The following is a 48,562-nucleotide window of genomic DNA, read 5'->3' on the forward strand; positions in this document are numbered from 1 at the left end:
GAAAGCCACCTGTCTGCTTTGTTCTAATTTCAGGTAGCTAAAATCCATGTATTCTACTAAATTATCATGTTTTACTATTCATACTATTTTCGCAGTAAAAATAGAGGTTTTGCGTAATTTTTGGGTAATGACTATAATAGTTCACGCAAGAATTGTTCTGCCTTTCTCTTATTTTTCCTTCTGTTTTCCTTAGTGGAGGATGCGTACTCGTACGACTGCGTAATGTCTTTGTGACCGAGCTGTGCTTTGATGTAAATCGGATCAGCTTCGGCCATTATCAAGAAGTCTGATTTTGCATGTCGGAATGAATGAGTAGATATTTGCTTGACTTCTGCAAGCTCACACGTTTCCTTAATGTACTTGTTTACTGCGGAGTTTGATATAGGCCAACCGTCCTTATCATTAACGAAAATTAGATTTTGAGGGTTTCTAATTCTTCTAGAAAGCATATCTTCTTTCTGTTTGATATGGAACCTTTTGAGTTGCGCAAAAAGGTAGGAGGGGGCGTCTGTTTCTCTGATACCCGCATCCGATTTAGTCGGACCGAAACGCTTGTGACCTGCATCATATTTGAAAGCTCTACGTATTGAAATTGTTTCATCTTCTTCATTAAGATCATCCCAAGTGAGTGCGGCAACCTCTTGATATCGACAGCCAGTGTAGATTTGTACTAGCACAAAAAACTTACTTGGAGTATCCTCTCTGGAAAGAAGAGCACTTCTAAACTTCTGCATATCCTCATAAGAGATGGTCTTTTGTGATTTATGTTCTGGGACTTGTCCTACAAGCTTGATATTTCTTGTCGGATTCGTATGGATATACTGCATATCTAATGCTTCAATGAACATGGATTTAGCGATGTTATGACGGTTTTGTACGGTCTCTAAGGCCAACCCTTTTTCATTCACATTACCAGGTTCTGCAAGCCAATTCACCCATTTTTGATAATTGAGTTTGGTTACCCCACGAAGAGTCTGATTTTCACCAAAGAATTCAAGTAAGTTTTTTCGAGTAAGATGGATTTTTTGTATTCTGCCATCGGAAACCTTCCCTTCTTTAAAGGTTTCTACCCATGTATCAAAAAAATCAATTAGCTTCACACTTTGAAGATTTTCGCCTTTCATTATTTTGGATTGGAAATCAATATAGGATTGATTTAGTTCTTTTTTTGTGTCTTTAGTAATCATTTTGTTTTTCCACTCATTTGTAAGAGGGTCTTTATACCTAAATCGAATTCTCCATTTACCGTTAGGTAGTTTTATTGGTTTAGCCATGTATATCGTCCTTTCTGATTTTTTCTGTTCTAATCAGCAAAATGAAATAAAATCATATTTTTATCCACATTTTTCGTGGATAATTCTGATTTCCTGTTAATATATCAAACGTATGTTCTTTTTTAGAGCTAAAAGAAAAGCCCGAAGGCTATTCTTAGTTTAAGTTGCTATTAACTGTTTCAATATAATCATTAAGGGAGTCTCTATAGGTCTTCAAGTAATCTACAAGAGTTGATTTACCGACGATTTTTTTGTTTCCCATTGATCCGTATTCTTCCTTTTGCTGTTCAACAGCTTCAGCATATTGCGCCTTTTGTTCCTCAAACAACTGAGGATCATACAAAATAGTATCCTTTATGGCATTCTCATATTCCGATAAGTAATTTTCTACTATTTTGTTGAACATAGCAAGATAGTCATCGTAAGTACTGATACTCTCAATTGTCTCATCAGATACATCCTTCGCTTGGAAACTACTCTTATTTTTTTTTGCTTTTTTTTCCTTCTTCTTTTTACTTGATTTTTTCTTCTTGTTTGCAACTTTCTTTTTAGTTTTCTTTTTTGCGGTTTTTTTTTTCTTTTGTTTTTTTTCAGTGGGGGAGCTTTCATCTTTTTCAACAGAGTTACTTTCAATGCTTTTTGATGTTGAAACTATATTATCTGATGAAGGAGAGATTTCCTCGGTACTGAAAGGTTCGTATGACTGGTCCAAAAATTCAATTAATAGAGGTGAAGTTTCATCAACTAAGTCATAAGGTAGAGCAACTTCAACAGTTTTACCAGGATTAATTTTCTTATTGGTATTTTCTAATTCCATCTTGTAAGGAGAATTTTCCTCATCGACAAATGAACCCTCGAGATCCTCTGTTGTTGATCCAGTGTCTTGTAATACTGAAATTCTATCCAGTGTCATAGAATATATATCTTCTCTTTTGTTAGTTTTGTTAGTTAATTCGAAAAGGAGATATATGATTTGCTCTCCATCATATCCAGTCCCTCTATCCGAACCTAAAAACTTCATTTTTTTCTCTGGCGTTTCAAATACACCATCGCTATAAGTATAGCTATCTGCTGCAATCACTTTTGAAGAAGCACATGTAAATAATAGAATAAAAGTTACTACCAACCCAACAATCTTTTTCATTACTTTACTCCTTTACAATTTTCAGATAATAAATCTTTCAAGGTTTCTCTATCCCATAATTCAACATTTGCAATCTTAGCCAGTTCTTTTGCACTTAATGTGTAGTAATTATTAGTGATTACCACAGATTTATCAAAACTATAATACTTTTGACCAGAATTTATTTCTTGGATTACTTTGCTGATCTATATAGCGCTATTCATCAAAAAATTCATACACACCAACAGTTCCATTAGGTCTAAAATCTATTTTATAATTCTTAAATTTCAAACCGAACTCATATTTTTTTGAGTAAGTTTTAACTGCATTTTCGAGCGTATCTTTTGTCACACCTAGGAATTCTGCACATTCCCAAACGTTGTCAAATCTTTCGTGATAACAGTTAATCAGGTCTTGTGGCGTAACAGCTAATGTATAGCCAACATCACGAGCCTTTTGTTCTTGTTGCCTTTTCTCATTTGTATCTTGATGGATAATATCGCCAACACTTGTTAAGTAATGGCCAATTTCTTCGGCAATAGTACCGCATTTTTCCTCGTAAGATTGTCTGGGATTAAGATAAACTGTTTTGTTAAATATCCATCCTTTCTGTTTTTTTGGCATTAGCGGATCAGATATAAAACTCAATTCTGGATAATCCGACATTAGTTTCTCATCCAATTGCATAGTTTCGATACACCTACTTTTTCAACGGGTTTTTCTTTCTAAACTCAATATAATTAATGATATCTTCCATTTCAACTTCTGAAGCATCATCGTCTATATGAGCTGCAACTAAAAGCTGCTTATTTGAAATAGAGTTTCTCGATGTCATATTTTCGTTACCTAAAAGATAATCCGTTGTTACTCCAAAGACCTCTGAAAAACGAGTAACTTCTTTAGCAGAAACCTTTCTTATGCCGGATTCAATTTTGCTAATTTTGGAATCATCAAGACCTATGTCTTCGTTATCCAAGTTCATTTTTGAAGCTAGTTCGGCTTGCGTCCAATCACTCTTTTCTCTTAGCTGCTTAATTCTTTTCCCCAGTTGCTCTTCGCTAAATATCAAACCAATTCTCCTTCCTTTAAGGATAATTGCGTTTTACGCAATTTAATATTACCATAATTGCGATAAAGAAAAATACAATTTGCAATTATCGCAAAAAAACTATTGACATTTTCGAAAATCACAAGTAATATATAAATATAAACTTGCGAAAAACGAAAGTGAGGTGAATCTTATGAACTCTTATACTTATAGTGTAAATCTTGAATTAATAAAAAAAAGAAGAATTGAACTTGGTCTTTCGCAAAGCAAGGTTGCTGAATATTTAGGTATTACAAACGACAAGTATTCAAAGCGAGAAAATGGCGAACATAAGTTTAAGTCAGAGGAGTTACCAGCATTAAGTAAAGTACTTAGTATTCCATTGGATATTTTTTTCGTGAAAAATTTGCGATAATCGAAAGCTTGTATTGTCTTTCAGAAAACAAGGAGGTGATCTGATGACACGACAAGAAAAAATCTCAGCTATCTTAGATGCACGACCAAATTTAAAGCACATCATTCTATTTGCTACTGATGAACAACTTGATCGACTAATTGAGGAAGTTCAAAAGGATTTGCAAAAAGAATTGGATGAAGCCACATTTATCTAGAACAGGAGCCTGTAACTATTATAGGGCTTTGAACCATCTGAATAGAAGATGAGGAAATCAGAATAAAGGAGGGAGACCATGATAGGAACTGTTTCAAGGAGGTTAAGAAAGCCAATAATTGTCTGGCTGCTAAAAAGCGAAACCTCAAAAAGAGAGTTGTCTAAAGCATTAGGAGTATCAAGACAGTCACCAACTGATTGGACAAAGGATAACCCGACGAATGTTACGCCGGACAATGCGGTAAGAATTTCTGAGTTTGCCAATGATACAGATTTAACAATGAGTATTGTTTACAAGTTTTTCGGTGTATTTAGGCCAATGGATGGAGATGTGTACAAGCGGGACCTCGCAGCTAGTGACGATCTTCAGGAATTAGAGGAATTAGAGGAAGAAGAAAGAGATGAAGCAAAAAGATTGGCTCGCAGGGTTCTTTGCAAAGAGGTCCAGAAGTTGACTGCTAAAGATCACCATTTGTTGATCAAATTAGCAAAAGAGCAAGCTGAAGTAATCTTTGCTGGGACTCAGTTTTTAAATGCACTATGTGAAGTTGAAAATATTTCAATTAGGGATTTGTTTTCGATGTTTATGAAAGATTGGCAGGAAGCCGGATATTTTGGAGGTGATGAGTAATGAATATCTCTATGTTAGCCGAGAAAAAGACACAGAACTTAGCACGTACTATCTCAGATAACCTGTCGTGGTATATGAACATCACTATGCGAATTAGCAATAAGGAGTTGGCTAATAAGAGCGGTGTATCTGAATCAACGATTAGTTTGTTGAAAAATGATACAGATGGGAAGCAAAGACCTGATTTATCAACGTTGTCGAAATTAGCACTTGGATTAGGAGTTGATTTTCTTGATTTGGTCACTGAGAAAAAAGTTATCACAGCAAAGGAGGCCTAAGATGAAAACAGTTGAGGGAATAGGATTGGGTGTTTTGACTACAGGGCTGCTAATCTGGATGATTACTGGGCGAGCGGAAGCAATACAATTGCCGTTAATGATCCTTTGCCTAATTGGTACCAGTTTATTTGTACCGACAAATATTTTGCTAACAAACAAAGAGCAAACAAAAAAGACTGAACCGCCGGCAAGCAAATTCAGTCAAACAAAAACATTTATCTAGGAGAGATTATATCATGTTCAACTATGATGCCGCAATGGCAGATCCAGAGTATAGAGGATTCACTAATGTTTCATTCGTTCCAGAATCCGATCAAGAAGAACAAGTCATAAATGAAGATGACTTTCAACAGACCGTAGATATTTACGACACAGTGATGAAGGTAGTTTTCAAGAAAAGCGAGCTTGTTGAAACACCGCATATTGGAGGTAATGAAAAACGGCTTGTGACTGTACAATTCGCAAAGTATGTTTTGCTCGAAAACTATGAGGAATTACTAGACGACATTGGTTGGGAGTTTCACTTTGCTAGTACGCCAATGAAGGGCCAAGAATATATCACTTTGAAAATGGAAGGAATGTTAGAACATGAGTAATGAACTAAGTATTACACAAAAAGATATTACAGATCAGGTGAATTCGAGAATCAAGGGTCTAGAAAATGAAGGGTTGCAGCTTCCGGTTAATTATAATGCAGCAAACGCTTTGAAATCAGCTTGGTTTGCAATTCAAAAAGTACAAGATAAAAACAAGCGCCCAGCATTAGAGGTCGTAACAAAGGACTCTGTTGCCAATTCACTATTGGATATGGTTGTTCAGGGATTGAGCCCTGCAAAAACACAACTTTATTTTGTAGTTTATGGAAAAGAGCTTCAAATGCAACGATCATATTTCGGCACACAGGCTGTCTTAAAACGTTTATCAAACGTTCGCGATATTTGGGCGGAGGTTATCCATGATGAAGACGAATTTGAGATTGGAAGTAAAAAGGGGCGCATGCTTGTGACTAAATTCCATCCGAAATTTGAGAATCAAGATAAGCCCATAGTGGGTGCCTATGCCGTAGTTGAAAAAGATGATGGTGAACTGATATACACTGTCATGACTAAAAAGGAAATCGATCAGGCTTGGAGCAAAAGAAAAAATAGCGGCGCTGTTCAAAAGGAATTTCCGCAAGAAATGGCAAAACGAACGGTAATTAATCGTGCAGCAAAATCATTCATTAACACAAGTGATGATAGTGATCTATTGACTGATTCTATTAATAGAACCACTGCTGAAGAATACGATAGTGAAAGAAAAGATGTAACTCCGCAACCGGAAAAAACAAAAGCTTTGGAAGAAAAAGTCTTTAAACAAGATGAACCGAGACCGGTTGAAGAGATTGTCGAAGAGGCTGAACAGGAATCTCTTGATCTAGCATACGAAGATCCAAACAAAATGAATTTTGAGAGAGAGGAAGTGCCGCAAAATGTTGAAGACGGCGATTACCCTTTCTGATGAAAACTACTATTCTAATGAAGCTGACTGGCAGTATATGTCAGTCAGCCAGTACAAAGACTTTTCAAATTGCGAAGCTGCCGCATTGGCAAAACTAAAGCAGACATGGGAACCAGAAGGACTGCAAAAGGCATTTTTAGTTGGAAACTATGTTCATTCATATTTTGAATCAAAGGAAGCACACGCGAAATTTATGGAAGAAAACAAAGACAGACTATTTTCTTCTAGGAGGCCACATGGCCTATTAAAAGATTTTCAAATAGCCGAGCAGATGATAGAGAGATTAAAATGCGAACCGGCGTTTGCGCAGCTCTATCAAGGAGAAAAAGAAGTCATATTGACTGGTGAGTTATTTGGGATTGAATGGAAGGGAAAAATTGATTGTTTAAATGTTGATGAAGGATATTTTATCGACATCAAAACAACGAAGGATATTTATGAGAAAAAATACGATCCTTATTGGGGACCTGGTTCTAACTTCATAGAACGGTACGGGTACTTAGTGCAAATGGGAGTGTACGCGAATCTTCTTCATCAAAAGTATGGTGAGGCATTTGTACCAATCATTGCGGCTGTTAGTAAGCAGACTCCGAGCGCTGCTGCATTGATCACCTTAGACCAAATGAAAATTGAATCCGATATGTCAATGCTGGAGGAAAATATTGATCGAATCTACAAGGTCAAAATGGGACAAGCAGAACCAAGCCATTGTGGTACCTGTGAGTACTGCAGGTCACATCGTAGAATTACAGGCTTCATTAATATGAATGATTTGTAGAAAGGAGAATCGACGTGAATCACAGAAGAATTATGTGGCAGAACATCATACGTTGCTTATCCGGTTATTATGATCATCAACAGCGAGATGACCAACTTGCAATTCTGAACGGAATGATCCTTTTTCTGGAGACAGAATTGATTGATCTTGGAACATCAACATCCAGTGCTGAAACCGAGATGCTAAAGGAACTTATCAAAAAATATGAATCCTTAGATTTGGATTTTGGGCAAGGGGAGGTTTGATGAATAACTATTTCCCTCATGACAGCAATTCAAGAAATTCAGACAAATTGCTTCCGGTCCGCATGAAGTACGGCGCCGAAGGTTACGGTATTTATTTTATGATTTTAGAACGACTACGTGATGAAAAAAACTATATGAGTGTCAAAGATTACAACATGTTAGCCTTTGACCTTCGTGTAGATGCTGGAAAAGTAAAAAGCATAGTTGAAGACTTTGGGTTATTTGCCTTCACCGAGGATGGTGAGTGTTTCTACTCTGAAGGATTTAATAAACGTATGGCGTTTAAAGATGAAAAATCAAAAAAGAAATCAGAAGCTGGGAAAAAAGGCGCAGCAAAAAGATGGCAAAATCATGGCACTGCCAATAGCAAACCAATGGCAGTGCCATCCGTTTCGGATAGCAAGGAAAGTAAAGTAAAGGAAACTAAAGTAAACCAAAGTAAAACTGATTCTGAATCTAGTAATACTAAACATTCAGAAGAGGGTGCTGTGTGCTATTGGCTGAATCAAGTGAATCCAGCAGAAGCACCTAAAATAATTCAGGACATTCAGTATTGGGTCAGTGATTTCAACGGTCAGGACGAAATAGTCATTCTAGCGATCGATGACATGCTGGAAAACGGTGTTCGCAGCTACAAGTATTTGGATAAAGTTCTGAAAAGCTGGGAAGAAGCGAAGCTTGATACGCCTGAGAAGGTGGCTAAGCATTTAGCAGGACATTATAACCGTTCAGTGCGCAATCAGAAGCAATCGGGCAGATGGACACCACGATTACTATTTGACTACTGGTGGGCTGAAAAAATGAGTGGCAAACCCTCTGTAGATGCGATCGTGGAAAAATATAGTCTTAGCAGCAATGAACGTGAAATCTTGATTAACGAAGTCCGAAAGAGAGGGTATGGGGATGCGATTTCTTGAAATTATTTACAGGTTAGGTGAAGCAGCGAGTAGTGAAGATGAAAAAGAGCTATTACGTTCGTATTACGAGCGATTACGAAAGATGGTTCGAATCGACTGCTCCGAAGATGAAATTGAACATCGTTTCTGTCTAATGATTACTTGCTACATCATGCGGTATATCGATAAGCAGGTCAATTACAGCAAACAAAAAGCTGAATACTATCTTTCATTCTTGACTGATCGGTTGAATAACGAGGTGTCTGCATGAGATCTAGATATCCAAAACGAAAGTCAAAATACGGCAACAAGAAAGTTTATCGTCATGGCCGATGGTTTGATTCGATCGCTGAAGCCGATTATTACCCGATCGCGATTCAGCATGCAAGTGACCACGGATATGAACTGCGACTGCAAGATCGATTAAAGATACTACCTACGCTAAAACTGAACTCGTGGACTATGCGAAATACTCAATACGTTGCAGACTACGCGTTTTACTATCGGGGAAAGTTGGTTCGACTTGTTGATGTAAAAGGCATGGAGACAAGCGAGTTTCGACTCAAAGCGAAGATGATCGCACAGGAGTATGGCGTAGTCATTGAACTAGCTAAAAAAGTACGGGGTGGCGGTTTTATCCATTACCCATTCAATATGCCAAAAAAGGAAAGAGAGAAGGTGCTTAGATGTTGACTGAACCGCACATCAGCCGATACGGGGGCTTAGTTGCTATCCCTAGAAAAAGAACAAGAAGAAAAAAAGTGAAAATTGAAATTGGAGAAGTTTACGAATGCACGCCGCACAGTTGGGAAACGTGGAAATATCCTTTTCGAGCTGTTGTCGAGAGGATATACACGAACAGTGCAATGGTCCTTATTACTGCGACCCATCCAAGCGATGAATATTTACTGCAACAACTTCAAAATAGGACAGTCGTTCCGCTAAAAGGGATGGTGGCAGCAGATGATTAATAATAAATTACCCTCTCAGGTCTTTTGGGAAAATGTAGAGCGTTACCGAAAAGAGAAAGGAATCTCACGAGCAAAGTTAGAGGATGCGGCCAAACTGACGAAAGGCTACATCGGAACGGCCATCACAGCAGGATCATTTCCTGGTCAACAAATTATCCAACGTATTGCTCATTACTTGAAACTGCAGTACGTAGACTTATTTGAGGATTGGGATGATTGAATGAGTGATAAAGGGATAGATACACGCAATAGAGTGTTGAAGTTCATCGCTGAGTTTCAGCAGGAAAATAATTATTCACCGAGTAATCGAGAGGTAGGGAAGGGATCGAGTCTCAGTTCTTCATCTTCAGCAAGTAAGTATCTGAAAATTTTAAAAGATCAAGGGTACATCGATTTCATTCCAAACTCGCCGAGAACCCTCACGATTACTGAAAAAGGAAACGAATTGTTAGAAAAATTGAATAGTTAATAGGCCTTGAAGATGCAGGAGCAATTTTGGTGATTCCTTTAAAGTGTTCAACTTTGTCAATTTCAGAAGTGGATTAACTACCATATCACAAATTTTAATAAACACTTGTAAGAAAAAACTGAGCAAAAATGCTCAGTCTGGTAATTGGAGCTGAAATAAAAGACCAGCTCTATTAGAGAATGCCAAATAATTTTAAAATTGTCAGCACTGTTATAATTATTTGGAGATCAATCTCTAATGAAAACTTATTATATTTCACTTTCATATGTCAAGACTCCCTTAAATTAGTTTTTCAATTAGGGTTCGGAGCTGGAAGGTCGTTTTGTCCTAAGAAACGAAAATTCACCCTAATTTCAACACAGTTGAAAGTCCTAATTGAGTGCTAACTAAAACTAAGTTAACAAATCTTGACAACATAATTATATCATAAAAGGATGTGGCTTAGTTGATGGCATTATTTCCAGAAATTGACAAGGACAAGACAAAAAAGCGTGTGAGAGAGTTGCTTTCTTGTTATCGAACAATGGTAAGAATAGCCGATGAAGAGTGCATTCCGAAAGTCACTGCTACCTATAGCTTTGAATTGAAGAGTTTTACTGGGACAGTAAGTCGAGCTACTGAAAATGCCGTTGTTCGAAAAGTGACTGCAGAAAACGAACTGAAGAAAATTTGTGCTGCAATGAATAAACTGAATGCATATGATCGGCAATTGATCCATGATAAGTACATGGATAATAGAGAATTGACTGATACTGCAATCTATTTGAATTATAATCTTAGCTCCAGCTCCTTTTATCGAGAATTAGACAAATCAATGATAAAATTTGCGGAAGCGTACGAAAATGGGAGGCTTTTGATAGAAAAGTGAGAGAAAGTCGGGAGTATTCTGATAGTCAACTGTAAGATAATAGTAATGTGGAATAGTATAGATACAGCTAGTCAGCCAACACAACCGAAACAGCTACTCTACGTACGAGAGTAAAGGCTAAAATTATACAAATCAGACTGAACTAGCTGTTGATATAGAGAGAAATCTAGGGGTTTAGGCTTCTCACAAAACTCTAAATCCAGAAAGGGGGAACAGCTCTTTCTTGTGATTCTCAATCTTTCAAGGCAGCACAAATAATTAATAAGGGAGTGAGTCAGCTCCATTTCCTTGATGTTCAAGTGCTGCCTTGTAACATGTCGCTGCGAAGCCTATCTCAAAATGAGATACGACCTGCATGGTTCGAATCCTGCTGCGTCAATAGGGTTAAATGGTTATCCTGAAAACCAGGGGCGTAAGCACCCAAGTTATTAAGATCGTTTCGGCGGTCTTTTTATTTTTTGAAAAAAAGAAGCCTAGCAAATGCTAGACTCCTAATCTTTCTTTTAATGCTTCAGTTAGTAGAGATGAAAAATTAATACCATTCTGTATTCCTAATTGATTTAAGTAGTTTGGAATTGATAAAGTTTTCTTCACAACTTTAATATCGTCGAGGGCTTTAAATTTTAAAAAATCAATATCAATTAAGGTTTCTATATCATTTTCTTTCAAATCATATTTAACTGAATTTGATTTAGGAAATACCTTTTGATCTTTTTCATACTCTACCAACATATTTCCAATATAATCTCGTGCCATAGAAATAGATTCAGGGATATCTCTACCTTGGGTATATCCATCGAAGTCTGGAATATATACAAGGTAATCAAAACCAGAGCTATCTTTTTCATAACTAATAATCACAGGATAAACGAAATTTGTCTCCATATTTTTATTCCTTCCTTTCATACTTAAAAAATATATATACATGAAGCAGAGGGACTCATTTGAGTCCGTGCTTCCTAATTAATGCTTTAGCTAGACGCTCGTTTGTTTCCTTGTGTCTAACTATCTCTTCGGTCTGTTTTCCGTTGGTGTATATATCATGGTTGCTTCCATGTCTTACAAACCACCAACCATTTTTTTTGAAGAGTTTGACCAGATCTCTTGTTTTCATATCGATCTCCTTTCTACATACTATTATACGTAATAAATACGTATAAATCAAGAGGTTTTTCATATTTCATTATATATATTGTAAAGATTTACTCAGACTAATTAATAAAATATATATTCAAGATTTGCTTACTTCCGCTTGTTTTTTGCGTAGGTCTCAATATCTTCACGCAAATAAAGGCGTACTTTATCTGCTTTAGTGCCTTCAGCTTCATAAAATGGACTGACTTTACCAGATTTTAGTGATTGAGCAAAAGCGTTAGGGGATTGTCCAGTAATTTCCATTGCTTGTGATTTTGTAAGTAGATCGTTTTCCATAAATTTTTTTATCTGTTCGAGTTCTTTTTTATTCATTTTGGTATCCTTTCTGGAGCATAAATTTATTTACGTTCTAACGTTATTACTGATGTTTTTTTATTTGAAAGGTGGTGATAGTATGGCGAGAGTCGGACGTACTCAAACTAAAACAAGAGGTGCACGAACAACTGGGCCAGCGAAACGAAAAGGAAATCGTGGTTCATCTGGCGGAAAGGGCGGTTAGTTAGTTGGGAGCTATTCTATTTGAATCCATAAAAACCGCAAGTAAAATTACGGATACTATCCTTGTTGGTTTATCAACTGGTAAGGATAGTATTGTGACTTATGATCTTTGCACTAAGTATTTTAAAAATGTATATCCTTATTTCATGTACTTGGTACCTGGACTAGAGTTTCAAGAGAGAACCTTGCGTTATTATGAAAAACTATACAGAAATGAAATAATTCGTATGCCACATTTTGAGTTGTCAGATTTTTATCGATACGGTAGTTTCAGACCAGCGGACCCCTACGTGAAAATCGTTTCTATCACAGAGCAATATGATTATTTGCGTTTGCAAACTGGTGCGCATTGGATTGCTTGCGGGGAACGTATAGCGGATTCAATTGTTCGCCGGGCTATGATTAAGCAAAGTGGCAGCATTGACCTAAAAAGAGGTAGAATGTATCCAATTGCTGAATGGAATAAAAAGGAAATATTGCATTACATAAAACAAAATAAATTATATCTTAGCCCAGAAAATAAAAAGTTGGGCTTTTCCTTTCGTAGTCTTGAAGGTTCGGAATTAGCAGCAATCAAATCACTATTTCCAGCTGATTATGAGAAAATTTTACACTTTTTTCCGCTTGCAGGAGCGGCAGTTAAGAGGTTTGAAGATTATGGTTAATAAAACAAAATACCAAAAATCAACTACTGAGCTTATCCATCGTAGTGAATTAATGAATGCGCCTTATAATCCACGTCGGATTAGTAAGGATGAGAAGAAACGATTAAAAGCAATGTTGAAAAAGCATGGCTTAGTCAATACCCCTACATGGAACAAAAGAACTGGAAACATAGTAGGCGGTCATCAACGAATATCAGCGTTAGATATTTTAGAGGGCACGAAAGATTATGCCTTAGAGGTTAGTGTGATAGACGTGGATGAAAAGGAAGAAGTTGAGCTAAATATCGTTTTGAATAACCAATCGATTCAAGGTGAATATGAAACAGATTCGTTAGCTGAACTTATGTTGGATTTTAACCTCCAAACGGAAGACATCGGTTTTACATCACTTGATATAGATTTCATGTTTAATGGAGATGATCGTTTTTCTGAGTTATTTAATCCTCCAGAAGTAGATGAGGAAAAGAATAAACTTCAGGAGATTAAGGACGCACGAGAGAAAGGAAAAGAACGTTTAGCTGATCGTAATAATATCAACTTCCTTACGGTTTTAGTTTTCCGCGACGAGAATGAACGCAAAGAATTTCACAAAATAATTGGAGTTCCAGCCTATGAAGACTACATTTCATTAGAGCAACTCCAAAGGTTTATTGATGCAAAACTGGAAGAAGGTGCTAATTAGTCAATTATCGCCTCATAGTAATGTTTCCAGAAATCATCACTAATAATCTCAACACCATTTTCCATTGTTACATCATTTTCGCGAGGGTACTCGATATAAGAATCATTGACATTGAAAAGTCCCTGCTGTCCTTTGACGTAAAAAGGCTTAATGCAGCGAACATTGTCTAGTCTCCAAGCAAAAGTTCCATTTCCAAGTTGTTTAACTTCTGTAAGATTCACAACCGCAATAGCATGCTTTGAAATGAAGCCAGGCAACTTTCTTGCAGTTGAACAAATTAAAAGATCGCCACGATGTTTGGTATTCCAAGTTCGATATTCGAACTTTTTATTTTCTGTCAGAACATCCCATGCGTAGTCAGGCCTTAAAGATAATGCTTTCATTATATCGCTCCTTTTTTCTTGTTAAGAACAGAATAACATTATCATGGTATTAATGCAATGTTTTGTTGGTTTTAGATAGAATTAACGGTAGGATATTCAACCTGTCGGAGTTACAAAATGGAGATAGCAGTGAACATGAAGTAACCGAAGACATAAAAACTTGTTTTGAATATCTAGTGCCAGTCATTTAAAAGAGAAAGGGTATAAAGATTAATGAAATGCGTTATTACAACTTAGAAGCGGCTAGTTAGTCGCTTTTTAATAACAATTTAGCTCCTAAATAAAAAGAAAGAAGGTGGTTAAATGGCAAAATATAAGCGCGGAAGGCCGAAGAAAATTAATGATGATGTGCTCCGAAAACTAGAGTATGCTTTTTCTTATGGCTTGACCGATAAGGAAGCTTGTGTTGTTGCGGATATTGCGCCATCCACCCTTTATAAATACTGTGAGCAAAACCCCCTATTTTCGGAGCGAAAAGAGGAGTTAAAAAATCAGCCGATCATCAAAGCAAAAATGAATCTAGTAGACGCATTAAAAGCCGGAGATGCGAAAACTTCTGTGTGGTATCTGGAGAGAAAAGCACGTGGCGAGTTCGGCAACGTTCAGAAGATCGAACATGCTGGAACTATCGAGCTACCGTTACATGAGAAACAGGAGATTACCGAAAGGTATTACAATGAGTTGCTATCTAAACAGGGTATTGATTTAGACGATGTGTAGCGCAACGATGGCTGAGACAAACATCACTTATAACGAAGCTCAAAAGCGAGTCATTCGCCTTTTGGATAATGCAACTCCCAAATCTCAACTTATAAAATGGGGCGTCGGCTATATTCCGGATCATTACAAGCGATTAAGCATTTCTATGAAAGAAGCGATAAAGCTAGCCATATTAGGGGCGAAAGATGCTAAAGGTTATTTTGGTACGGATCTTTTTTTTACTCAAGCGCTACTTTATGGTGCAGTGATCAGCGGCAAATATAAAACGTTTATAGTGGTGACGCCATCTCAGTATGGGAAATCATGGCTTTGCGGACAAATTGCTATCCGACTTGCTGACGACCGGCGTCAAATGTATGTAGCAGGTGGTAATTCAAGCACTACGGACATCATCATGAGTAAGGTAATTGCTCACATTCAAACGGTAGATTCTAGCGTAAAAAATAAGATGTTAGAAACGGCGGATAAAATTGAACGTCTTCAAACGGCTATGAGTAAGCGTAAGCTGGCTTTTAAAGGCGGTGGATCAATTGAATCAATCTCACTAGGCGAAGCCTTTAATGATCCAAAGCAAGGGAATGCAGCTATCGGACGGGGCGGCGATTATATCATCGATGAAGCGTCTATGATCAGCGATGATGTGTATGCCGAACTTGGGCGGCGGGAGTTTGCTAATGTAACTGGTGAAAAATATATCTCTTTTGAGATCAGCAACCCTCACAATCCCGGTCGATTTTTTGACAAACTAACCAATGAACATGTTCCAGAAGATAGCTTAATTGTTTGGATGGACGCACGCACTGCATATGAAGAAGGCCGTATTATTTCAAAAAAGCAAGTGACTGAATCAACATTCTTTGCTCATAAATCTACTTGTATTCGCTACTTGTTATGCGAGTTAGAAGACTATTCAGAAAGTTCCTTGTTCAATCCTGTCGAAATTGATGACAGCGAGCTCGATAGAGAGTCCATTTTCTTCTTAGGGGTAGATAGTGCCTACAAAGGAAAAGATGGCATAGAGGCTGTTCTATGTGCTTTAGAATCGAATGGCAAGGTTAGAGTTTTTGATAAATTCAGTTTAAAAAAAGAAAATTGGATCGATGGTGTAACCAGTAAGGAAATCATAAGTGAACTGTTAGGTATTATTAAGGCGTATGATGTTCAAATGGTTTGTATAGATGTCGGCAAAGGGATTTGGTTAGTTGAAGGATTAAGCCAATATGCTAATGGTTTTTCTGTCAAAGGAATCGATTTTGGTTCTGGTACAACTAAGGTGCGTAAAGAGGCTAAACATTATGCGGCAGTATACGGTTTTAACAAACGTGCTGAGATTCATATGGACCTAGCGGATTTGATAGATAATCAGAAAGTATCTTTCACTAAACATATGTACGAATCCATGCGAGATCAAATGAACGCTGTCAAGGGTATTCGCAAGGGTGATGGAGCCAAGACAGCAATTATTCCCAAGGATGAAATAAAAGCGATTATAGGGAAGTCGCCGGATGAATTGGACGCTACACTGCTTTCCATTCATGCGGTTATTTTATATTCACTGACACAAGGGGCGTTCATCTATCAGTAATGAAAGGGGTGATATATATTGGTATCAAAATACGATAGATTGTCTAGAGCTGTTTTACTGGATGAATTGCTGGAATGCAATGCTGCATGCAGTAGTAATTTCAAAGTAACTAAACATAAGTATGAGGAAGATGTTCTTGACTGGCTCTATCACAATCTACCTAATTTGAAGTACGTTGTCGATCAGATAGTCGATTTCATTTTTTCAAATGGTTTAACTACCGGTGACGAGGACTTGGATGAAAAGATTCTTGAACCGTTTATTTACAAGGAGAATAGACGCGGGACTACGAACTATAATATTCTGCGGGAAGCAGTCAGGCAGTCGATTGTCTTCGGTAAAGCAGGAGTTCGGTTTCTAAGTTTAGAAGATGGGTTGCTGGAAGTCGAAAGTAAACAGTATGCTGCGTTAACTGCGAAGAATGAAGAATACTACGGCTTTGAGGATATCGTTGGTTATATTCTTGCAGGCGAAGGTCAGAAAATTTTCGACACGGATATTAAAGGCTTGGATTTTGACAAAGAAACATTTTTAAAAAAAGGTGTAATTGTAGATAAACAGCGACAGATTGTTATCGTCTCTAAAGAAGAGTTCGTCAATTTACGAACAGACACAACCAAAATCGGTGGTGAAAGCTATCTGAAGTATGATCAGCTACGCTCTCAAATGTTGAAAGTCTTATACGAGCGTCTTCTTTATGACGTCGAATACGATGGTCCTGGTCGAATTCTTTTCGAGCTTGATGAAACATATGCCAAAGGAGATGACAACGAAATCAGCACCGGTGAGGTGTTAGATAAATCCATCAAGGGAAAGATGAGTCAAAAGGAGAAAGTAAAACAAGAGGTTGCGGCTTTGGCTGCATTAATTAAAGAATCAGGAAGCGATCAGATGATTGCTGTCCCTCCTGTATTTAAGAAGTTTACTCAACTACCTCGTATTACTAAGGCCACCGAGTTCATCAATTGGCTTGCTGAAAACGAGGGTTTAATAATGTCTCATATCTTCGGAATCCAACCGACTTTGATTGGACTTGGTAAAGTAAGCGGAAATGTTTCGATGGAAAAACTGATAGATAATGCAATGGTTAATTCGATTGTGCCTAAGCGTGAAAATTTCGCTATTCAAATATCTAACATGCTAGCACCGAAGCTAGGCGTCGAGAAAATCTATTTTGACAAGTATGAAATGCAGCAGGCCGAGGACGAAAACAAGAAGCGGTCTGAAATCGTCAATATGATCGAAAAGCTAGTTAGAGCTGGTTACAACGGTCTGGCTGATAAAATGGCTAAGATATTGGAAGCCGATTTGGATGAGAATGATAGAGTATCAAACAAGCTAAAATCTGTGCCTAAGCGCATTTTAGAAAAGTTTTTAAATCTATTTGATAGGAGAGAAAAAGATGAGTGAAATGGATATTTTAAGACAGAAGGCAGAAAAACTAATGAAAGTGGCCGAAGTTAAACCCGTCGCTGAAGTAAATGGGCAAGAAGTGTTTTCGTATGAGGATGCTGCTAAATTGAATAGAGCACTTTTGGAAGAGAGAATTCAAGAAGTCGAGGTCGGAGAACGCGAAACAGTAAACGGAGGTCTCGGATATACGTCAAGTCGTCGTCGCAATGTTGCGATTAATCCTGCAAGTTATTTTGATAATCGCTTCCGAACAATTGAAATGACTGAGAAAGAAGAAGTTGAAGGAGCAAAAGGCAAAAAGGCTGCAACAGCTGGTGTTAAGTACGAAATTGTATTAGATACTCGAGCCATTCAAGAACAAGCATCAGGACGCGTTTATGCGCACAACATTCCTACTTATATCATTGAACCAACCAAAAAAGGTTTGAAGGTTGAGTCTAGTATTGTTTCTGATACTGAGTTTATCAATGAGTTCAAACACCGCATGTCTGATAAAGATATGATGAATGTTAGAAAAGCGATTGACAGTGTTTCTGTTGAAGTTGCCCAACCGACGGTTTTAGGTTTGTAAAATGAATGAGGAAGACGTAGTTGTTGAGTTTCTAACGACTGACGATCCAGAGGCCGCTGCAATTTTACTATCAATTATCATAGCCTATTACATGGATAACTATGATTTAGAGATAGCAGAGTTTGCAAGTGAGAACGAACTATCAATTGAATTTAATCCAGTAAATAAGACCGCTTATGAAGAATATCTCACAGATTTATTCATCGATATGAGGCTGCGAGTTCAAGAAAAACAAATTGAATTAGAGAACGAAGACAAAGCAACAGCCAAAGCGCTATTGCTTATTTTTGTGCAGCAAAATTATGAACGATTGAAAGTAACTGAGATGGGGAACATTAAGCAAACAGTTCAGTTGGAGGTCGTTGCCTACCTGCAAGCGATGGACTACAATGTTCGAATTTTTAAACGTTGGGTAGCGCATAGCGGTTGCTGCGATGTCTGTAAAGCACTGAATGGAACAACAATTCCGATAGATCAACCCTTTCTCGTGAACGGCCAAACGGTCGAGTTAGCAAGCGGGAAAGAGTTTATTTATAACTACATCGACCGTGGAGTGGCAATTGCACACCCTAACGATCAATGTTATATCGAGTTTATTTTAATTTTTAACTAAGTGAGGAGTGAAAAGAATGGGAGTCAAACGAATTCAAGCTGTATCAGTGAACATGAAAGATGGTTCGAAAGTCGATTTAACTGGTGATGCTGCTCATTCCGTTTATGCGCGTTATGCAGCTTATCAGAACGGGAATGTTGGCGCACAAGAAGGTGTAACTTACAAAGATGACACAGGCAAGGTCCAAATGATGCGCTTTGATTGTATCTGCGGCATTACGCTTGGAGATACGACTGAACAGACAATTCCAGATCCAGCCTGCGATCCTATGAATTGTTTGCCGGATTAAGGAGGGCTTTAGATGAGCGAAGAAGTGAAATGGTTCGAAAACGCTAAGGAAGCTAGGGAAAACTTTAGGCGGCAAGAACGAAGCCACGGAGTGGAATTTGAACCGATCGAAGCACAAGTAACAAAGAAAGAAAATGTGCCCGCTAAAAAGAAACAATCGAAGAAGAAGGCTGATGCTGATGATTAAGGGAACGTATAAGTTAATCGATGCGATTGATCAACGGACAACCGTAAATGTCGCAAAACGGCTCAATGGTGTTGTCCATTACGGTCATTTACCGCTGCTACCGGGCAAAGTATACGAATTAGAAGATGACGAACTCTTTTTGAATTCTTTGAAAAGTCTCTCTGTCACGAAAGATTCAACCAAACCCTTGATTGAAAAGCTAGAGAGTTACGGAGTTGACTTCAAAGAAGGATCAAGAACTTGTTGCGGTGGTCGAGTAACTAAAACAGTCACGTACAACATAATTGAGGTGAATCAAAGTGAAGACACCTAGTTTCATTTCAGAGCGTGAAGAAATATGGGCAAGCCGTAAAAAAGCAAAGAAAGCCTTTGATAGTGTTTTGAATCTGTCTGCTGAAGATGACAAAGGTCTTTTTGTTGGCGTAGCTATGAAAGCTGAAGAATCAAATGGACGGTATACATACCGCTTGCTTGATGAAGGTATGGTCGTTTACTCAGATGGTTCTCCACGATCCTACCTGATGAAAGGGACTATTCAAGCGTTCTATGATTCATTGTCAGATGATTATGTTGGATACATCAACTTAGGGCACGTTGACTTTGCGATTGATCCAATTATTTTAGGCAGTTGGACCAAAAAGGACTTGACTGTTGTTGATATTGGAGAAGGAAGAAAAGGGTTAGATGTGTCTTTTCAATTAGACGATCGGCTCAGCAAAGTCAAAGACTTAAAACTAATGAACTTTACGATGGCCGTGAGTGCCGAATTCTATGCGTCAATCAATTGGAATGCTGTTGACCTTTTGGAGGCAGAGTATCCGATCTTTGATCAAATAGATATTTTAGGTTTTGCCATCGTTGGCGATCCCGGAAACATTAACAGTGCCGGGCTAAAACTAAAGGAGGAAAGCAATATGACGAAACAGAAAAAATCTTTTTCTGAAACATTCGAGGAAATGATGTCGAAGATTACAAAAAAACAGCCGGAACAAGACCCAGAAACAAAAGAAGATTTGGCGGTCGAACTGCCTGAAGGGTTAACTATTGAAAAAATGGCAGAGATTGCCGATGAAGTCGAGCGGCTGAAAGCGGTCGAAAAAAATGCCGAAGAGATTGCGGAACAAGGAATCAAATTGGCTGAAGAATTAATTGCGGCTAAAGAAGAATTGAAAGAAGCCAAGGAAAAGCTTGCCGAGTATGACAAAGCTATTCCAAGCGTTTTTGAAAAATTCACTGCGCTTGCGAATGATCTTGAACTAAAACATGAACAAAAAAAGAAAGAAATTCTGAAAAACGATGAAGAAGCGACTGACTTCAAAAAGGCTTTAGAAAATTTGAAAGCCATGGAAGCTGCTGCGAAAAAGGAAGGTGAATAAGCATGTCGCAATTAGGATTTACGAATAAGGACTTGAATGCTGTAGCTGTTCAAACCGAAACAATTGAAAAGTTTCATAACATAGGTGACGTTGGTCTTGGTCGGGATTTTTCAAACAATCAGCTGCAAAGTCCGGTTCAAGTAGGGGATGCTTTAGTTAACTGGTTGTTAAGCACTCCATTGTCAGCAACTCTTAGAAATGCAAATCAACGTATGAGTGAGGTGTTTATGCGTGGATCAAATGGGAAATGGACGATTGTCCTTCCTCAAAGCGTTTATACGCTGCCGCCAGAAGATACCTCCGGATTATGTTGCTGGGTACCGTTTGAGATCGCACACTGTGGCACAAAGTCAGATATTGACTTGCTTTGTCTGCAAGATTGCACACCGATCTTAGATGAGTATATCAATAAAAATCGGCATGCTGGCGCTCAGGACTTAACGAATTACTTCCTGCAACAAGGAGAATCTGTTTGGGATGCTCGCTTGCGTATGAACCGCTTATCGATGCAGTTCTATACTGAGCATGAATTGATTCTTGGATTGCCAAACACTGGAACTACAGTGTTGAAACCATTCAACGGCTTACTTTCAGTATTGGAAAATCCTGCTGTTCTTCAGATTTCCGGTGTGGATGTATTGAGCGCATTTAAAGACGTGAAATGCCGCTATTCTGTATTGGGTGGTATGCAAGGATTTGTTTTTGCAGTACACCCACTTGTTTACGATGCAATCAGTGAACAAGTTCAGCCGGGGAAATTTAACACATTACCTGATGGATGGACCAAGACTGGAAGCACATTGGCCTATAATGGCGTTAGCTTTATTCAAAGTAAAAAGGTACCAGTCGACATGACTGCGGGAACTGGAGAGGTTTGGGTTCTGAATTCTGCGGTAGTAGGTGCTTATTTAGGCGCTGGCGGCTTACAACCAGGAGCTGACTTTATCCGAGAAGGTTATACTTTCACAAACAAGCCAGATAGCGGTTGTGCATCCGATTGCATTAATTACTACAACTATGGAACTGTTGCTGGTACTAACCCCAACATGATGATGATCATTCAAGATATTCCATTGTCTCCTAATTGTCTTGGAGGTACATTGCAAGGTCTGGACGGATTAATCCAACCAGAAACATTAGTACCTCAAACATACTAGAATCATGGAAGCGATCGTTCAACAGCTTAAAGACTATTGCGGATGTCTTCCAGATAATCTAGAAGACACCGCTTTAGAAAAAGCTGTGAAAGAACTGATTCATTTAGTTAGTATAATGACATGCTGGACTGATGATTTGTGTGGAACGTTTTTAAATGGAATGAGAAAAGAAATATTTGATGCAGAACGGATTAATTTGTGTTCTTGTGAATCAGGTATTTTTGAGTTCATTCCTTTTTATGTACCCATTTATCCTGAAACAATTTCTGCAGTGTTAGTTGAACAGGATGGGTTAACTGATAAAGTAACGGAGATTGATCCAACAGATATTGTGTATAGTGAAACCTTTGAAAAGATTCGAATTAATTACCAAAAGTATTTCACACAGGACGATTGTAAATGTCCTCAGGATGCCAAAATTGTTGTTCAGTATGTGGCTGGCTATGAAGAGTTGCCGGAGTGTATATTGCCGATCCTATGCGATCTTTTGCAAATAGTCTTAGATAAGCTCAAATGCGATTGTGGATCATGTCAACAATGCGAAAAAGGTGAGGGAGTCGTGATAGATTTTAATGATGAAGTTAGTCCGGATCTGGAAGATTATCTGAAAGAGTTGTTGATTAAGAACTATCAAAAACAATTAGGACTAATAAGCTTGTGTGGTCGCATTCATAGAATCTGGGGTGTTTTAGTGTGAAAGTAAAATTTCTAGGAATGAAACAACAAGTCCGATACTCAGGCTGTTCTTCATGCGGTCGCAGAAGGGTTTCAAAGTTCAATTTTCAAAGAGACAAAACGTTCATTCTACCGAGCGGGGCGCGAAAGAATTTTATAGCCGGTCAAGTATACGAGGTCATCGAACACGATGGTCTTTTTTTGTTGGAACAGGACTATCAACTGAATGGAGTCAGTGAGCAAATGTTTGAAAGGGTTGATTAAATGGCCCTTAAAAAGATTGTCATGCGGGCAGTCGAAAAGGAAATAGAAGATTACACGAACAAAATGGTCGATATTCTAAAACAGGAAGTTCATGTGAAATCGGGAGCCACTCGTGATGCGATCACAAAAGAAAAAAAGGGGAAAGCTCATTTTCTTGCCGGAGTAGATGTTTCAAAACTTAAAGCTGATCCAAGAAACATTGGTGGAGTCGATTATTCTGTTTTCTATCATGATGGTCATGCTGCCTATACGATTAGACCACGAAAAGCGAAAGCCTTGCGATGGCTAGGAAAAGACGGGAAAGTCCATTTTGCTAAATCAGTACGGATTCCTGCTTCAGCAGGTGATCCGTTTGTTGCTCGTGCAGTAGCACGAAGACCGAATTTGAAATAGGAGGAATCCAAATGACGAAAGAAGAAAAAAAGAATGTAGCGGCCGCTGCGGGGGCAAATGTAGACAAAGCTGCATTTGTTCAACGCAAACTAAAAGTGATGAATCAAAAGGGCACAGCGGTTCATCAACGAAACGCAACTCGTGTCGTCGAAAATAATAAATAGGGGTGATATGAATGGGAAGATGTAAAAATGACAAGATCCTGAATAAAATCGGTCTTGATAAAATCAACAAGCTCATGGAAATTGATTTGGCGGTTCTCACTGACGCTGACAGCTGTGTTAAAGCGAACACTAGGAACTATATAGCGACAGAAGGAAACACAGTCTCTTTCAATCAATATAAGGTCCCAGCTGATTTGTTTAACTGTCTGGCGGAAGGCTGCCGCAACAGCGGAACATTAATGGTTGGCGGTGGTGTTGGAGAGAGTGTCAGCATGACGATCAATATTCCTTCGGATGCGACAGAATACTTTGCAGGGCTTATTACTCAGTATGTCTATTTAGCTGCTAAGGATGGCTACACGATCGAAACGACAATTGCTGATTTGAAAGACACCAATTTCACCAATGCAGACGTATACACTCAGAAATTGAAGGCAACAGAAGAACGTCATTATCCGGTGATCGTTGATTTGACGCAAGCACCGACTTCACAAGAAGGAAATGGTTGGGAAGCATCAGAAAACGGGATCATCATGAAGGTTTCTGTCAAACCAGATACAGCAACAACAGTCTCGAATGTAGGTTTTTCTTCGATTTATGTTTATGACTCGATCGAGGACTTTGAAACAAATGATGTTGTAAAAGTCGGATGTTTGACCGAAGTCGGCGATGAGTTGTCTATCGATCCCGTGGATGCCTCATGCTTTGGTGGCGGCTATGATCCGGATAGCATTGCGATCAGCAAAACGATCAACGGAAAAAGCATCACTGCGAACAATTGGAAAGTGAATCCGCTTCTCTCGCGTGGTGAGTTGACAAAAGGCTGGTACATTCACTCAGAAGAGCGGGAAGTGGTTGAAAGCACCTTCGATGGTCGCAAGTACGGATTAGTCCAAGTAGCTGATATGAACATGGACGAGTGCGCGTTTACTACTGCTCAAATTTCTGATAACTGCAACGTGACTGACGCTGAGTTACAGCGGCTTAATACACCTGTGGTGTTAGTTGTTAACGAACGTCAGTATATCGTGTTAGATGGCACGACAACAGATATTAATGACGCTGGAAAAATTATTTTCCACGAATCATTGATCGGACAAAAAGTCATTGTCAGCTATCCGAAGGAAGTAGAAGCAGAACACTTTGTTGCTAACGATCAGGCTCTTGAAACACGCCGCGTGCGCATGACGTTTACTCGTGAGCAGACTGACGGGGTTAAGATTCAATATATTTACAATAATGTATTAGTGACCTCGTTCCCTGAAGTGTTGAACAATGAAGAAGCCAACTTTGAAATTGGGCTTTCTATTCAGCGTGCTAGAAACGGAAACTTCTTTGAGAAATTCCGAATTCGAGATTAAGGAGAATGACCATGAGCGATAAAGGTTTGGAACAGTTCTTGAAAATTAAACAAGGTGTTGAACAAGCGCAAGAGGATACTACTCCTTTTGCGCTCGTAACTGATAACGAAGTCGTTGTTACAGGTGATGCCAACAAGACCGAAGTCAAAAAAAATACATATCTGATTGAGTTCAAGCTTCGAGAAGATATGGTGAAAGCTTTTCCTTACGAAGTGAAATCAGCAAAGCAAAAAGGCAGCTTTTGGTTAGTACAGGTCGAATTTAAAGACCGCGCTATCACGCCGCGAAATGAGATTCGCCTTTTGTCGGCGGGTAAAAAGTTGCTGCCATTCTTCAATAAGCTTACTGAAAATGGGGATGTAACAGAATTAGATGACAAGGAAGCTGGTGAATTATTCGTACACTATTACGATCAATTTGATTTAGCGATTTACAATCTTGTTGCAGTCTTTTTAGGGATCGACGACTACCACGGCGAATACATGATGGCAACTTCAGTATTTGAAGTCATGATGCAGCTGATTCTTAATCATCCGGAATTCATCAATGAGGTGGATGGTTTTTTCGGATAGCATGGCGAAAAGCCTGTCAGAATGAAACGAATATTGAAACCGAATCGGAAAACTATTTCGCCAAGATGGGCATGTATACTCACATGGCCCATCATGTTGGGCGAATACTTCATATTAGACCCAATACCATTTTAGATGAGTGGGGTGTTCCTGAGTTAATAGTTGCCTATGGTCAGTATTCGAACGAGGATACCTATCGCAATTATCTGGAATGGAAGAACCTGGATACGAAAAGCAAGAAGGAAATCAAGAAACCAGAGGCGTATTCTGTATTGTTCCTTGACGACGATGACTTAGAAGAGGAAGAGGGTGAGTAAGTGGCGATTGAAAAAATATCTGTAGAAGTCAAAGGGAATTTGGCTGAAACTGAAAAGCAGTTAGAGCAAATTGATAAGCGTATCAAAGAGCTTAAGAACAATAAGGCTAACATCCAGATACGTGTTGAAAAACCGGACAACGCAAAAAAAGAAATCACTAACATTAATCTTGAATTGAAGAAGCTAGCCTCACAAAAAACGATGATCAAGGCCGATGCAAGTAACGTTGAAAATGCTAAGCAAAAAATGACTGAGATTACAGCGCAGATGGGCAAGCTTAGAGCCAGAAAAGCAGTTTTACAAGTTACTACTGAAAACCTAAAAGGTGCTGACAAGGATCTGAAGAACCTCAACAAAGAAATGAGTTATTTAAGCAACAAGAAAGCTCATCTGCAGATTCAAGCCGATGAACTACGTCAAACCGAATCCAAAGCCAGCCAACTTCGTGACAAACTCATTAGTCTGGGATCAACTCGCCCGCACATCAATATTTCCTCTAATATCGAAAAGTTAGGAAACAAACTGAATAGCATTGGCAACAAGATACTAAATCCTTTTCTTTCTAAGATGAAGGAGTTTTTTAGTTTCAGCACAGTGTTTCGCTTAGTGGACGCAGGGATTAATCAGGTTAAAAACTCCGTAGGTGGGGCAATTAGCCGTTTCGATACTTTGCGCCAATTCCCTAAAGTTTTAGGTGAGTTGGGTGTTTCTGCTGAAGAAGCGGCCAAATCGAAAGACATGTTGCTTGATGGTATCGATGGATTGCCTACAAGGTTAAATGATATCTCCAGCACTGCTCAACGTATGTATACTTCTTTCGGTTCAATGGAAAAGGCAACGCAAACAGCAAACGCTTTGAACAATTCTTTACTTGGATCAGGATCTGATGCTGAGAAAGCAGCACGAGGAACGGAGCAATATTTGAAAGTATTGCAAAGCGGCAAAATGGAAATGGACTCATGGAATACACTTACTGAGACAATGGACGTTGGCTTAGTCAAGATTGCAGAGAGTTTCGGTTTCGCAGGAGCATCAGCAAAGAAAGATTTATACGAGGCTTTAAAAAATGGTTCTATTACTATCGATCAGTTCAATGACAAAATGATTGAACTAGGTGCAGATACGGAAAGTGTTATGGGTAAGCTGGCTCGTGAAACTACGAAAGGTATCGCGACATCAATACAAAACCTTAAAACTGCAGTTGTGAACGGACTAGAAGGATTGATGGGGAAGTTTGACGAAGCTTCACAACGGTTAACCGGTAAAACTATTGCTGAAAATATTGCTGCAATCAAACCAATAATAGCAAAAACTTTTGATTTCGTTGGAAAGCAGTTAGATAAGGGTATCGCCTATCTAGAACAAAATAAAGATAAAATCAAAGAGTTCTTCGGTGAATTTGATAAAAAGGCATTCATGGAAGGATTCGCAGAAGGTTTGCAAGATGCTGGAAAAGGTCTCGACCTCTTTAAAAAGATGGCTACTCCTGCGATTAACTTGCTAAAAGACTTGATCACAAAACTAGGAGATGGAAATTTTTCTAAAGGGTTGGGGAAACTTCCTTCGACTTTGATTAAAGTTGGAATAGCCGCAAAGGTTTCGGGTAAAGCATTACAAATTTTTGGTAAATTAACCAACTTTAAGCTACCATCTTTATTTGGTGGCAAAGGAGAAGAAGCAACAAGCTTCGGTTCTTTCAAAGGCAATATGTTTGATAGTATTACTTCGTTTACGAAGAAAGCTGGGAGTCTAGCCTTGGTTTTCGGAACGATCAAATTAATCGAAGAGGCAGCGCAGGCTTTAAAAGATGTGAATGACAAAGTGCCAAACAATTATGATGAACTTGCCAGTAAGTTTGTTGCTATAGGTGCATCAATTACCGCAATGGGAATGCTAGTCTATATTGCCAGCAAGTTTAAGTTCAGTGATTCAATTAAGGGCATTGCTACAATAGCTCTCGTTTCAGGTGAGATCATGCTTGCAGCCGAAGCAATTCAACAAATGAATCAGAAAGTACGAGGAGATATATCCAAAATTGGTGACAAGATAATTAACATGGGCATTGCGATTGGTGCAATGAGTGGATTGGTAGCTATTGCAGGTATTTTTGCAGGAAGCAATCCTCTGGCAGCTGTCGCGGGACTTGCAGTTGTGGCCGCTATCTCCGGTGAGATCATGCTTGCAGCCGAAGCGATTGCACAATTAAACAACAAGGTGCCAGACGATATAGGAAATATCACAAAAAAAACTGCTGCACTAGCAGTAGCTATCGGTGGATTTGCAGGGTTATCAGCAGCGGTGGGGGCAGTTGTGATTACCGGTGTCGGGGCGCTTGTTGGAGGCGTCGGGTTGGCAACGATTGCCTTAGTAGCTACTGAATTAATAATTGTTAGTCAAGCGATAGCAGAATTAAACTCTAAAGTGCCAGATGATTTATCGTCAGTCGAGGGAAAATTGGCTAATGTAATTGAAGTAATAGATTATTTGGCTAATGCTGATTTAGGCGGAATGGTAGAGTTTTTTGAAAATGCGTTCAAGAACTTCAAGGTAACCATAGTATCGGGAACAATTAGAAAGATGTCTGACTTGGGAAATGAACTATCTGAGTTTCCAGAAATTAATTCCGAGGAATCTTTGAAACGAATTGACGAAGTGAAAAAGATAATTGACAGATTATCCGATGGAGAAGGTTTTATCAATAAGGTTAAGTCAATGGCCAAGGCTTTCTCTGATTCAAAAGAGGTAGAGAAGGTTAAAAAATATGTAACCTCATTAAAAACTATTGCAACTAATCTATCCAGCCTCAAAAATGTAAAAATAAAAAAAGAGGAAGTGGAAGCAACAGTTAAGAATGTTATTTCTGCAGTGAAACTTCTTGGCGATGATGAATTTTCTAAAAAGTTAAATAATGTTGGATCTCCCAAAAAATTCGATTCAGTCAAATCAGCTATTTTCTCTTTGAAAGAAATTGTTGAAAATATAAATGGACTTGCTAATAATATTGAAATTTCTCCTATTTCCGTAAACATAGAGTTGATAAAAAGTATAATTTCTCAACTAGATACTAAAGAGATATTTAAGAATTATGAGATGGGAAAAAACAAAGGATCAGCTCCTTTTTCATCTATGAAGAAAACAATCGGTTACTTAGTAGAGATTGCTACACTTTTAAACGCTTTATCAATCGGCATTTCTATAGATGCTGCAATAACAAATATAGAATTGATCAAGGGTGCTATATCAAGATTAAACACAAAGGAAATTTTTAAGGATTATGAAATGGGATCAGGTAAGGGTTCAGGTCCTTTTGATTCCGTCAGAAAAACAATTACACATTTGGTGGATATAGCAAATAAATTAAATGAATTAGCATTGTCAATCAATATAGATGCTGCTAGTATTAATATTGGTTTAATCAAGGGTGTAATTGCAAAACTTGATACCAAAGAGATTTTCAAGAACTATGAGACAGGGAAAGGTGCAAGTAAAGGCTCTTCCCCATTTGCTTCTGTCAGAAATAGTATTGGTTATTTGGTAGAGATTGCCAACAAACTGAATGATCTAGCAATTGATATTAACATAACAGCTGCGGAATCAAATATTGGATTAATCAAGCATATAATCGGGTTGCTTGGTGATCAGGCAATCAAAGAGAATTATGAAAAAATGTTGAAAAAGGGGCAATGGGAAAAAATAGCTAACGGTATCAATTCTCTTCTTGCGGTACGCAATACCCTAAATGAGATTGGAAATACTCCTGTTAATGTAGGAGGAGTTGAGCAAACAATTGAAGATGTTAAAACAATAATCAATAAGATGAATGAGTTTCCATCGGCACAAGGGATCGACAGTATTAAAAGTTTGATAGAATCCTTTGCTAATTTGATTGCCACACTTCAAAATCTCGAAGGTCAGTTCGAACCGATCGGTCGATCGTATGGTAAGCAGATCGTAAAAGGCTTCAGAAACTCTAAAATAGTGACTGCTTTTAAGAAAAAGATAGAAGAGGCGATCACAGCGTTAAAAGGTAAAACATCAAAATTTACACCAATCGGGGAAGGTTACGGCAAGGCGCTTATTGATGGGTTTAGTAAATCGGTTAGTAATATGTCCGGAATTATTGATACTCAAATCTCGAATATGAACACCAAAGGCCGCCAATTCAGCGGGCTAGGTTCAAGTTTTGGGATGCTACTGTCAAATAGTTTTGACGCTCAGATTCAAAATCTATCATCTTCTGTTGGTCGACAAGCGCAAGCAATTCAACTGGCCTTGAACAACATTCGGATGCCAAATCTTACACCAGGTAGAGGGTCTTCATCCAGTTCAAGCAGCTGGGATATCAGTGACGGAGCGTTGCCGGCATCGACAGGGGGAGAAGTGCCGCAGTATCTGGCGAATGGCGGTAAAGCGTATCTCATGCGGCCACAGGGTACGGATACAGTGCCGGCCATGCTAACTCCCGGAGAGTTCGTTCAAAAGAAAAAGGCAGTTGAAACGTTTGGTATGAACTTCATGAATCGAGTGAACAGCTTAGACTTTGAGGGGGCCTTCAACGCATTGACAAGCCGCTTCAATCTTCAGCACATGATGCAACCTGCAGTTTCTACAGTAGTGAATAACATCCACACGACTAGCAACAACAACGCAAGAGTAACGCAACATATCCAAGGCAACGCGTCTGATTCAGATTATAGTTATCGTCGAGCGAATCGTTTCATTAAGCGATTATAGGAGGGATTTTTATGTTTAGAAAGAAGTGCAACAATTATTATCCTTCTAGGAAATATCTTCAAATCAACGATTTAGTGATCGATAACTATGAAATGTTGCAGGATGCGGATTTGAGTGGTGGCTTTAAAGTCGCCACTCATGAATATAGTTTCGGTCATGGTAGCTATTCCCCTTCAAGGAAACGACAGCAATTTTCAACCGAACAGCGTTTGAGTCTATCTATCAAGGTGAACTATCGAAAATTCGAACGAGAACAGCGGAAGTTCTTCAAAGATTGGGTGATGATGAATATTTCTCAATCTGGCCGTGTCTGGGCGATAGAAGGCAATCAACTATTATGGGCTTTTGCTAAAGTCGAAAATTTCTCTGAGCCGTATTCTGTCGAACGCTTTTCATTAGAAATGGATATTGATTTGGTTTTGTATGAAGGTATTTGGCATAAAGCAGATGTAAGAAAAACCTTCTTAAAACCTTATTTGGCATGCAATTTTCTAGAATGCTTAGACTTTCAAGAAGTAGATGAGTGTTTAGATTGCTGCGTAGGCTGTCTACAGCCTGCAAATGATTTGTGTACCAAATGTATGTGTAAATGTGAAAGCTTGGATGCTGAAAGTTCATTGTGTGAAATGAAATGGAATATCAGTCAAGTCTTCAATGAGAATTGCGAAGATAGCTATCAAATCATTTACAACTGCGAGGCCGGCAAGAAAATCTGGGGAGAAAAAATGCTTGGTCACAAGCTTTGTAAAGAGGAAGCTTGTAAAAACCTCATAGCCGGTCAATTTTACAGTGATACTGTTTTAGAAACCGATCAAGTTGAAATAATCCTTGATGGAAATGTAGAAGACCTCGTTATTGAAATAAATGGAAATAGGATGCGAATCAAGGGTACTTATGATGGCAAACTAAAACTACAGTCTTCAGGAGATATTTACTATCAATCTTCTGAGTGCTGTAATTGGGAATTAGTAGATATGAATAATTTAGTCATACCAAACGGTCATACGTTTGGTTTTTTTGTACGACATGGAATGAACAGCGTTGTCATCGAAACGAATAACTGCTGCGACATGACTTGTGTTTACATCAAAGTGGACAGTATCACTATCTAGGAGGGAGGTACATATGGACGCTGAACAATTGTGTAAAGCCTGTGATGATTTAAAATCGACAAGCTTAGAAACGTACCGTGAAGGTATCGGAGATAAACAATGTAAATCGCTGCAGAAAGACACCGGTTTAAATCCAGATTTGAATGTCTTGCACAACAATTGCGAGGATTTGAATAATCTTAACGATTGTCTTATTGGTCGATTTGGCGAAGATATTGACGGTTATGACGATTGTGATTGGAAGGAATACGCAAAGGATTTTAACTTCAATCTATGGAATATGATCAAAGCTTTGATTTGCTCCGATTGTGGACAATGGCAAATGCTTCACGATTTGAATGAACGACTTACTGCTTTAGAAAAGCGAGTGGATACTCTTGAAAAACGAGTGGATACTCTTGAAAAACGCGTTGATACAATCGAAAAAGAACTCGTAGCTGCAAACGAAGCTCTGTTGAAAATTATTGAAAAGCTCGAACAAATCGGTGTTTGGGATGGAGGTATCAAAGGCGACTTTGAACCAGGTATGGGGATTGCTGGAGGGAATATCAATCACTTTGGTGGCATAGCTGATGGCCGATATTACATTCGAACCAATCCGAATTCAACCGAAAATGACATTGTGAACGGCTACTAAGGGGTGAAGCGATGATACTGCAAAAACAGTTTGTTTTTACTTCTACAACAGTCAATAGAAACAAAGGAACTATCCGAGCACCGTGGTTTGGTAATTGGTCAAAGCCCAACTGGTGGTATGACGGATTGAACTCAACTGATTATTTCTATTCTCAGTTTGGTGATCAAGCATTCATCCAATACGGCCAAAATTACAACAAGCCATGGGCAAGCACGAGGATGTTCGCAGAGACGGTCCACATTAACAAGGAAGTTCTTAATCCTGATGGATCAGTGACCGCTACCGTGACCGTGAATCCAGATGCCTTTGTGCAGCGAAAAACCGATTATGCGGCCACTGTTGGGTATAGAGTTGTTTACTCTGTTCGGATAAACAACGTGGAAGTTTGGAGCTATACAGGTCAAACGATTGATGAATTTACATTCTTGAACGGGAAGGCTCAGACGTTTACAGCGACCATACCGCCTCAGCAGACATTTACCGGAACCGCAATTGAGATCAACATTCATTATGTTGACGGACAATATCATGATTCAAATACCCGTGTTGGTTTTGCTCTTTACAACCCAACTCCACCCACTTATGTACCTTCGGCAACTCGAAAAAGTGGTCAATGGAAAGATAATCATAGAAATAGTGGAAGGATACTAATACGTAAAAAGGGTGTTTGGGTAGAAAAATCAAACGAAAATCCCGCTACATCTCGAGGAGAGAATGTGGGGCATAACCGTATTAGAAAAGCTGGTAAATGGCGACAGTTACCTAGGATGAACGGAGGAACGCCGGAATAGAAAGGATTGATATGATGGCAGAAAAATGCTCAGCGTGTTCGAGATTAGAAGAAACAAGTCTATCAACAGTCGAATACGGCATCGGTGATAAAGAGTGTAAATCATTACAGAACAACACTGGTCTAAATCCAGATTTAAAAGAAAAACATGATGATTGCCAAGACTTGAATGACATGAATGATTGTCTAATTGGGAATCTTGGTGAAAGACTTCCTGCTTATGACGACTGTGATTACAAGCCATTTATAGGTCATCTAATGGGGAATTTGTGGAACATGTTCAAAGGAATCATCTGCGCTATCTGTGGAATATGGAAAAAGCTTAAAGAGCTCGAAGAACTTTTGATCAAAGATGGTTATATCGCTGTCACAAAAAATTATGAGTTCACAGTCCCGGAAAAAAAATTTTATAGAATCTCTTCATTAAACGAACGTGGGATGTGGTTCTCAGGGTCACCACAAGGGGGCGAATGTTTTATTAGCATTCCTGTGGCCGAAATGGATATCGTTGAATGTGTTCTTGCTCAACCACAGGTGGTAGGCGATCGGGTTCATGCTGTGACTTGTGCGATTCAGGAAAATTACAGGGAAGGTGACAACTATATTGTCAATTTTGATACGTACATTATTGAAGGAGAAACTCTTGACGGGGTTCCCGGTAGAAGTGCTCCGTTTCCTGTACCAATCGAATTCGTGGTAATTGGCCGTAAAAAGGTGAAGTAGCATGGGGAATATTAATACAGCGATTCAGTGGTTTATTCAACGTCAAGGTAAAGTATACTACTACATGGGTGGTCGCGGACCGAATGCATATGATTGTTCTTCATCTGTCTATTTTGCGATGGTCGCCGCCGGATATTTCCCGCCCGGAAAAATGGGTTATACAGATACCCTTTTTAATGATTTAGAGGCAATTGGATGGAAAAAAACATCATCGCCTGTAAAGGGAGATATTTTCATTTGGGGCGTTCGAGGTTCAAGTGGTGGGGCGGCCGGGCATACGGGTATGTTTATAAATGAAAAAGATATAATCCACTGTAATGCCGGATCAAATGGAATTTCCGTTGATAATTACGCAAATAGTCATAGTTATTCTAATCCGCCGCATACGATCTATCATGATCCTAGTAATAATGGCGGCACAACCGTACCACGTCGCACGTTTACAGAAGTGGAGCAGAACGTTATCACCATGTTCAAAATTCTTCGACCGTTAGGCTATTCGCTTCAAGCAATCGCTGCAAAAGCTGGTAATGCTGACGCTGAGTCAGGATTGAAGCCAAATACTGCGGAACTTGGCGGAGGTCCAGGCTTTGGTATTTTTCAATGGACAAGTCCAAACTATGGCGAATCTGGCATCGCCTACGTCACTCGATTGCTAAGGAACGCAGGAATAGAAGGCGATCCCCGATCAATGGAGGCACAAGTTAAGCTGGGCCATTGGGGAATGACAAATGGACAATGGATAGGTGTTGTAGAGCCACGTACATTTGATGGATTCAAAGCAGGAACAGATGTCAACCAGCTCACTCTTGCATTCCTTAGAAACTTCGAGAGAGCTGGCGTTGAACGGCTACAGTCAAGACAGGCTTCGGCTCAAAAATGGTATCAATTCCTTGTTGAGTATGAACAAGATCCTGAAGGGGTGGAGTTACCCGGCAATGAAGAAAAGAAAGAGCTTATTAATGCTGGTGAACTTGAAGAATTCGGAATCAAAGAGGGAAAGCTTTTCGCAAAAGGCTGGCATTTTTCGTCTAATAAACCGCAGCAAACGATTGAGGTTATTGACGCTACAAATGACAAGGTGCTAAAGACTTTTGATATCGAATTAAAAGAGCGACAAGACATAAAGGAAAAATATCAGGATATAGAAGGTGTTGAGCAATGCGGTTTTGAAATCGAATATAAGCCCGAAAAAGATCAATCGGTTTATTTGAAAGGAATACGTTCAGATGGGGCCAACAAAGACGAGCTGATCTTCGACGGGTTAATAATGTATGAACCTGCTGAAGATGCTGAAATCGACGAATACGCTCAAACAAATGAAAAATTCTGGTTTGAAATCCTAGAAAATGGAATCGTCAAAGCGAGAGGAACAAAGATACTCAACAACCTATCTTGGGAAAATGAATTGATGTATGTTCCTGAAACGGAAATCGAATTGCCGATTTATTACAAGAAATACTTCATCGGCCGCGAAGAAGTAAAACTCTATATCAACAATAAGGTTTTTCAAGGTATTGCTTTGGATGTTGAAGAAGACACCGGTAGCGGCATTATTGTTGTTCCATTGATTCATGTAATTGATGAGTGGAACAATCGTCAATTATCTACTAATTTAGCCTGTAAAAACCGAACAATTATGGACATCTTTTCCACTTATGATTTCAGATATTCGAAAAAATGGCATGTGGACTTTTTGCAAGATGCGGCAAAACGAAGCATAGATTATGTGTATAGCCGGCAAACAAAATTGGACGCCTTAACGAAAACTTGTAACTTAACCGATGACGTGTATTGGCGTGTCGGTTTTTTCTTTGGGCGCTTATTGGAAATCGGGACATTTGGCGAAAAGAAATTTTACACAATTTCTACGAAACCAAGCAGCAGACAAAACATTCGAATCATTGAAGAACCGACAATCACAACTGAAAACAGCAATGTAGTGAATGCAGCTACGGTATACGGTGAGAAGTCTGACAGCGGTATGAGCTCAATGAGCTTGCGAGAAGTTTTCTTGGAAGCTAAAAGTCAAATCAAAGGTTTTCCAGTTCGCATCTTGCGAAATGCGATCAACAATGAACGTGGTTATGATTACGTCAATTATACGAAGTTGGCTCCGAACAACGCAATTGAGTACACCGTTGTTGATGAAGAAAGCGTGAAACGTGAAAGCAATACGCTTATAGAATCGACTTTCAGCTTTAACGACTTGGCTCCATTTTCGGTGAATGGCGAAACCATTTCAGATGAAGATAGAGCAAAGGCAGCAAGAACAGCGTATGAAGCAGCAGTGAAAAGGCTAAAGCAGTCTAGGTATCGAATCTATTTTGAAATGACAGTGGAACGCTTGCCGCAGGATCTGAATGTAGGCGATCGTGTTCGGTTTCTCTATGATTATCAATCATTAATTGATGAATCATGTTCTGAGTATATTCAAGATATGCTAAAAAAAGATGACTGGTTCTATCTAACCAAAATTGGTTATGATTTTGGTCGTGATCAAGCAGAAACGAACGTCATTCGTTTAGAAAAAGAAATTCGAATGGATCGGGGTGATTAAGTGAAAAGGGACAAAGTATTCGAACGCTTAGCGGCTCATGCGCTTGCTAGGAAAGAAGAAAATCAGCAACAAAGTCTGCAACGTCGCAATCAAGTTGTTGATCTTTTTGGAATAGAACACAAGTCGCAAGGTGATAGTGCTCACCCTGCGACTTTTTATATTTCAATCACACCAGATCTAATTTATCTCGAACGATTTGAATTTAAGATCATTATCAGTCCTTTCGCTATGCCAATAGGTGGGAGGGGTGCAACTGGTATGGCATCCATTGCTGTCACTGAGTCAGCAAATGGAACCCATACTGTCAACCCAAACCCGCACAATCACACTTTGGACGCTGGGGTCACATTGGTCAGTAGTTCAGTACAGAACGTCCGCTTAAAAATTGCCGGAATAGACATGACGGATGCCTTTAAAAAGCAGTATCCGAATAACTGGATTGATGGTGAGGGTGTTTTTCCTAATGAAGGCTTTGAAAACTTCGATGTGTTGAAGGCGGTAGAACATTTGTGGGATTGGCAAAGAGGGGTAGTGCTATCACCCGGATACAAGAAAGTGGAATTGTTTGCTACTGGTACTTTCAATGCAACGTTGGTGAATTATTTGAAATATTCACATACAAATAGATAGAAGGAGTGGTAATGATGGCGGAAAACAAACATTCAACGGATGGGATTGCAGAGGACTTGATCCGATCAATGGTTCAAATGGCTGCAGCAGAATTACATGTGAAAACACTAATCGAAAAACGCACGTCTGAAATTGAAAACGGCTTGATTGATATAGACGATCCTGAGGTATTGGGGAAACAATTTTCACTAATAGGTGAGTTGCAGGATGAAATCATCGAACTGGCTCAAATTCGCAGGGAGGACATGCTCTATCTCTATGAACTATATGGGTCCAACGGCGACAAAGAAAAATGGTGTCAGGTGAAACACTTAGCGATGGCATCAATGACCGCTTTTGAAGCATGGCAAGCGAGTGCTAACGATGTAGAACTATTAAATAAGGCGTTGAGAAAAAATGCTTTATTCATCAAAACACTGTGCGCCTTTTTAGGAACCGAAATCACTGAATGCGCTGCTTGTTTCTCAGACATTATCAAAGGAGGCTTGATCGATGAAGCCAGTAATCTGTAAATACGGCTACTCTCCGAAAACGAATGACTGTTGTCCCATCGACTATGTATTTACTACAATTAATCGGCTGCAAGACATTAAAAAGCCCGATCGAAATCATGCGTATGTGATGCCCAATAATGATGTGTACATTTTGAATTATGCCGGAACAAAGGTGATCCGCATTGGTTCATTAGGTGAATATAATCCGCTATTTGATGATACTGGAAAGGGATTGACGATCAAGGTAAATCCAAATCCTTCTAACCCTGTTTTACTTTTAGAAGTGGATGCAGGGGAAGGAATCGAGTTTGACTCGAATGGAAAGCTGATTCTATCTGAAAAGTATAGATACAAGTTGCCAATTGCGAGTAAGACCCTTTTAGGTGGTATTAAGGTTGGAGAAAATCTGAAAATCGCTAGTGATGGAACCTTGTCATTGGATTTAGACAATGTAAAAAAAGAGGTCCAAAGCGATTGGGATGCGCCGCCCACTGATCCTCGATCGGTCGCAAATAAACCTTTCAGTAAAATCGAAAATGGCCTTGAGGTCAACGATGGAAATCTATCTGTAAAAGACTATGATTCAATTGTTTTGCACTCATCCAAAAGAGACAACCCTCATGCAGTAACCGTCGAGCAGGTCGGGACCTATACGAAAGAGAAAATTGACGAAAAAGATACTGAATTTTTAGCAGGCGCAAAGAATTATTCGGATGAACATGCTAGGAAAACTGACAATCCTCACAAGGTCACAGCTGAACAGGTTGGCACGTATACAAAAACTCAGGTTGATTCAAAAGATTCTACAACCTTGACAACTGCAAAAGCATATACGGATAACCACGCAAATAAGAAAGACAATCCGCACTCAGTGACGGCAGCTCAGATTAATGCCTACACTAAAACAGAAACAGACGCTAAGTTGAAAACAAAAACGAACACCGATGGTTATTCTAATGACATTGTTACTCGTTACGTCGGAGACTTGAATGATTTACAAAAATCGGGAACGTTTATGGTATATCAGGCCGAAAACGCGCCAAGCAACGGTTGGTGGTTCGTGCAATCTATGAAGCACAATGAGTTATATACTACGCAGGTCGCTTGGAAATTAAACGATCCAAACACAAAAGCATTTAAAATCCGATCAAAAGTCAACAACAGTTGGAGCGAATGGTCAGAAGTTGCAATGCTAGATGATCTACCAGATTTCGAAAAAGGACCCTTGATTTTTAAGAATGACGAAATAACAACACAAAATTGGAATGATCTAACAGATCCTGGAATATATAAATTATCAAACTCCACTGGAGATAACAGACCACCTTTACAAAATCTTTGGGGTTATGTTGAAGTGTTGAAATCTGGTGGGGGCATAGTTCAAGTATATTGGTCTGATTCCTCCTTGATGTTTATGAGAGTTTATACTGGGAGTCCCGCAAAATGGAGTGAGTGGAAAAGAGCTGCGATGACCAGCGATTTTGAAGATGGTCCGATGATTATGTCATCCGAAAGAGTTATTGCACAAGATTGGAATACCTTAACTAAAGCGGGGGTGTATATTGTCGCTTCCCCATCTGGCAGCGGCTCTAATAAACCGACAGCAGCTGTTTGGGGAATGTTGGAGGTTAATAAAAATCCTAACTCAACAATGATTACACAAACCTTTAATGGAGTTAACCCTTCGATGGTTTACACAAGAGATTATTCTTCCGCTGGCTGGGGAGCATGGCAGCGACTAGCAAGAATGAGTGATTTACCGTCTTTAGGAAGAGGAGCGCTCATTTTCAGCAATACAACTCTTACGACGCAAGATTGGAATACAATAACCACTAGCGGAATTTATTACGCAAGCAACGCAAGTGGTTCAAACAAACCTACAAATCAAACTAATTACGGTTATTTGACTGTCTACAATTACGGCGGATATATTTTTCAAGAGTTTGATAGTGGATTTACTAAGTATTTCCGATCTTTCTCTGGTGATCCAGCTAAATGGTCAGTATGGGAAAGAAACACTAAAGGTAGCGAGTTTGAGGCAGGAGCGATCGTCAACAAAAGCACCGCAGTTACTACACAAGATTGGAATACAATTACGGCTGCAGGGGTTTATCGAGTATCTTCAACAACGGGAAGTAATAGGCCACTGGACACCGGTAGTGTCTATGGTTATTTGGAAGTGAATTTCAACGCTTCAGGTCTGGTTCATCAGGTGTTTAAAAGAATTGAACCAAATGAAACATATATGCGGCAGTTTGCTAACAACAAATGGTCTTCTTGGCAGAAGTTGCTAACTGTATCAGATTTCGAAAAAAAAATCTATTTAGGTTATTTAACCAAAAAAATGTCAGATTCAATCGATACATACCCTTTGGGTACATCAGTTACTTTCGTAAGAGCTGAGGACGGCTGGCCGAGTTACGGGGTCGTCACTACCACGAAATCATATTCTGGTGGTGGAGGTTCCATGCAAATATATCAACCGTATGATGATAATCATGGTGGTACTAGACCAAGATTTAGATTAGCAAAGTACAATAACGGCAATGTTAAGTGGGGCGGTTGGGAAAATTTTGTGACGGACAGCTTTTTAGAGTCCAAGCTATCAAGTAAAACCAATGATGACGGCTATTCTAATGTAAATGTATCAAGTTATACTGGCGACTTAAACAACTTGAAGAAATCAGGAACTTTCATGGGAAGTGCGCTAGGCAACGCTCCACAGCACTCAGCTGTAAATGGGTGGTGGTTTGTTCAAGTAATGAAGCATAACGACAAATATGTGACACAAGTTGCATGGGTATTAAATGATGGAGGTACTCGCTCATTTTGGATTCGCCATATGCACGACGGTGTTTGGAAAGAGTGGGTAAAAAACGTAACTGCTGATGATTTGGAAAAAGGATCTATAAATCAAAAAAATACTGTAATTAATACACAGGATTTAAATACAATTACAGACGCTGGTGTCTACAATTTGAATAATGCTTCCGGCGCAAATATTCCTAGTGAGTTAGGAACATCCGCAGTTTGGGGCTTTCTAGAAGTTTTCAAATTGCCAGGGGAAACGTATACGACTCAGAAGTTGACCAGTACCGCAAAAGATGGATTTCCAAAAGAATACATTCGAGCATACGCAGGAAATCCTCCAACATGGAAAGCATGGCATAGGTTAGCCAAAACAATTGAGTTAGAAGAAGGTGCTTTATTTCGAAAAACTAAAGTAATTGATCAAGAGGATTGGAATAATATTACAGCTTCCGGAATATATTATGTTTCTTCTACAACAGGAAGAGGTGCCAATAAACCACTCACTGCTTGCTTTGGATACTTAACGGTCATTCCTCATAAAGATACGCCAAATCTTGTTCAAACGTTCCAGCACTGGGATGGTATCAGCGTCAGGATGAAGAGCGCAACGGGGTGGTCATCTTGGCGAAAAATAGCCTTTCAAGATGAAGTCGTAAATCTGACACAACCGCAATCTGTTTCAGGAGCGAAAAATTTCTTGGCACGCCCTACCTACAATGGGAAACGTCTAGCTGTTGCAGGAGATATCGAAGCGATCAATTACGGGAATCACAACTATGATGGCATCCAAGATGGGAGGATTCACTTAGCAAGATTCTCAGATCAAGTGTATTGCGAAATCAATTTCCAACCAGATAGAACAATTTATGCTGGGCAAACAATTTTGGTTCTTCCACCTCGTTTTCAAGCTGCAATCCCAGCCTCAACGATCGTTAGACATGATGCACCTAGAAGCGATTTGTCTGCTGGAAAGACGGTTACAATTGAGGATGACAAATTAGTTGCAAATCAAGACCTTGAAGCAGGTTTTTGGTGTACTGGGTCTTTGACGGTTATAGCTAAAAATGGATTATAGGAGGATACGAATGAAAAAATTCTATGAGTATCGATCGACAGGCGGAGAATATGCGGGAGAAATGATGGATCATCTTATTCCGTCGGTTCCTTATACTGATGTTCCACCACTTAAAGGAATTCCGATCGAACAGCAAAAATATGATGCGACAACCAAAAACTGGATGGCGCTTGTAAGGGATAGCCTTCCGGAAGAAACAAGAAGCACGTTAGAAAAATTAATTCAGTGTTCGAATATAGGCGATGATGAGGCCTTGGGACTGAAATTACTGAATGCGCTTTATGCTTTGCAGATATTTTGAAAGGGGAAAAGATGTAGATGGGAAAACCTTACATTTGTGGATCAGATGCACAGCGACCAACTGTTCCAGCAGAATGCGATCATGATTATATTTTTGTTCCGATCACAAAATTGAATGACGTGAAAAAACCTGACCGCAACCATGCCTATGTTTTGCCTAACAACGAGGCTTATATCTTGAGTAACGATGGAACCCGACTTGTTCCGCTAGTAAAATCTACAGGCGGTAATGAGCAAATCCAGGTCGATTGGAAACAACTCAATGAAAACCAAGTCGATTTTATTAACAATAAGCCTTTTCAAGAGGTAGGCTATGGATTGACGGTGACTGCAAGTAAAGATCTTGCTTTTGATCCAGCAGTTTTCATTCAAAGTACCCATGTTCGTGTTATCTTATCCCCACACGCAAATGATTTAACAATCAGTTTATACACGCCTTTTTCAGATTTTGCTGGGCAGCATGTGTATGCAAGAGTAGTTTCAACAGAAGTCTTAGTTATTACGGAATGGACTGTTGTCAGTGGTGCTCGGATTCAAAAAAGCATTCCTTTAGACTCATTAAATTTAACCAAGGGTTTATCTGTTGCATTCTTTATGAAAATTGATGGCGTGGAAAAATGTCTTGGATATTATAATTCTAGCTCAGTTTTAAAGGATTGGATGGAAGATAATAATGTTTTGGGAATCCGTAACCGGCCTTTTAAAACGATCGGCGATGGGCTAGAAGTCATTAACAATGAATTAAAAACAACAGAGGATTACAGGCGAATCAATTTGCGTGTGATTGATATGCCTCATAAGGATTATGTTGAATTTGCGGTGATTGGTTTAGATGAAAAGTTTAAAAATGATCTGTATCTTTTCATTAATTCAAAAACCGAATATAAACAGGATTTTACAGATTTCAATATCTATAAAGACAATCCGTCCTCCAATAAATTCTATTTTAACTTGCCACGCTCAGAAATTAAAAACGGGTATGAATATTCTGTCGCATTGAGACGTAAATCTGATGACTTAGGAATCGATTTTTATAGTGCTGTCAATTGCGTTTCGGACTGGTCTAGTAAATCTAGCCATCAGATTTTAAACAAACCATTTGAAGGGATCGGGCAAGGAATTATGCTAGATCCAAATAAAGATTTGACGATTGATTTCAACCTGTTTAACGATCTAGTCACGATTGATGAACTATTCAAATTAATGGCAGGAGAAAAAATTAGACGACGTTTCCGTTTCGATTTTCGGGATAAAGTTAGCGCTAGTCTTTCTGAGAATCCATTACTTTACGAACGAACAGACGGTAAAGAATTAAGACCACCTATCATCAGAAAAACTGAGAACGCTCAGCTTAACTACGATCGCATTAAGTCTCTTGATAATACTCTTGATACAATGTCTTTACTTGCCGAAAATGATATGCGTCAAATCTCTTTTAGTGTGCCGGTAGCACATGCATTAGAAAAATTCTACCCATCCGTTCACAAAGCTTTAAGTGGAAATATTCTTAAAAAAATCAAAGCTAAAACAACAAAGATTGAAAGTAATATTCACGGTTACGGTGAAGGTGCTGCAGGAAATCTATTTGGTTATGGACTATGGACTGGTGATCAATTCGAAGTGATCGAGCACGCTGAAAATAGAGTAGCAAAATTGAGCTTCAAAAAAGAAGATCGATCTTCTTTTGATCAAATTCTTGGTGAGGATGCTACGTTACATTTTATTGGTTATGCTGGAGCATCGGATGGAGTCGCTCGATCACGAACTCTTGTCGATTACGTTGATTTTTACATTGAGTTGGAATTTAAGCTAGATGATTTTTTACCAAACAGTCGCTATTTAAAGCACAATTTCTTTAAATCATCACCGACTAGAACTTTACTCGATCGGAATAACAAAAAAATGGTTTGCTCAGTTTATACAGACGATCCACAGTATGCTGCCGAAAATTGCGAGCTACATGTTACAAGTGGATCAACGTTTATTGAGTCAGACTGGACAATTAAAAATGACCGAATTGAGGTAGAGGTTCCGTTTGAAAAAATGGATCTCACGCGTGGCATTTACACCGTATTTAGAGAGAAAAAGTCACAGTACGCTTTTGGTTATTACAACACAACAAACTATTCAACGGATTGGTTGGCTGATGATCGGGTATTTGGGGTATATAATCGTCCATTTAAAACTATTGGAGAAGGATTACTGGTGAAAGATGGCGAATTAATTGCATCGTCTAAAAAAATCTCAGTTTCTGCTTATTCAGAAGTCATCTCTCCTGATATGTCTTCAAAATATTCTGTGGTACTCAGAGGTAGCGATGATTTTGTACCTGTAGGACGAATCGGGCTTTATAAGACTACGATCCCAACAGAAAAACTTTTCAAGCCATATCGAGTAAACTTCCCAAATACAGAATTTAACTACTATTTAGCTTCGTCAAGCAATATGATTCCGCAAGGTTTTATCAATATTATCGAGACAGACGGGAGTACAACGCAAGCGATCGGACAATTTAAAATAATGAACACTGACGAAAAGGAGCTCTCTTTCGAGCTTTTCGGTGTTTATCGCATAACGCAAAACATCGGTAGTAGTAGAAATATTTTGAGCGACACTTATAATGCAGATTCCTATGGTGAGCCTAGCAAAATCATTATTGAGGGTGGGCAACACCTGTTTTTTGTTGATGGGATGAAAAAGTTATGAGAAAACCAAGGACGCTCAATAGACTGTTCTTTTTTTATACATTTGGAGAGAAGGTGAAGTATGGCAAATGAGATCGTCGACTCGATGGAGAGAACACAAAAAATGCTGGAAAGAGCACACGAAAAGGAAATGATCTTTTTGGTGCTCTTTGTTTGCGTCCTCGTTGCGCTTGGATGGATTTTGTGGAAGGCAATCCAAACGATTGAACTAACACGGAAGGAAAGCAAGACTGAGCGTGAAAAAATGCAGGATGAACGAACAAAATTTCTTGAAGTTCTATCAGAGGAACAGCACTTAGTCAAGGAACAACATGAAATGATCAAAAGCGAAAAAGTCATTTTGGAAAAAGTTGTTGATTCAGTAGGAAATATCGATCGGAAAGTTGATTTGATCCTTGTTAAAAGTGGTTTGGATTCTCAGAGAAAGGACGGTGATTAAATGAAATTACCAAACAAGTATTACGATATTCTAAAATGGATCGTTCTAATTGTCATGCCTGCTTCGGCCGTTTTAGTTGAACATCTGGGAAACATTTTAGGGTGGCAATACACGGACATGACTGTGCAAATTGTAAATGCTTTCACTGTTTTTTTAGGTGTGACACTAGGATTGTCGAACATAAATTATAAGAATGGAGGTGAGGAATAGTGCTACCAATTCAAAGAAGGATCAGTGCTTACAATCACTACAATTACAATTCAACCACGTACATTATCATCCACGATGTGGGTACTCGGTCAACGGCGAAAAATAACGTCGATTACTTTTTTGGAGGCGAAAGATATGCCTCAGCACATTATTTCGTCGACGATACGTCCATCTGGCAAAGTGTGGAAGATTTCCACGGAGCTTACCATGTTGGCGATGGTAACGGAATCTACGGCATTTCAAATGTTAATTCCATCGGAATTGAAATGTGTTTGCCAACTGGTGTGGTCACTGCTCAAACGGAACAGAATACCATCGAATTGACCAAATATCTCATGAAAAAGTACAACATTCCAATCAGCCGAGTGGTACGACACTACGATGCATCACGAAAGAATTGTCCAGCACAATTCAACCTAGATGGCAAATGGACCCGCTGGAATGTGTTTAAAGCTAAATTGGCGGGAGCAAGCACACCAAGTCAGAATACGACTCAAAATCAAAATACTAAACCAAAAAAGAAAAGAGGAGAAATTATGTTACTATTTAGACCAGTTGATTCACCAAATGTTTACTTGTTGGTAGGAAACCAATACACCCATGTGAAAAATGAAAAGCACTTAGAACGAGTGAAAGTTATGATGAAGCAGGCGGGATATGACACTCATATCCACACCGACCTTGATCAAATCTCGTACATTAAGAAAGTTGCTACTGAAAAGAAATAGACAAAAACAGACCCTCAGCCTTAATTGGTTGAGGGTTTTTCTTGCTTAGCCAAGTAATCCACAAAATCATCAAGAGATTTATGGGCAGCCTTAGCCAAAAGAATCACAGTACCAATTTTTACATTTCTCCAATCTTTCGAATTACTCAAACGTGTCAGACTACTAGGAGTAATCTTTGTTGCTTTAGCAACTTTGTAATTGCTAGTAAATCCAAAGTCAATTTTGTATTGATCGAACCAATTCAAAATAAACACCTACTTAATTTTCTTATAGTACATATACCGAAAGGCAGTAACAATGACAGAAATGATCGAGAGTAGCAGCAACAAGTCAACTGTTTTTTTCATAAAATATATGCTAGAATGAAGGTAGAGAAGGGGTTAACCCCCTCTACGCTTCTTTTGAAGTTCTAGCTTCTTTATGTCGCTTTCATATTTAGCTTTCGTTCCACTGTGCCAAAGTTGACGGGCTGTTATGAAGGCGATTATTGAAGCTATTATTTTTTCTTCTAGCATATTTCTCACCCCTTTCTATACTCTTATTATAATACGCATTGCGTATTATGTCAATGGTTTTTCTTATTAAATCAGCAATTATTTTCAAAAAACCTTCATCAAATTAAGATGAAGGTTTTCTTTTCGCTTTGATTTGTCTGTTTAATTCATCAATTGCTTCTTTGGTAACGATATATTCCTTACCGAATTTCCGAATGGAACCAGCAGGAAATCTATTTGGATACTTTGCATAAATTTGTCGAATGTAACTAGCCTCTTTACCTAAAAGTTTAGATGCTTCCGCACCAGTAAAGATTTCAAGATTATCTAAATTGACCATCAAACCACTCCTATCTAAGCCAAATAAACCACACAATCAAAGTAATGAACACAATCCAACCGACAAGCGCCTTCCAGTCAAACTTTATTCTTTCTAACGTGAATGATAGTTTACCCTTGCGCCATTGCTTCTTTTCGCCAATTTTCATAACAACCACAAGATATGCTATAATGGTTATACATAGAGAAGCTAGGGGAGTTAATCCCCCCAGCTCACTTTGATGGAGAACTTGAAAATTAGAAGATTGATTTCGAACCCAACTTCTGTTTTCTTTGTTCTCTTTTTTCTATGTTTCCATTTCATATCAGACTCCTTTCGTTTGTTGTTAAGGGTGTTTCTTATCTCCCTTACATCTATTATAATACACTATATAGTGTATAAAGTCAATAGCTTTTTAGCATCAAATCAATTTTTCTCCGAAAAAATTCTTCGAAAAAGTGCTAGAAATTAAACAAAAGCAGATCCTCAACCTTAATCGGTTGAGGGTTTTTTGGGATTGCGAAGTTTCGCTTTTTTCACATAATAGTCGATACCTTCTTGCGAGATAATGTTTTCCCTACCAATGTGCATGATAGTGTCCTTATGAAACCAGTCTGGATGCCTTTTAAACATTTGGTTAAAATAGTTTGGTTGCTTTTCTAACTTTAAACTAGCGTCCTTAAAGGTGTAGAGGTACTCTCTAATTTCAGTAAGATTGCATTCTATTTTCATACTACCTTTTTTCCTTTCCAATATCACGTACTAAAAGAACTATAACAATCACATTGACAATTGATGATAAAAATTCGTTAGGCTTTCCTGCAATCGTTAGAACGAGACTGGCGACAACAAGTAAAAGTGCTACGATATAGATAGATTTCATTTTCATAATACTTCATGCTATAATGAACATATAGAGAGGGGCTAAGCCCCTCATGGTTAGTCGTCTGACTTGTTTTCTAGGATTTTCTTTAGTAGCCACACACTACTTAAGAATTTGAAAACGATGTCGACGGCTTTTTCTATATCTTCTAGCATTTCTTCAGCTCCTTTCTATATTTATATTATATACTCTAGAATATATTAAGTCAATAGTTTTTCAGCATTCCATCAATTTTTCTCCGAAAAAAGTCTTCGAAAAAGAACTAGAAATTAAACAAAAACAGACCCTCAGCCTTAATCGGTTGAGGTTTTTTCTGTTTGTAATTCGTTCTCTCTTTCAGCAATCAATTGTTTCATTTCCTGTAAGTCTTCAACCTTGGCTTTCTTTATAAAGGAACGTGCATTTCTTCTTCCGTTCATGTAGTTTCGATGAGCTCTTTTTTCTTCATCGGTACTGATTCTTTTTCTGTATTCTTGACTTGCTTTTATTTGAGACGAAGGCGTTTTGTAATCTGACATTTGCAGCAACTCCTATTTGATTAGTATTGTGATAAGTCTTAGTATCAGTGAAATGACACCAAGTACAACAGCAGCTTTCAGATAGCGTTCAGAGCGTTTACTCATTTTTCAAGCACCTCCATTTGTGCTATAATTATACCAGATAGAGAGGGGAGAAACTCTCCCTCTCTCTACTATTTTTTTATTTCGCTGACAGCTTCGATGATTGAGTCTATTACTTGTAGCGCTTGCGTCGCTAGGAGTATTAGTGCAACTCTTTCTTCGGTTGTCAGCTTTTTACGTTGTTTCCTTCGCCTTCGTCTCATTTTTTTCACCCCTTCCTTACTACACTTGCATTATAACGTATACGTTATAATGTGTCAATAGTTATTAGCATTTAATCAATTTTTATACGAAAAAAGTCTTTGAAAAAGAGCTAGAAATTAAACAAAAACAGACCTTCAACCGATTTGGTGCGCACCCCGTCAATAGGACAATGAAATAATATAAAAATTTTGTGGACTACTCATCCGATTAGATGGGTAGTTTTTTTTGATGTGTCTGGTGATCTACGCAGCTTTGTAGTAGTGATTGTGAAATTCCATTGGCGTCATTACCTGCAATTTTCGTTGGTAACGACCTGTATTATAGTATGTCATGTAGTCACGAATCATCGTGACAAGCTCCTCGC

Annotated in this window: 61 protein-coding genes; 48 read left to right on the forward strand and 13 right to left on the reverse strand. The window is 38.8% G+C overall.

Annotated features, from left to right (window positions below):
• Positions 1–131: 131 nt before the first annotated feature.
• The 5 genes from NRIC_RS01735 to NRIC_RS01755 form a co-directional block, all read right to left on the reverse strand.
• Positions 132–1,274, reverse strand: coding sequence for a tyrosine-type recombinase/integrase (locus NRIC_RS01735; RefSeq protein ID WP_146620976.1), 1,143 nt, complete (start codon positions 1,272–1,274; stop codon positions 132–134).
• A gap of 154 nt (positions 1,275–1,428) precedes the next feature.
• Entirely contained in the window at positions 1,429–2,418 is a 990-nt protein-coding gene (locus NRIC_RS01740; RefSeq protein ID WP_146620977.1) for a DUF5067 domain-containing protein, read from the reverse strand.
• On the reverse strand, positions 2,418–2,603 hold the full coding sequence (locus NRIC_RS19805) for a restriction endonuclease (RefSeq protein WP_146621031.1): 186 nt from the start codon (positions 2,601–2,603) through the stop codon (positions 2,418–2,420). Before NRIC_RS19805 ends, NRIC_RS01740 begins: the two co-directional genes overlap by 1 nt.
• Positions 2,604–2,613: 10 nt before the next feature.
• On the reverse strand, positions 2,614–3,084 hold the full coding sequence (locus NRIC_RS01750) for an ImmA/IrrE family metallo-endopeptidase (protein ID WP_146620978.1): 471 nt from the start codon (positions 3,082–3,084) through the stop codon (positions 2,614–2,616).
• 13 nt (positions 3,085–3,097) lie between these two features.
• On the reverse strand, positions 3,098–3,466 hold the full coding sequence (locus NRIC_RS01755; protein ID WP_175579968.1) for a helix-turn-helix domain-containing protein: 369 nt from the start codon (positions 3,464–3,466) through the stop codon (positions 3,098–3,100).
• Positions 3,467–3,638: 172 nt separating this feature from the next.
• On the opposite strand from NRIC_RS01755, the gene NRIC_RS01760 reads away from it, so the two are divergent.
• From NRIC_RS01760 to NRIC_RS01830, 16 genes are all read left to right on the forward strand, one after another.
• Positions 3,639–3,860, forward strand: coding sequence for a helix-turn-helix domain-containing protein (locus NRIC_RS01760; RefSeq protein WP_146620980.1), 222 nt, complete (start codon positions 3,639–3,641; stop codon positions 3,858–3,860).
• A gap of 43 nt (positions 3,861–3,903) precedes the next feature.
• Positions 3,904–4,056: a hypothetical protein gene (locus NRIC_RS19165; RefSeq protein WP_175579969.1), complete on the forward strand. Its 153-nt coding sequence runs from the start codon at positions 3,904–3,906 to the stop codon at positions 4,054–4,056.
• Between the two features lie 78 nt (positions 4,057–4,134).
• The gene (locus NRIC_RS01765; protein ID WP_175579970.1) at positions 4,135–4,686 is read left to right on the forward strand and encodes a hypothetical protein; all 552 of its coding nucleotides are present in this window, start codon (positions 4,135–4,137) and stop codon (positions 4,684–4,686) included.
• On the forward strand, positions 4,686–4,964 hold the full coding sequence (locus NRIC_RS01770; RefSeq protein WP_146620981.1) for a helix-turn-helix domain-containing protein: 279 nt from the start codon (positions 4,686–4,688) through the stop codon (positions 4,962–4,964). The genes NRIC_RS01765 and NRIC_RS01770 overlap by 1 nt, the downstream gene beginning before the upstream one ends.
• A gap of 1 nt (position 4,965) precedes the next feature.
• Positions 4,966–5,187: a hypothetical protein gene (locus NRIC_RS01775; protein WP_146620982.1), complete on the forward strand. Its 222-nt coding sequence runs from the start codon at positions 4,966–4,968 to the stop codon at positions 5,185–5,187.
• Between the two features lie 13 nt (positions 5,188–5,200).
• On the forward strand, positions 5,201–5,560 hold the full coding sequence (locus NRIC_RS01780) for a hypothetical protein (RefSeq protein ID WP_146620983.1): 360 nt from the start codon (positions 5,201–5,203) through the stop codon (positions 5,558–5,560).
• The gene (locus NRIC_RS01785; protein WP_146620984.1) at positions 5,553–6,464 is read left to right on the forward strand and encodes a recombinase RecT; all 912 of its coding nucleotides are present in this window, start codon (positions 5,553–5,555) and stop codon (positions 6,462–6,464) included. The genes NRIC_RS01780 and NRIC_RS01785 overlap by 8 nt, the downstream gene beginning before the upstream one ends.
• Complete coding sequence (locus tag NRIC_RS01790; RefSeq protein ID WP_146620985.1) at positions 6,436–7,242, forward strand: PD-(D/E)XK nuclease-like domain-containing protein; 807 nt, start codon at positions 6,436–6,438, stop codon at positions 7,240–7,242. Before NRIC_RS01785 ends, NRIC_RS01790 begins: the two co-directional genes overlap by 29 nt.
• A gap of 14 nt (positions 7,243–7,256) precedes the next feature.
• Positions 7,257–7,487 (forward strand): hypothetical protein, encoded by a 231-nt coding sequence (locus NRIC_RS01795; RefSeq protein ID WP_146620986.1) that lies wholly within the window; start codon positions 7,257–7,259, stop codon positions 7,485–7,487.
• A complete protein-coding gene (locus tag NRIC_RS01800) occupies positions 7,487–8,404 on the forward strand; it encodes a DnaD domain protein (RefSeq protein WP_146620987.1) in 918 nt (305 codons plus the stop codon). Before NRIC_RS01795 ends, NRIC_RS01800 begins: the two co-directional genes overlap by 1 nt.
• Complete coding sequence (locus NRIC_RS01805; protein ID WP_146620988.1) at positions 8,391–8,654, forward strand: hypothetical protein; 264 nt, start codon at positions 8,391–8,393, stop codon at positions 8,652–8,654. The genes NRIC_RS01800 and NRIC_RS01805 overlap by 14 nt, the downstream gene beginning before the upstream one ends.
• Positions 8,651–9,076 (forward strand): DUF1064 domain-containing protein, encoded by a 426-nt coding sequence (locus NRIC_RS01810; protein WP_146620989.1) that lies wholly within the window; start codon positions 8,651–8,653, stop codon positions 9,074–9,076. Before NRIC_RS01805 ends, NRIC_RS01810 begins: the two co-directional genes overlap by 4 nt.
• Positions 9,070–9,354, forward strand: coding sequence for a hypothetical protein (locus NRIC_RS01815; protein WP_146620990.1), 285 nt, complete (start codon positions 9,070–9,072; stop codon positions 9,352–9,354). Before NRIC_RS01810 ends, NRIC_RS01815 begins: the two co-directional genes overlap by 7 nt.
• Positions 9,347–9,574 carry a helix-turn-helix domain-containing protein gene (locus NRIC_RS01820; protein WP_146620991.1) on the forward strand — a complete coding sequence of 76 codons (228 nt, stop codon included), beginning with the start codon at positions 9,347–9,349 and terminating at the stop codon, positions 9,572–9,574. The genes NRIC_RS01815 and NRIC_RS01820 overlap by 8 nt, the downstream gene beginning before the upstream one ends.
• Complete coding sequence (locus tag NRIC_RS19810; protein WP_146620992.1) at positions 9,575–9,823, forward strand: LexA family protein; 249 nt, start codon at positions 9,575–9,577, stop codon at positions 9,821–9,823.
• 448 nt (positions 9,824–10,271) lie between these two features.
• Complete coding sequence (locus NRIC_RS01830; protein ID WP_227873709.1) at positions 10,272–10,691, forward strand: ArpU family phage packaging/lysis transcriptional regulator; 420 nt, start codon at positions 10,272–10,274, stop codon at positions 10,689–10,691.
• Between the two features lie 483 nt (positions 10,692–11,174).
• On the opposite strand, the gene NRIC_RS01835 is transcribed toward NRIC_RS01830, so the two are convergent.
• The 3 genes from NRIC_RS01835 to NRIC_RS01845 all read right to left on the reverse strand — a co-directional run bounded on the left by NRIC_RS01835 (position 11,175) and on the right by NRIC_RS01845 (position 12,158).
• Positions 11,175–11,576, reverse strand: a complete 402-nt coding sequence (locus NRIC_RS01835; RefSeq protein WP_146620994.1) for a type II toxin-antitoxin system HicB family antitoxin — start codon at positions 11,574–11,576, stop codon at positions 11,175–11,177.
• A gap of 55 nt (positions 11,577–11,631) precedes the next feature.
• Positions 11,632–11,805: a type II toxin-antitoxin system HicA family toxin gene (locus NRIC_RS01840; protein ID WP_146620995.1), complete on the reverse strand. Its 174-nt coding sequence runs from the start codon at positions 11,803–11,805 to the stop codon at positions 11,632–11,634.
• A 128-nt stretch (positions 11,806–11,933) separates the two neighbouring features.
• The gene (locus NRIC_RS01845) at positions 11,934–12,158 is read right to left on the reverse strand and encodes a hypothetical protein (RefSeq protein WP_146620996.1); all 225 of its coding nucleotides are present in this window, start codon (positions 12,156–12,158) and stop codon (positions 11,934–11,936) included.
• A gap of 191 nt (positions 12,159–12,349) precedes the next feature.
• Between NRIC_RS01845 and NRIC_RS01850 the strand changes: the two genes are divergently transcribed.
• Positions 12,350–13,009 carry a phosphoadenosine phosphosulfate reductase domain-containing protein gene (locus NRIC_RS01850; protein ID WP_146620997.1) on the forward strand — a complete coding sequence of 220 codons (660 nt, stop codon included), beginning with the start codon at positions 12,350–12,352 and terminating at the stop codon, positions 13,007–13,009.
• Complete coding sequence (locus tag NRIC_RS01855) at positions 13,002–13,691, forward strand: ParB N-terminal domain-containing protein (protein WP_175579971.1); 690 nt, start codon at positions 13,002–13,004, stop codon at positions 13,689–13,691. Before NRIC_RS01850 ends, NRIC_RS01855 begins: the two co-directional genes overlap by 8 nt.
• Here NRIC_RS01855 and NRIC_RS01860 read toward each other — a convergent pair.
• Positions 13,688–14,074 carry an ASCH domain-containing protein gene (locus NRIC_RS01860; protein WP_146620999.1) on the reverse strand — a complete coding sequence of 129 codons (387 nt, stop codon included), beginning with the start codon at positions 14,072–14,074 and terminating at the stop codon, positions 13,688–13,690. The genes NRIC_RS01855 and NRIC_RS01860 overlap by 4 nt on opposite strands.
• A gap of 303 nt (positions 14,075–14,377) precedes the next feature.
• Here NRIC_RS01860 and NRIC_RS19170 point away from each other — a divergent pair, with 303 nt between their 5' ends.
• The 30 genes from NRIC_RS19170 to NRIC_RS02005 all read left to right on the forward strand — a co-directional run bounded on the left by NRIC_RS19170 (position 14,378) and on the right by NRIC_RS02005 (position 45,678).
• A complete protein-coding gene (locus NRIC_RS19170) occupies positions 14,378–14,794 on the forward strand; it encodes a hypothetical protein (RefSeq protein WP_175579972.1) in 417 nt (138 codons plus the stop codon).
• Between the two features lie 7 nt (positions 14,795–14,801).
• Positions 14,802–16,379 (forward strand): hypothetical protein, encoded by a 1,578-nt coding sequence (locus NRIC_RS01870; RefSeq protein WP_227873708.1) that lies wholly within the window; start codon positions 14,802–14,804, stop codon positions 16,377–16,379.
• An 18-nt stretch (positions 16,380–16,397) separates the two neighbouring features.
• Entirely contained in the window at positions 16,398–17,789 is a 1,392-nt protein-coding gene (locus tag NRIC_RS01875; RefSeq protein ID WP_146621000.1) for a hypothetical protein, read from the forward strand.
• Complete coding sequence (locus tag NRIC_RS01880; protein WP_146621001.1) at positions 17,782–18,363, forward strand: hypothetical protein; 582 nt, start codon at positions 17,782–17,784, stop codon at positions 18,361–18,363. Before NRIC_RS01875 ends, NRIC_RS01880 begins: the two co-directional genes overlap by 8 nt.
• Position 18,364: 1 nt before the next feature.
• Positions 18,365–18,976, forward strand: coding sequence for a hypothetical protein (locus tag NRIC_RS01885; RefSeq protein ID WP_146621002.1), 612 nt, complete (start codon positions 18,365–18,367; stop codon positions 18,974–18,976).
• Between the two features lie 16 nt (positions 18,977–18,992).
• Complete coding sequence (locus tag NRIC_RS01890) at positions 18,993–19,265, forward strand: hypothetical protein (protein WP_146621003.1); 273 nt, start codon at positions 18,993–18,995, stop codon at positions 19,263–19,265.
• A 12-nt stretch (positions 19,266–19,277) separates the two neighbouring features.
• Positions 19,278–19,451: a hypothetical protein gene (locus tag NRIC_RS19175; RefSeq protein WP_175579973.1), complete on the forward strand. Its 174-nt coding sequence runs from the start codon at positions 19,278–19,280 to the stop codon at positions 19,449–19,451.
• A complete protein-coding gene (locus NRIC_RS01895; RefSeq protein ID WP_146621004.1) occupies positions 19,444–19,764 on the forward strand; it encodes a hypothetical protein in 321 nt (106 codons plus the stop codon). Before NRIC_RS19175 ends, NRIC_RS01895 begins: the two co-directional genes overlap by 8 nt.
• Positions 19,751–20,827, forward strand: a complete 1,077-nt coding sequence (locus tag NRIC_RS01900; protein WP_146621005.1) for a hypothetical protein — start codon at positions 19,751–19,753, stop codon at positions 20,825–20,827. The genes NRIC_RS01895 and NRIC_RS01900 overlap by 14 nt, the downstream gene beginning before the upstream one ends.
• A gap of 2 nt (positions 20,828–20,829) precedes the next feature.
• Positions 20,830–21,984 (forward strand): hypothetical protein, encoded by a 1,155-nt coding sequence (locus tag NRIC_RS01905; protein ID WP_146621006.1) that lies wholly within the window; start codon positions 20,830–20,832, stop codon positions 21,982–21,984.
• A 4-nt stretch (positions 21,985–21,988) separates the two neighbouring features.
• Positions 21,989–22,681 carry a hypothetical protein gene (locus NRIC_RS01910; protein WP_146621007.1) on the forward strand — a complete coding sequence of 231 codons (693 nt, stop codon included), beginning with the start codon at positions 21,989–21,991 and terminating at the stop codon, positions 22,679–22,681.
• Between the two features lie 242 nt (positions 22,682–22,923).
• Entirely contained in the window at positions 22,924–23,316 is a 393-nt protein-coding gene (locus NRIC_RS01920) for a hypothetical protein (RefSeq protein WP_146621009.1), read from the forward strand.
• 11 nt (positions 23,317–23,327) lie between these two features.
• Positions 23,328–23,480 (forward strand): hypothetical protein, encoded by a 153-nt coding sequence (locus NRIC_RS19180; RefSeq protein ID WP_175579974.1) that lies wholly within the window; start codon positions 23,328–23,330, stop codon positions 23,478–23,480.
• Positions 23,481–23,491: 11 nt separating this feature from the next.
• Positions 23,492–24,841 (forward strand): hypothetical protein, encoded by a 1,350-nt coding sequence (locus tag NRIC_RS01925; protein WP_146621010.1) that lies wholly within the window; start codon positions 23,492–23,494, stop codon positions 24,839–24,841.
• A gap of 11 nt (positions 24,842–24,852) precedes the next feature.
• On the forward strand, positions 24,853–25,413 hold the full coding sequence (locus tag NRIC_RS01930) for a hypothetical protein (RefSeq protein WP_146621011.1): 561 nt from the start codon (positions 24,853–24,855) through the stop codon (positions 25,411–25,413).
• 83 nt (positions 25,414–25,496) lie between these two features.
• A complete protein-coding gene (locus NRIC_RS01935; protein WP_175579975.1) occupies positions 25,497–25,730 on the forward strand; it encodes a hypothetical protein in 234 nt (77 codons plus the stop codon).
• Positions 25,731–30,464: a tape measure protein gene (locus tag NRIC_RS01940; protein ID WP_146621013.1), complete on the forward strand. Its 4,734-nt coding sequence runs from the start codon at positions 25,731–25,733 to the stop codon at positions 30,462–30,464. It abuts the gene before it with no gap.
• 11 nt (positions 30,465–30,475) lie between these two features.
• Positions 30,476–31,576, forward strand: coding sequence for a hypothetical protein (locus NRIC_RS01945; RefSeq protein WP_146621014.1), 1,101 nt, complete (start codon positions 30,476–30,478; stop codon positions 31,574–31,576).
• A 13-nt stretch (positions 31,577–31,589) separates the two neighbouring features.
• Positions 31,590–32,213 (forward strand): tropomyosin, encoded by a 624-nt coding sequence (locus tag NRIC_RS01950; protein WP_146621015.1) that lies wholly within the window; start codon positions 31,590–31,592, stop codon positions 32,211–32,213.
• Positions 32,214–32,224: 11 nt separating this feature from the next.
• The gene (locus NRIC_RS01955) at positions 32,225–33,004 is read left to right on the forward strand and encodes a hypothetical protein (RefSeq protein ID WP_146621016.1); all 780 of its coding nucleotides are present in this window, start codon (positions 32,225–32,227) and stop codon (positions 33,002–33,004) included.
• A gap of 11 nt (positions 33,005–33,015) precedes the next feature.
• A complete protein-coding gene (locus tag NRIC_RS01960) occupies positions 33,016–33,726 on the forward strand; it encodes a hypothetical protein (RefSeq protein WP_146621017.1) in 711 nt (236 codons plus the stop codon).
• 1 nt (position 33,727) lies between these two features.
• Positions 33,728–36,286, forward strand: coding sequence for a phage tail tip lysozyme (locus NRIC_RS01965; RefSeq protein WP_146621018.1), 2,559 nt, complete (start codon positions 33,728–33,730; stop codon positions 36,284–36,286).
• A complete protein-coding gene (locus NRIC_RS01970; RefSeq protein WP_146621019.1) occupies positions 36,287–36,916 on the forward strand; it encodes a hypothetical protein in 630 nt (209 codons plus the stop codon). It abuts the gene before it with no gap.
• A 14-nt stretch (positions 36,917–36,930) separates the two neighbouring features.
• A complete protein-coding gene (locus NRIC_RS01975; RefSeq protein ID WP_146621020.1) occupies positions 36,931–37,428 on the forward strand; it encodes a hypothetical protein in 498 nt (165 codons plus the stop codon).
• On the forward strand, positions 37,409–41,296 hold the full coding sequence (locus NRIC_RS01980) for a pyocin knob domain-containing protein (RefSeq protein ID WP_146621021.1): 3,888 nt from the start codon (positions 37,409–37,411) through the stop codon (positions 41,294–41,296). The genes NRIC_RS01975 and NRIC_RS01980 overlap by 20 nt, the downstream gene beginning before the upstream one ends.
• Positions 41,297–41,306: 10 nt before the next feature.
• On the forward strand, positions 41,307–41,597 hold the full coding sequence (locus tag NRIC_RS01985) for a hypothetical protein (RefSeq protein WP_146621022.1): 291 nt from the start codon (positions 41,307–41,309) through the stop codon (positions 41,595–41,597).
• A gap of 17 nt (positions 41,598–41,614) precedes the next feature.
• On the forward strand, positions 41,615–44,302 hold the full coding sequence (locus NRIC_RS01990; RefSeq protein WP_146621023.1) for a hypothetical protein: 2,688 nt from the start codon (positions 41,615–41,617) through the stop codon (positions 44,300–44,302).
• A gap of 60 nt (positions 44,303–44,362) precedes the next feature.
• Complete coding sequence (locus tag NRIC_RS01995) at positions 44,363–44,740, forward strand: Gp23 family protein (RefSeq protein WP_146621024.1); 378 nt, start codon at positions 44,363–44,365, stop codon at positions 44,738–44,740.
• Positions 44,741–44,950: a phage holin gene (locus tag NRIC_RS02000; protein WP_146621025.1), complete on the forward strand. Its 210-nt coding sequence runs from the start codon at positions 44,741–44,743 to the stop codon at positions 44,948–44,950.
• Complete coding sequence (locus tag NRIC_RS02005; RefSeq protein ID WP_146621026.1) at positions 44,950–45,678, forward strand: peptidoglycan recognition protein family protein; 729 nt, start codon at positions 44,950–44,952, stop codon at positions 45,676–45,678. The genes NRIC_RS02000 and NRIC_RS02005 overlap by 1 nt, the downstream gene beginning before the upstream one ends.
• Before the next feature lie 20 nt (positions 45,679–45,698).
• Here NRIC_RS02005 and NRIC_RS02010 read toward each other — a convergent pair whose 3' ends face one another.
• The 4 genes from NRIC_RS02010 to NRIC_RS19815 form a co-directional block, all read right to left on the reverse strand.
• Complete coding sequence (locus NRIC_RS02010; protein WP_146621027.1) at positions 45,699–45,923, reverse strand: helix-turn-helix transcriptional regulator; 225 nt, start codon at positions 45,921–45,923, stop codon at positions 45,699–45,701.
• A gap of 373 nt (positions 45,924–46,296) precedes the next feature.
• A complete protein-coding gene (locus NRIC_RS02015) occupies positions 46,297–46,512 on the reverse strand; it encodes a helix-turn-helix domain-containing protein (protein WP_146621028.1) in 216 nt (71 codons plus the stop codon).
• Positions 46,513–47,667: 1,155 nt separating this feature from the next.
• Positions 47,668–47,892, reverse strand: a complete 225-nt coding sequence (locus tag NRIC_RS02020) for a hypothetical protein (protein ID WP_146621029.1) — start codon at positions 47,890–47,892, stop codon at positions 47,668–47,670.
• Between the two features lie 548 nt (positions 47,893–48,440).
• Positions 48,441–48,562 (reverse strand): IS3 family transposase (locus tag NRIC_RS19815; RefSeq protein ID WP_146621030.1); only part of this gene is annotated, 122 nt, incomplete at its 5' end.

Origin of the sequence: Enterococcus florum (genome assembly GCF_004309355.1) — a bacterium.
GTDB classification, from domain to species: Bacteria; Bacillota; Bacilli; order Lactobacillales; family Enterococcaceae; genus Enterococcus_A; species Enterococcus_A florum.

Bases quoted from the DNA above. Each gene is read 5' to 3' on its own strand.
- NRIC_RS01785 (WP_146620984.1), top strand. From the start codon at position 5,553: ATGAGTAATGAACTAAGTATTACACAAAAAGATATTACAGATCAGGTG.
- NRIC_RS01950 (WP_146621015.1), top strand. From the start codon at position 31,590: ATGGACGCTGAACAATTGTGTAAAGCCTGTGATGATTTAAAATCGACA.
- NRIC_RS01995 (WP_146621024.1), top strand. From the start codon at position 44,363: ATGGCAAATGAGATCGTCGACTCGATGGAGAGAACACAAAAAATGCTG.
- NRIC_RS01855 (WP_175579971.1), top strand. From the start codon at position 13,002: ATGGTTAATAAAACAAAATACCAAAAATCAACTACTGAGCTTATCCAT.
- NRIC_RS02015 (WP_146621028.1), bottom strand. From the start codon at position 46,512: ATGGTCAATTTAGATAATCTTGAAATCTTTACTGGTGCGGAAGCATCT.
- NRIC_RS01840 (WP_146620995.1), bottom strand. From the start codon at position 11,805: ATGAAAACAAGAGATCTGGTCAAACTCTTCAAAAAAAATGGTTGGTGG.
- NRIC_RS19170 (WP_175579972.1), top strand. From the start codon at position 14,378: ATGGCAAAATATAAGCGCGGAAGGCCGAAGAAAATTAATGATGATGTG.
- NRIC_RS01740 (WP_146620977.1), bottom strand. From the start codon at position 2,418: ATGAAAAAGATTGTTGGGTTGGTAGTAACTTTTATTCTATTATTTACA.
- NRIC_RS01895 (WP_146621004.1), top strand. From the start codon at position 19,444: ATGATTAAGGGAACGTATAAGTTAATCGATGCGATTGATCAACGGACA.
- NRIC_RS01905 (WP_146621006.1), top strand. From the start codon at position 20,830: ATGTCGCAATTAGGATTTACGAATAAGGACTTGAATGCTGTAGCTGTT.
- NRIC_RS01835 (WP_146620994.1), bottom strand. From the start codon at position 11,576: ATGGAGACAAATTTCGTTTATCCTGTGATTATTAGTTATGAAAAAGAT.
- NRIC_RS01775 (WP_146620982.1), top strand. From the start codon at position 4,966: ATGAAAACAGTTGAGGGAATAGGATTGGGTGTTTTGACTACAGGGCTG.
- NRIC_RS01765 (WP_175579970.1), top strand. From the start codon at position 4,135: ATGATAGGAACTGTTTCAAGGAGGTTAAGAAAGCCAATAATTGTCTGG.
- NRIC_RS01920 (WP_146621009.1), top strand. From the start codon at position 22,924: ATGGCCCTTAAAAAGATTGTCATGCGGGCAGTCGAAAAGGAAATAGAA.
- NRIC_RS01750 (WP_146620978.1), bottom strand. From the start codon at position 3,084: ATGCAATTGGATGAGAAACTAATGTCGGATTATCCAGAATTGAGTTTT.
- NRIC_RS01845 (WP_146620996.1), bottom strand. From the start codon at position 12,158: ATGAATAAAAAAGAACTCGAACAGATAAAAAAATTTATGGAAAACGAT.
- NRIC_RS01800 (WP_146620987.1), top strand. From the start codon at position 7,487: ATGAATAACTATTTCCCTCATGACAGCAATTCAAGAAATTCAGACAAA.
- NRIC_RS01780 (WP_146620983.1), top strand. From the start codon at position 5,201: ATGTTCAACTATGATGCCGCAATGGCAGATCCAGAGTATAGAGGATTC.
- NRIC_RS01890 (WP_146621003.1), top strand. From the start codon at position 18,993: ATGGGAGTCAAACGAATTCAAGCTGTATCAGTGAACATGAAAGATGGT.
- NRIC_RS01965 (WP_146621018.1), top strand. From the start codon at position 33,728: ATGGGGAATATTAATACAGCGATTCAGTGGTTTATTCAACGTCAAGGT.
- NRIC_RS01870 (WP_227873708.1), top strand. From the start codon at position 14,802: ATGGCTGAGACAAACATCACTTATAACGAAGCTCAAAAGCGAGTCATT.
- NRIC_RS19180 (WP_175579974.1), top strand. From the start codon at position 23,328: ATGACGAAAGAAGAAAAAAAGAATGTAGCGGCCGCTGCGGGGGCAAAT.
- NRIC_RS19165 (WP_175579969.1), top strand. From the start codon at position 3,904: ATGACACGACAAGAAAAAATCTCAGCTATCTTAGATGCACGACCAAAT.
- NRIC_RS01810 (WP_146620989.1), top strand. From the start codon at position 8,651: ATGAGATCTAGATATCCAAAACGAAAGTCAAAATACGGCAACAAGAAA.
- NRIC_RS01990 (WP_146621023.1), top strand. From the start codon at position 41,615: ATGGGAAAACCTTACATTTGTGGATCAGATGCACAGCGACCAACTGTT.
- NRIC_RS01910 (WP_146621007.1), top strand. From the start codon at position 21,989: ATGGAAGCGATCGTTCAACAGCTTAAAGACTATTGCGGATGTCTTCCA.
- NRIC_RS01860 (WP_146620999.1), bottom strand. From the start codon at position 14,074: ATGAAAGCATTATCTTTAAGGCCTGACTACGCATGGGATGTTCTGACA.
- NRIC_RS01790 (WP_146620985.1), top strand. From the start codon at position 6,436: ATGTTGAAGACGGCGATTACCCTTTCTGATGAAAACTACTATTCTAAT.
- NRIC_RS01815 (WP_146620990.1), top strand. From the start codon at position 9,070: ATGTTGACTGAACCGCACATCAGCCGATACGGGGGCTTAGTTGCTATC.
- NRIC_RS01935 (WP_175579975.1), top strand. From the start codon at position 25,497: ATGGCCCATCATGTTGGGCGAATACTTCATATTAGACCCAATACCATT.
- NRIC_RS02020 (WP_146621029.1), bottom strand. From the start codon at position 47,892: ATGTCAGATTACAAAACGCCTTCGTCTCAAATAAAAGCAAGTCAAGAA.
- NRIC_RS01975 (WP_146621020.1), top strand. From the start codon at position 36,931: ATGGCGGAAAACAAACATTCAACGGATGGGATTGCAGAGGACTTGATC.
- NRIC_RS01980 (WP_146621021.1), top strand. From the start codon at position 37,409: ATGAAGCCAGTAATCTGTAAATACGGCTACTCTCCGAAAACGAATGAC.
- NRIC_RS01925 (WP_146621010.1), top strand. From the start codon at position 23,492: ATGGGAAGATGTAAAAATGACAAGATCCTGAATAAAATCGGTCTTGAT.
- NRIC_RS01885 (WP_146621002.1), top strand. From the start codon at position 18,365: ATGAATGAGGAAGACGTAGTTGTTGAGTTTCTAACGACTGACGATCCA.
- NRIC_RS01805 (WP_146620988.1), top strand. From the start codon at position 8,391: ATGCGATTTCTTGAAATTATTTACAGGTTAGGTGAAGCAGCGAGTAGT.
- NRIC_RS01770 (WP_146620981.1), top strand. From the start codon at position 4,686: ATGAATATCTCTATGTTAGCCGAGAAAAAGACACAGAACTTAGCACGT.
- NRIC_RS01960 (WP_146621017.1), top strand. From the start codon at position 33,016: ATGATGGCAGAAAAATGCTCAGCGTGTTCGAGATTAGAAGAAACAAGT.
- NRIC_RS01945 (WP_146621014.1), top strand. From the start codon at position 30,476: ATGTTTAGAAAGAAGTGCAACAATTATTATCCTTCTAGGAAATATCTT.
- NRIC_RS01955 (WP_146621016.1), top strand. From the start codon at position 32,225: ATGATACTGCAAAAACAGTTTGTTTTTACTTCTACAACAGTCAATAGA.
- NRIC_RS01820 (WP_146620991.1), top strand. From the start codon at position 9,347: ATGATTAATAATAAATTACCCTCTCAGGTCTTTTGGGAAAATGTAGAG.
- NRIC_RS01985 (WP_146621022.1), top strand. From the start codon at position 41,307: ATGAAAAAATTCTATGAGTATCGATCGACAGGCGGAGAATATGCGGGA.
- NRIC_RS19810 (WP_146620992.1), top strand. From the start codon at position 9,575: ATGAGTGATAAAGGGATAGATACACGCAATAGAGTGTTGAAGTTCATC.
- NRIC_RS01880 (WP_146621001.1), top strand. From the start codon at position 17,782: ATGAGTGAAATGGATATTTTAAGACAGAAGGCAGAAAAACTAATGAAA.
- NRIC_RS01830 (WP_227873709.1), top strand. From the start codon at position 10,272: ATGGCATTATTTCCAGAAATTGACAAGGACAAGACAAAAAAGCGTGTG.
- NRIC_RS01930 (WP_146621011.1), top strand. From the start codon at position 24,853: ATGAGCGATAAAGGTTTGGAACAGTTCTTGAAAATTAAACAAGGTGTT.
- NRIC_RS02000 (WP_146621025.1), top strand. From the start codon at position 44,741: ATGAAATTACCAAACAAGTATTACGATATTCTAAAATGGATCGTTCTA.
- NRIC_RS01735 (WP_146620976.1), bottom strand. From the start codon at position 1,274: ATGGCTAAACCAATAAAACTACCTAACGGTAAATGGAGAATTCGATTT.
- NRIC_RS19175 (WP_175579973.1), top strand. From the start codon at position 19,278: ATGAGCGAAGAAGTGAAATGGTTCGAAAACGCTAAGGAAGCTAGGGAA.
- NRIC_RS01760 (WP_146620980.1), top strand. From the start codon at position 3,639: ATGAACTCTTATACTTATAGTGTAAATCTTGAATTAATAAAAAAAAGA.